Below are 57,671 nucleotides of genomic sequence, written 5' to 3'. Positions count from 1 at the left end.
ATATATATATGTAGAGAAAAATTTTAAAATAAAGGACCCTTACCTCTTGCAAGCGCTACCAAAACATGGTATGATTTAACCATAAGGAAGGAGGAAAAAACAAATAGATAGAAGAATTTCTCGATAGAGTAGTATAAGCAAACAAAGTTGTTAGAAGTACAAGTTTCACCTTAAAGAGCATGTGAAGTAACCATTATAAATAGTGAATGCGTATGACTGTTTGAAACGAGAATCGTTCAAAAAAAGAAGTAGTGGGATACGTAACAATTAAATAACATGAACATCTGAAAATTGAATAGGAACAAGAGATGATTCAACTGTTGAAGATGTAAAGAAAACAAGATTTTTTGTTTATCAAGAAGAAATTCAACACCGTACTTTGCATGTTCCATGGAAAGTTACACTAATTCTATTTATTTGTTTCCTTCCGAAGCACAAAAGCCCCGACTAATCGAGAGTCGGGGTCTTTTTTATTTCTTTGAGTTACTTCACAAACATCGCATCGCCAAAACTGAAGAAACGATAACGTTCATCAATGGCATGCTGATAGGCAGAAAGCGTTAGCTCTCTCCCGGCAAACGCACTCACTAACATGACTAAAGTTGATTTTGGTAAGTGGAAGTTCGTAGAAAAGGCTTCAACTACCTTGAACTCATAACCTGGCGTGATAAAGATATCAGTCCAGCCACTATCTGCTTTGATCTCACCATCAAATTTAGTGCCAATCGTTTCTAGTGTACGGATCGAAGTCGTTCCTACTGCCACGATTTTCCCGCCATTTTGACGCACTTGATTCAAGCGCTCAGCTGCCTCTTCGGTCAAACGATAAAACTCACTGTGCATTTGATGTTCTTCAATCTTGTCGACGCTCACTGGACGGAAAGTACCAAGACCGACATGGAGTGTCAAATAGACAAGTTCTACCCCTTTTTCTTTGATTTCGTCTAGTAATTCTGTCGTAAAGTGTAACCCCGCAGTTGGTGCAGCTGCTGAGCCATTTTCTTCCGCATAAACTGTCTGGTAGCGATCTGGATCTTCTAAACGTTCTTTGATATAAGGTGGCAATGGCATTTCACCAAGTGCTTCTAGATTTTCTAAGAAAATCCCCTCATAAGCAAATTCAATGATCCGTCCACCATGATCGAGTTCTTCCTTAACGACTGCTTTTAAGCGACCATCGCCAAAAGTGATCTCAGTCCCTACTTTGGCACGCTTAGCAGGTTTGATCAACGTCTCCCACGTATCGCCTTCCGTATTGGTCAAAAGCAACACTTCTAAATGCGCGCCAGTTTCTACTTTTTCTCCATATAAACGAGCCGGTAATACGCGAGTATTGTTCATCACTAGCGCATCGCCAGGATTTAGTTCGTCAATGATCTCATGGAAATGTTTATCCGCCAGCTCACCTGTTTGGCGATCCACTACAAGTAAACGGGAATGGTCACGGTCTTTCAATGGTGTTTGGGCAATCAATTCTTCGGGTAATTCAAAATCGAAATCTTCTGTTGTTAACATATCGTCACTCACTTTCTCTATTTCGCTCTTTCATTTTACCATTTTATGCTGACAATGCCAAAAAGCAAAAATAGTCTTAATCCATTCTTTTATAATAAATTACGTTATCTTTTCAGATATATTTTATCTACAGAATCAAAAATACCTTATTAATTTAGTTATTTGCCTAATAAATAAATCATCAAATTTGTGTTCCTTAGTTATTTTAGGCATACTAATATAAGAACATTCTTTATGTAAAAAGAAAAGAAGAGGTGCAGTATGATTGAATTTCAGAATGTATCAAAAATTTATAAAGGTGGAAAAATCGCAGTTGAGGACGTCAACCTTTCTTTTGAAAAAGGTGAATTCATCTGTTTCATCGGTACGAGTGGTAGCGGAAAAACAACGACGATGCGTATGCTTAACCGCATGACTGATCCGACTGAAGGTCAAATTTTGATTGATGGCAAGTCGATCCAAGAAATCAACCCCGTTGAACTCCGCCGACAAATCGGCTATGTGATTCAAAGCATCGGCTTGATGCCCCACATGACGATTCGAGAAAATATCACGCTTGTCCAAAAGCTATTGAAGGTCAGCCAAGAAGAACGCAACAAAACAGCCGAAAAAATGATTGATCTTGTTGAGCTTCCACGTGAGATGCTTGATCGGTACCCTCATGAGTTATCTGGTGGTCAACAGCAACGTATCGGTGTCGTCCGTGCGTTAGCAGCGAATCAAGACATTATCTTGATGGATGAACCTTTTGGCGCGTTAGACCCTATTACAAGAGATTCTTTACAAGACTTAGTCAAAGACTTGCAGGAACGTTTAGGGAAAACAATCGTCTTCGTCACACATGATATGGACGAAGCAATCAAACTAGCCAGTCGCATCGCCATCATGAGTGAAGGTCGAGTGATTCAATTTGATACGCCACAAAATATTTTACGTCATCCTGCCAATGAATTTGTCGAGGAATTGATTGGTGAAGATCGTTTGCTTCAAGCGAAACCAGATACGACAAAAGTGGGCGAAGTCATGTTGAACCAAGCCATTACGATCACTCCCGAAAAATCATTGCAAGAAGCGATCAAGCTCATGCGTGAAAAACGTGTCGACACCCTTTTAGTAACTGATAATTCAAATACTTTAAAAGGATTTATCGATGTTGAAACGATTGATAAAAAACGTGGGAAAGTTTCGAGTGTTGGCGATATTTTGAATAAAGATGTTTTCTATGTAAAACAATCTGCTTACTTGCGTGATACGCTCCAACGAATCTTAAAACGTGGTCTGAAATATGTACCAGTAGTCGATGAACAAAATAAAGTCGTCGGTATTTTAACTCGAGCATCGCTTGTAGACATCGTCTATGACGTGATCTGGGGTGAAGAACCATCTATCACAGATGCAATTGGTACGCCGCCCGAAACAAAGGAGGTCTGACCAATGGCCGAATTTTTCCAACAACATGGCGCGGAGATCGTCTCAAAAAGTCTTGAACATCTCTATATTTCAGCAATTGCTTTGATCATTGGGATTGCCGTTGCTGTTCCCTTAGGTGTTCTTTTGACGCGTTTTCCTAAAATCGCAACAATCGTCATTGGTTTGACCAGTGCGTTGCAAACAGTCCCCTCTCTTGCACTATTGGCACTTATGATTCCTTTATTTGGCGTCGGAAAAGTCCCTGCAATCATTGCCCTATTCATTTATTCTCTTTTACCCATTTTAAGAAATACGTATATCGGGATGAAGAACGTGGATTGGAATTACCGCGATGTCGCAAAAGGCATGGGCATGACGAATGTTCAATCGATTTTTTCTGTTGAGTTGCCGATCGCTATGCCGACGATCATGGCAGGCATCCGTTTAGCTGCTGTCTATGTCATCGCCTGGGCAACACTTGCCTCTTATATCGGTGCAGGTGGTTTAGGTGACTTGATTTTTAGTGGCTTGAATAATTATCAGCCCGATTTGATTTTTGCTGGAACGATCCCTGTAACGATTTTGGCTTTGCTTGCGGATTTCCTACTAGGTTTCTTAGAAAATCGGTTAACTCCGATCGCATTGAGAGAGGAGAATGACGAATGAAACGCATCAGAAATAGTCTCATACTCGTAATGACCGTCCTGCTACTGGCAAGTTGTTCCTTCCCAGGATTAGCCAGTAATACGGATGAAGATACGATTTCTATCACTGGCGGGATCACTTCTGAAGCTCAGATCCTCGGAAGTATCGTTGCTGGGATGATCGAACACTATACGGAAAAAAATACGACGATCATCAATAACTTAGCAACGACAACGATCAATCACCAAGCGATGATCAATGGCGATGCTTCGATTTCTGCCGCGCGCTATACAGGGACAGATTTGACGACTACCCTTAATCTGCCACCTGAAAAAGATCCCGCAAAAGCGTTTGATATCGTGAAACGTGAATTTGAAGAACGATACAACCAAACATGGTTCCCTTCTTATGGTTTTGAGAATACGTATGTTTTTCTTGTCCGTAAAGATACGGCGGAAAAATACAATCTAAAAAAAGTCAGTGACTTGAAGAATGTCGCCGACGAACTTGTTGCCGGTGTCGATACTTCATGGATCAATCGTAAAGGAGATGGCTATGACGGCTTCCAAGAAACGTATGGCTTTTCATTTGACTCCATCTTACCAATGCAGATTGGTTTGGTCTATGATGCTGTAGAAGCTGGGCGAATGGATATCGTTTTAGGGTATTCAACAGACGGTCGTATCGCTAGTTATGATCTCGTCATGCTAGAAGATGATTTGAGCTTCTTTCCACCTTATGATGCTGCACCGGTTGTAGACAATCAACTTTTGAAAGACACACCAGGTTTAGAAGAAGCACTCTCAAGGTTAGGCAACACGATCAGCACAGAAAAAATGCAACAATTGAACTATGAAGCAGATAATAATTTGGTTGAGCCTTCTGTCGTCGCAGAGCGCTTTTTAAAAGAAAACCATTATTTTGGAGGGGAGTGATGACGATGGAAAACATGAATTGGTTCCAACAATTTATCTATTATTTTCAAGAGAATGGCACGTACGTCTTTTCGCAATTTCTCCGTCACTTTCTCATTTCGATCTACGGTGTACTTTTTGCGGCAATCGTCGGCATTCCCATCGGTATTCTTATTTCGAGAAAACGGAAATTAGCTAACTGGGTGATTCGCTTTGCCAATATAATTCAAACGATTCCTTCATTAGCCATGATCTCGATCTTGATGATCGGGTTAGGTTTAGGAGTAAATGTCGTGATCGTTACAGTTTTCTTGTATTCGCTACTACCGATCATCAAGAACACGTACACAGGGATGATCCAAGTCGACAAAAATATCCTTGATGTCGGCAAAGGGATGGGGATGACTGCCAGTCAACGACTCTTTATGGTCGAACTACCACTTTCTGTTTCTGTTATTATGGCAGGTATTCGAAATGCTTTAGTAGTTGCTATCGGGATCACAGCCATCGGTGCATTTGTCGGTGCAGGCGGTTTAGGCGATATCATCATTCGTGGAACGAATGCCACAGATGGTACTTCCATCATCTTAGCTGGCGCCTTGCCAACAGCCTTTATGGCCATTATCACCGACTGGGTCTTAGGGATCATCGAACGCCGTTTAGACCCCGCGGCAAAGCATTCAAGATGATAAACATAGAGAATGCATAATTGAACCCAATAGATTTCTATCTTTAAACAATTGAAAACACCGCCAGTTCAAGAAATAAACGCTTGATTTGGTGGTGTTTTTTTACTGAAATTCAGATTGATAATCATTGACTAAATCTTCTGGTATGTAAAGTTCTATATAAACTATAAATAAATGAGTTGCTACTTACTCTGACAATAATGATAAAAAATCAAACACCATATCAATGATTTGTGCCACTTCACCTAACTCAGCGAGAGTGGCTTTCTCTACAAAGCGTACATTTCTCTGCTTTTCCATAAAATCAAATGTTTTGATTTGAAAAGGATTGATATATCCTTGTAGTTTATGACTCTTATCTAATGCAATATAGTTTTTATATTTCGTATTAGCAAATGGACAAACCGCACACATCCCTGTTACTGCATTATAATGGTTCGCACTGACAACAATTGCAGGTTTTCTTTTTTTAATCTCTCTATCCATACTAGGATTGAAATTAATAATCACGAAATCTCCTTGTTTAGGCGTATAGCCATTAATATTATATACCATTAAATAATTTCCTTTCCTACAAGTGAATCCTCAGGAAATCTAGCACTTGCATCAATTGTTTCATCATTTTCAAATGCTTCATCAAAAATATTTTTTTCTTTTTTATAAACGTGATTGTATCGTCTTCCCCCTTAACAGCAATGTACTCAACATTCTCTTCTATACCAAATTTAGTAGGCACAGTCAAAACAATCGCATTCCCTTGTTTCCTAGTCTTCATAATTTTCGCCTCCTATCTATTATCATCATACTATAAACAAAAAATAAATATAACATGAATACATTTGCGGTTAAATTGAACCCCCACTCCAATATCACATAACCATAAAAGACCTTAGAACACCAAAATACTGTTCTAAGGTCAAAGAATTGTCTCTATATCACATGTGCTTATTTTTTCAGATGATAACTATACGTACTTACAACGATATTCTCACGCCAAGAAAGACGTAAACGTAATCTTAGACTCGTCTGATTATGCAAGATGTTCTGCCATCTGCGATTTGGTACAAATTGTGGAATCAACACTGTCGTCGTGTAATTTTGTTTCGCCGCATTTTTGCTGACTAGATCAACATAGCGCAAAATCGGGTTTTGGATCGAACGATAAGACGAATGGACGATTGAAAGACGAACGTCTGGAAAATGCTTTTTGAATTCTGCTTGGATTTCTTTTTCCTTTTCGATATCCTCATCTAACGATACGTGCATGGCAACGACATAATCACCGATTGAACGTGCATAATTCAATGCCCCCGTATTTACACGTGTAACATTTCCTACAAGCACCAAGACTGTATTCCCTTCATATTCATGCAAATTCACTTCATCTTCTAAACGGAGCTGTTCCGCTACTTTTTGGTAATGATCATGGATTTTATAGAACACGAACATGACGATCGGCATGATGATGAAGAATGGCCAAATATCTCCTAAGCGGTAAACAAATAAAATTGCGATGATAGCATAAGAGATGAATGCTCCAGTAATATTCGCAATGGATTTCGTCAACCACTTTTTGCCCTCTTTCTTCCATTTGATGACCATTCCTGTTTGCGATAACGCAAAAGGAATAAAGACACCGATCGAATACAATGGAATCAATCGTTCCGTAGAACCATTAAAAATAAACAAGAGCACGATAGAACCTAACGCAAGGGTGATGATCCCGTTCGAATAGCCTAAACGGTCTCCACGATCTTGGTACATATGAGGCATAAATTTATCTTTTGCTAGATTATACGCTAAAACTGGAAAAGCAGAGAAACCTGTATTTGCTGCAACCGCCAAAATCAAGGCTGTCGCAAATTGCAAGATATAATACAAGATTCCATGCCCAAACACAGCTTGACCGATTTGAGAAAGAACAGTCACTTCTTTTTCAGGAACGATCCCATACCAATAGTTGATAAACGTGATCCCTACAAAAAAGAAGCCTAAGATCAATGCCATCATCGTCAAAGTCATTGCTGCATTTTTCGCACGTGGCTTCTTGAAGAACGGCACTGCATTACTGATTGCTTCTACGCCAGTCAATGAAGAAGAACCAGAAGAAAATGCTCGTAAAATCAAGGCTACCGATACTCCAGGAACAACTGCGCCTGGAAGAGCTGTCGCTTGTAACGGTACAGCACCAGTCACGATATTGAATAAACCAACAACGATCAATAAGGAGATGACGAGAATAAATGTATAGACTGGAAACAGCAAGAATGAAGCTGATTCTCTCAGTCCACGTAAGTTCAACATCATCAACAAGAGGACGATAGTCACCGAAATCGCTACTTGATGCCCATATAGAGCAGGAATAGCCGAAGTAATCGCCTCTGCACCGGCTGACACGGAAACCGCAACAGTCAGCATATAATCGATCAATAAGGACCCGCCTGAAATCAACCCCGCATTTTTACCGAGGTTCTCACTACTAACAACGTAAGCCCCACCACCGTGTGGATAAGCGTGAATGATCTGCCGATAAGAAAGTGTTAATGAAATCAATAGAATAATGACAAACGCAGCAATCGGCAATGAATACCAGATCGCAGCAGCAGATAACGCAACGAGTACCACAACGATTTGTTCTGTTCCGTATGCAATTGATGACAACGCATCGGAAGATAATAATGCTAACGCGGCAAACCTTGTTAATTTATGGTCATCGTTTTCGGCCGATTTCAATGGCTTACCTACTAACAACCTTTTTAAGTAATCCAATTTCTATGCTCCTTTACACACCTTTTCCCCTTTGAATTACAGGTGTCTTTTTTTATAGTAAACAAGATGTTATAGTACGCCCTTGACCTTTAAATGTCAACAAAATTCGGAAAAAATATCGATAGAAAATAACCAATTTTTTTTAATTCATTTTTCAATCGTTTCCCATCAATCAATCACTTGTTGGCTCTTGTATAGAGGAAAGACGAGCTTAGGAAAATAACGTTATCCTAAACCCGTCTTTGCTTTAAATCAAGCCATAAAAATCTTTATGCGTAACTAATTTAGTGTTGCAGTTTTTTCTAATGGAAAATCCGACTTTCATGCGCAGCTTCTTTGAATTTCTTCATTTTTTCACTGACAAATGGATAGGATGCTGTTCCAACGATCCCTACCACGATAAAGATGCCCACTAAAATCAAAATCGCATGTGTCGCATTTGGCCAATAGATCCCACCAGCCGATTCACGCAATAGATTGACTGCATGAGTAAATGGTAAGAATGGATTGATCATTTGGAAGAATTTTCCTGACACTTGGATTGGATAGTTTCCGCCACCACCAGAGATCGATAGGACAAGTATGATGATCGCTATCCCTTTTCCGACATTATCAAACAGTGCTGCTAACACGTATACGATCATCATAAATGACAAAGCGATCAACACCGCAAACAGTACGCTATAGACTGGGTTGACGACGTACACACCAAGTAAGAACATATTCCCTAAAGTAACGATCAAGCTTTGGGCAATTGCCATAGTCAAGAAAGTCAACATGCGCGCGCCGAACTGTTCACGTTTTGTATAGTTTTTGCGTGCTTTTTTATCTAAATAATAATCCGTCGTAGCAACACTTGAGAGCAAGACCGCGCCTACCCACAAACATAAAGCAGTATAGAACGGTGTACTTGCAGATCCGTTATTCGGGATTGGATACAATGAATTTGTCTGCAATTCTACAGGCATCGTAAAGAAATCACTCTCTTTTGTCGCATCTAATTTCAAGAGCTTGATGACTTCCCCAAGATCGACTTCTTCTTCCCCTTTACGGATCGCATCAGCTGCTTTTTGGATGCCAGCTTTGATGTTCGGCCAGTCATTCGTGATCAAGTCTGCCGCTGCATTCACTGCTGTTTCAACTTCCGGCATTTTATCGTTGACTGTGGTCATCGTACTATTGATTTCATTTTTGATCGTTGGCCAATCATTCTGGATAAAATCAGCAGCTAAACCAAGTTTTTCTTGTAATACAGGTAAGTCATTATTGTATAGGTCGGCTCCTTTATTGATGCCATTCACGATCGTTTCCATATTGTCATTTAACATGGTATTCGCATCATGGATCTCTTGACCGATCGCAGGCATTTCTTGTTGATATTTCTCTAATATCTCTACCGCATTGGTCACTGTCTCTTTCGTTGAGCTTAATAGCGAATCAAAGTCGATTTGGTCCGCTTTACTCAATGCCCCTTGCGCGGTACTGATCGTATCGATCACTTGTGTCAAGATCGATTGAACGGTTGTGCTGACTTCGTCAACATTGATACTATTGATCAAGCCGTTGACAGAATTAGCAGCATCTCTAATTTCTTGTAAAAGTTTCGTAACTTGAGAAACATCCCCAGCCTGAACAGCTTCATTTAATCGTGTTAAACGATTTTGCAAATCAGTTAATGCTGGTTTTACACTCTTCAACGTATCAATAATCGGTTGTAGTTTTGTATTTCCAGCGTTCGCTTGTAGATCTTCCAAAAATGAAATCAACTTATCCGTTGCTTGTTGTTGTGCTGTAATACCATTGATAAAATTAGTTAACAAGTTATTGATATTTGCTTTTTCTTCATCTGTTAGTTGTCCATCTTCTACAGCTGTTTCGATCGTTTGCGCTAATGAACTAGTCGTCGTTGCTACTTGCCCAATCGCGTCTAACGTTGTCTTCACGCTTGTCGTGATTCCTGGGACTGCTTCTTTGAGTTGTTCTGCACCCGATTTCGTATCAGCTGCTAGATTCTGCGCTTGCGATTCTAAATTTTTCACATCAGGTAAGATGTCTTGGACTTGTTGGATGATCGTCAATCCTTGTTTTGCTTCCTCGATTCCTTGATTCATCGTTTCTTCGATCGATGCAAAATCATTATCGATTTCAGCGATTTGTCGTCCCGCATTTTGGATCTCTGGGATTTTTTCTTGCAAATCAAGGATCAATTTCGCTTGTTCTTTTAATTCCGGCATTTTATCGTTCAACTCAACGACTTTTTGTCCCATTTCATCCACCTGTGGTAAATATGCGACAAATTCATCTGCCTTCTCTAGCTTATTTTTAATATCAGGTAACTGTTTTTGTAGATCAAGTACTTGTTGCGTATAACCATCGATCGTATCCAAGTTTTCATCTGTCGATAAAATCATTGATTTTACTTTATTGATACTTACGAGGTTAGAGTCAATGTCATAGCCAATCTCATTGAATACTTTTAGTAGCGTTTCACTCGCTGTCTTAATAAATTCACTTGAGATTTGTGACTGGATCGTCGTTGCCCCTTTATCAGTGATTTTTGGCGCAATCGCATTGATTTTTTGATTGACTGTATATTCGACTTTTGGTTTTTGGATATCCCCACTCGTGAAGCTTAGTAAGTCCTCCGAAAAATTCTCTGGCAAATAGATACCAGCATAATATTCTCCTGAGCGCACGCCGTCTTCCAATTCTTTCTTCGAGTCAACGAATTGCCAGCCAAGGTCTTTATTTTCGTGAAGCGACTTCAGCACTTCTTTTCCGATAGCTACTTCTTCCCCTTGAAATTCAGCAGGTTTATCTGCACTATATACCGCAATCGGCAGTTCTCCAGTATTTCCATATGGATCCCATAATGCTTTGATATTGAACCAAGCATACAAGGAAGGAATAATCATGATTGCGATGATCAAAAGCGTCGCAACAGGATTTTTAAAAATTCGTTTCCAATCAAGTACATATAAGTTTATTGTATTTTTTATTGATTTCATATTCATCACCTTTTTTTGTTCCAGCTGCATCACTTTATCATGAAAACCATACGATTTTCAATCCTATTTTCAGCTTGGTAACTAATTTTTTGACAGTTAAATCAAACTGTCCGAATATTGTTATCTCTCGCTTAATAAATACTTAAACTCCCCTTATTGATTATCAAGTTTCGTCGTCCTTGCATAAAATTTTTTGCCTATACGTGAGCAAACTTAATTGTTATAAAAAGCTTACCATAGTTTCCAATTTTTTTGTCTAAATTGGTTACCTATAAACATAGATTCTTCCCTTCTATAGATAACTTCAGTTATTTAAAAGGCGAAATCATTCTGTGAAACTGATAATTTGGCAAAAAGAATCACGCACGCAAAAAGAGGCACAACAGCCAGCATAAATCGCTAAGATGATCTTTGCCGTTGAAGTTCCTCTTGTTTGTTTTTCTAAGGATTATGACATTCGCTGTCTTACGCCCTCTAAAGCAGGATAAATGGTGTTCCAAAAGTAATACCTCAGTCATAACCTCATGATTGACTAAACACACGGTGCTATTTTATATGTATGAACGTGCTGTTTTTGTCTTTTATTTTGAAACTGGGACAAGTGCTTCGATTCCAATACTGATTTTCAATGCACGATCCACGTCTAACATGATCGATCGTTCTAAATGACAGACCTTTTCTTTTAATCTGGATTTATCGATCGTTCTGATTTGTTCAAGTAAAATGACTGAGTCTCTTTCAATTCCGGTTCCGGTCGCTTTGATTCCTATATGTGTGGGCAATTTAGGTTTCGCCATTTTCGCAGTGATTGCTGCCACGATGACCGTTGGACTGAAATGATTCCCTAAGTTGTTCTGAATCACTAAGACTGGTCTTGTCCCACCTTGTTCTGATCCTACCACCGGAGAAAGATCAGCAAAATAAATATCTCCTCTTTTTACCATACGCCTCTCCTCACTCTTGATATTCTCTAGGTATACGGGGACCTAGCACACACGCGACTTCGTAATGGATCGTACCCAATTGATCTGCTACATCTTGCATCGTAATTTCAGCCTGTTGATTTTTTCCGATCAACGTGACTTTCGTTCCTACTGGCAGTTGATAAGGTAGACGGACCATCAATTGATCCATACATACTCGTCCAATAATTTCACAATAGACGCCTTCCACTAATAATGAGAAGCCTTGCATTTTTCGTAACCAACCATCTGCATAGCCGATCGGAACAGTCCCGATCCATTCTGAATCTGAAGTTGTATAGGTTTTTCCATACCCTACGCCTTCTCCAGCTGGCAGTTCTTTCACTTGGATCAATTCAGAAACAAGTTCAAGTGCTGGTTGTAATGGATAGACTTCCTCTAATGCATGACCGGATGGATTCAATCCATACATTGCTACCCCATATCGTATCATATTGCCCGTCGCTTGTTCATGCCATAATGCAGTGGCACTATTACTGCTATGGACATATCGTGGCAAAGTGGGTAGACTTTCGATTATTTCAACAAATTTTTGATTTTGTTTTTCCCAATAAGTTGTATCTGCTTGATCTGCTGTAGAAAAATGAGTATAGATCCCTTCCCATTCTAAAACTGGGCTATCTTGGACCATTTCGACTGCTTCATTGACTTCTGCAACGTTGAGAAAGCCAATTCTCCCCATTCCGGTATCGACTTTCAAATGCAATTTCAACAAATATTCTAGATGTCTTTCTGTCATATAAGTATTTGCAGCTTGCAACCATTCTTTGGTTCCTACAGTAATGGATAGATCGTGGATGACTGCAAGTGTCAACGCATCGATCGGAATCATATTCAATACAAGAATAGGTTGTGTGAACCCTGCCTCTCTCAGCTCGATCCCCTCATCTAAAGTAGCTACGCAAAAACCAGTAGCTCCACCTTTTTCCGCAGCTTCTGCTGTTTCGACTGCGCCATGACCGTAACCATCTGCTTTTACGACAGCAAACAATTCTTTCCCATTTAAGCGTGCAACTTCATTTGCTACATTTTCTGTAATTGCCTGTTTATGTATAATTGCTTTTGTCGGACGATGCCAAGCAATGACCATTGTTCTTCCTTCTTTCTAGTCTTCTAAAATAATCTGTGCAAAAGCTAACTCATCTGTATGTGTAATGCTGACCCAGACTGCTCCTTCATGTGGAGATTTCGTGACAATTGGTTGTCCTGATTCATTTTTTAAAATTTCGATCTCTTGAAAGGTAACTTTACCGATCCCTGTTCCCCAAGCCTTTGAAAAAGCTTCTTTACATGCATAACGACCGCCTAAAAATTCAACCTGACGATGAAACGGCAGCAAACGAAACACTTCGATTTCACTTGGTGTCAGTACGCGATCAATAAAGTTTTGCTTTTCTTTGATGATCGTAGCAATCCTCGACAGTTCAACTGCGTCAATTCCAATCCCTTTTATCATACACGATTCTCTTTTCAAAAAATTTTAGAACACTCTAATTCTACCAAATTTTAGACAATTTACCACCAATAAGTCTAGAAATAACAAAAATGAAAGTTGTTTCTTATACGAAACCAACTTCTGCAATTTCTTTCATAAAAACTCATTGAGAATCGACACAAAAAAATCGCCGTCTTCAAAAAATAAGCACCAGTACCTTCAGCCATTTTTTTACGAACATTTTTCCAAAAAAAGAAAAGGACGATTAGAAAAATAGCTGATATACAAATATTTTCTGCCTTCAGCCATTTCTATAATCGATTTATTGGCATTTATTCTAATTTACCATGAATCACGTATAAAAAAAGAAATTATTTTTACTTAATAAACAAAAAAAACAACAATTCGATACGATTCTCTTAAAAAATCAATTGTTTTATTTTTTTAAATAACATTTTCGCTAAAGTTATTAAAAAACTATCTATAAATCGAAAAATGGAACAAAATCCCATATAAAACTATCTTGTATCCCTTGCTGTACATAGACTTTTTCTCTTTATCTTATATTTCTTTATGCACTAAAAAAGTGAGCTATTCGTTTTTTGTCATTCTCTCATCCCGCACAAACGATATGTAAAAAAAGCCCATAAGAACCAAAAATTAGGCAAGCTATTTTGGGATCTTACGGGCTAGTTCAGGTTGTATCCTTTACGGAACAACTACTTTATAAGCGGATTAGTCGTTGTTCGTGCGGATCACGAAACCACGTTTTTTATCATTTGAGCGTTTACCACCGTTATCTTTTTGCTTGTTGTGGTTTTTGCTGTAGCTACCGCTGCCTTTTGAATTTTTGTTGCCTCGGTAGTTGCCATTGTCACGGCGATTGCGATTGTTTCCGCCGCCTCCACCACGTTTACCATTTTTGTTGTAGCCTTTTTTCTGCATTGGTAATGGACGTTCTGGTGTGATTTTTACTGGTGTCGCATCTGATGGATCTTTGGCTGTTGTCTTTAATAATAAAGCGACTAAATCTTGTGCAGAGTATTCTTCCAATAATTTATCCGCAGTTTGCAGATATTTATCTAAGCCATTCTCTTCAAGTTTTTCTTCGATTTGTTCAACGGCAGCGCCTAGTTGTCCTTTGAATGCTTCTTTTTCAGTTGGTGGACGTAATGTCGTCATGCGTTTTTTCGTTAAGTTTTCGATGACGTGTAAATAACCCATTTCGTTTGGTGTAACAAAAGTTACTGACATACCGCCTTTACCTGCACGGCCAGTACGACCGATACGGTGAACATAGCTTTCTGGGTCTTGTGGGATATCGTAGTTATAAACGTGAGTCACTCCTGAGATATCTAAACCACGTGCGGCTACGTCTGTAGCAACTAAAATATCTAAATGACCACTCTTGAATGAACGTAGCACGCTCATACGTTTTTGTTGGGAAAGGTCGCCATGGATACCTTCTGCACGATAACCGCGAGCTTCTAGCCCACGTGCTAATTCATCCACACGACGTTTTGTACGACCAAAGACAATTGTTAACTCTGGTGTTTGTACATCTAATAAGCGAGTCATGATATCAAATTTTTCGTATTCTTTTGCACGAACGTAGTACTGATCGATCAAGTCAGCAGTCATTTCTTTGGTTTTGATTTTCACGTGTGTTGGATCTTTCATGAATTTCACACCGATATTTTTGATTGCTGGTGGCATTGTTGCTGAGAACAATAGTGTTTGACGTTGTTCTGGCACTTTAGAGATGATACTTTCGATATCTTCTAAGAAGCCCATATTAAGCATTTCATCTGCTTCATCTAAAACTAATGTTTCAACAGTTCCAAGTTTCAATGTGTGACGGTTGATATGGTCTAACATACGACCTGGTGTACCAACAACGATATGTGGGCGGTCTTTCAATCCACGGATTTGGCGACCAATATCAGCACCACCATAAACTGCTTGGACACGGACACGTTTGTCACGTCCTAGACGATAAAGTTCTTCTTGTGTTTGGATCGCTAATTCACGTGTTGGTGCAATAACTAATCCTTGTAATTCTTGACGACTTGCATCGATTTTTTCTAACATCGGTAAGCCAAATGCAGCAGTTTTACCTGTTCCTGTTTGTGCTTGTCCAATCACATCTTTACCTTCTAAGGCAAGTGGAATCGTTTCTGATTGAATCGGTGTCGCTTCTTCAAATCCTGCACGCTCTACTGATTTTAATAATTCTGGTGATAATTCTAATTCTTTAAATTTCAAATGAATCCTCCTATATGGTTGTTAACTGAGGATGTAGCGATAAATTGCTACCCCGTCTCTTGTTCGGTCAAAGTGTCTGTTTCTTTTGACAGTGGCCACGCACGTTTCCCATCCATTCTTAGCCCCTGTGGCACCACCGAAAAATCACTTTGCGAAGTTTAGGCATTAGAAAAGCCAAACGGGTCGCGTTCAGCTTTATCATTGTTATGACATCTGGCTTCACATTCATCTTCAAGCCAGTCCAATTTCTCTTCATCTTTCGGCAATAGGTTATTCTAGCATAATTTATTGTTTTCTGCAAGTTTACAGTTTTTATTTCATTTCTTGTAGTCGTTCAACGACTTCAATCAAGCCCATACTATTGCTGCCTTTCAATACGATGGTGTCGTCCGGTTGGATTTCTGCAACGATTTCTGCAATCAATTGTTCTTTGTTTTCTTCTGTGTGGTAAACCGGCAAGTCAGGATATTTTTGCGCCAACACATCTTTTAGTGCTTGCATCTCTTTTCCATACAAAAAGATCATTGAGAACACATCTGAAGAAATATGTTCACTCATTGATGCATGCATGCGTGATGAGTCTGCGCCTAGCTCCAACATATCTGCTAAGACAGCAAGTTTTCTTCCTGTGGCTGGAATGTTTGCAACAGTGTCTAGGACTAACCCCATTGCCGTTGGGTTCGCATTGTAGACATCACTTAAAATAGCAGCGCCATTTCCAGCTGTTAACCATTCTGTTCGGTTTTGTGTCACTGAGACAGTTGCCAGTCCTCGACGGATTGCTGGCAGAGACAACTCAAAAAACTGTCCGATCGCATAGGCAATCAGTGCATTCGTCACATTATAGCTGCCAGGTAATGGAATCGTGAATGATTCGCCTTCAACGATAAACGTTGTCTGTTGCTTTTCTTCTGTGATTTCTTGTGCAGAGATGTCGCCTTCTTCAATCCCAAATGTTTTGATTTTCTGTGTCAACGGTGCTAGAAGCGGCTCTAACAATGGTTCATTATTCGGTACGAGCAATAAACCGTCTGGCAATAAACCATCAGCAATCTCCATTTTCGCTTGAGCAATCCCTTCACGTGAGCCTAGATTTTCAATATGAGCTTCACCAATCATCGTGATTGCTGCGACTTTAGGTTGTGCCAACAAAGAAAGTTCAGTAATTTCATTGGCATGATCCATCCCCATTTCTAAGACGATCTTTTCAGTATCTTGTGGCATGTGCAAGATTGTATAAGGCATGCCGATATTATTATTGTAATTTCCTTGTGTCTTATAGGTTTTATAGCCTTGTGCCAAAACAGAAGCAGTTAGATCCTTTGTAGTTGTCTTACCATTACTGCCGGTCACAGCCACAACGTCTGCGCCAACTTTTTTCAAGTAATATTGCGCCAGCTCTTGCATCGCTTTTAAAGGATCAGAGACTGATATGATTGCAATGCCTTCAGGTGCCTTCTCGACTTCCCAACTCCAAAACGTTGCGACTGCTCCATTTGCAATTGCTTGTTCAATAAACTCATGGCCATCTCTCGCACCGGCTAAAGGAACAAATAGATTTCCTTCTGTGATTTTTCGACTATCAAATTCTACTCCTGTGATCAATTGACTTGAGTCATGATGACTTCCAACTGCTTGGGCAGCTTCTTGTATTGTAATGTTCATCGATTCTCTATCCTTTCGATTTAGATAAGCAGACGTATATGCATCGAAACAAAAAAAGTTGTGAAGATCGCCCATACCGATAGCGTCGAACAGTAAAAATCTTTCGCTTTCAATCAGTACCCGATGATCATTCACAACCTTTGTTTTGATAGACACACTACTTCATTTCGTTCATGCTTGTGTTGATTACGTTTAAACTATTCAAAGAAACTTTGTCTTTGATTGTAACGGTTCAAGCCTAATTGAATCAATTCTTCAATCAAGTCCCCGTATTGCAAGCCCATATTTTCCCATAATAATGGGTACATGCTGAACGCTGTAAATCCAGGCATTGAATTCAATTCATTAAGGAATAACTCATTTTTATTCGTCAAGAAGAAATCGCATCGGCTCAAGCCACTTCCGCCTAACATCGTGTAAGCTAATTTTGCGTACTCTTGTGCTTTTTGGTGAACTTCTTCTGGTACCTCAGCTGGAATCTGCATCTCGATTCGATTATTGATGTATTTTGCCTCGTAATCGTAAAAAGCCACGTCTTTCACTACTTCACCAGGTAACGTCGTGCGGACATCTTCATTTCCTAACACAGCGACTTCGATCTCACGCGCTTCGATTCCTTGTTCAACGATGGCACGTGAATCGTATTGGTAAGCTGTTGCTAAAGCATTCTGCAATTCTTCTCGAGTTTCAGCTTTAGTGATTCCAACACTTGATCCCATATTAGCTGGTTTGACGAACATTGGGTAAAGCAATGAGCCCTCACATTGGTCAAACACTTTTTTAGGATTTTCTTTCCATTGGTTCTTCAAGACTGGAACATACGGTACTTGCGGCACACCGGCTGCTTGTAAAATATATTTTGTCATGATCTTATCCATGGCACAAGCACTCGTCAACACCCCCGCACCGACATAAGGCATATTCAAAGTTTCTAAGAAACCTTGGATCGTTCCGTCTTCGCCATTTGGTCCATGAAGAACTGGGAAAACGATGGCGCCTTCTTCTTTGATTTCTCCTGGATTGATGACGGTTCCGGTAAATCCTTCTGTCATTTTCCCACTAGGATCCCATGTCAAGTGCAACTCCTCTTCACTTGCGGGTTTTTCAGTTAATAAGGGGCCTTTGACCCACTGTCCGTCTTTACTAATAAATACGAGCTGTACTTGATAATAAGCATAATAAATAGCATTTAAAACGGAGAACGCTGAAAGAATCGAAACTTCGTGTTCCGCACTGCGTCCACCATATAATAAAGTAATCTTCAAAAGATTTTCCTCCTGTATTCGATATCATTCATTTTTACTTCATATTTTAGCACAAAAACAAAAGATGCAAACAGCTTATTTGAAAAAAGGTGAGGTACTTGTCATTTTATCCGAGAAACAGCGGAATAGTTGTCGCTTTTTTCCCTAACAGTTATGATAAGGAAAAGGAGGCATGATGATGACTAAAACTACTTCTCGAAGCCGCTTAACAGAGATCATTCAAGTATTCATCAAAGAAAATGTCCTGCCTAATCTGATCCAGCAAAAAAATCCTAAGCAAGTCAAAAAAGCATTCGAAGAGCTTGGATCAACTTTTATCAAAATCGGGCAAATGCTTTCTGTACGTGATGATTTACTCTCTGCTGAGTTTACTAAGACATTTAAAACATTGCAAGACAACGTGCCAAGCGACCCTTTTGTCACGACAAAAAAAACAATCGAACAGGAATTAGACACACCCTTAGATACGATTTTTGATGATTTTAATAAAACACCTTTTGCTTCTGCTTCAATGGGGCAAGCGCATCGTGCCATCCTAAAAAATGGCGATGCCGTCGTCGTAAAAGTCCAACATCCGAATATTGCGGAAGAAATCATGATGGACTTGCAGTTATTTGAACGGGCGATCCCTTTGATCAAATATATTCCTGAGACAAGCGTGATCGATTTGAAAGGTGTCTTGCAAGAAGTCAAACGTTCGTTGACCAACGAATTAGATTTCTACAAAGAAAGTCAAAATGGCGCACGTTTCTATCAACTAAACAATCATTGGTATGAAGTTCGATCTCCTAAGATCTATGAATCTCTCTGCACAAAAAAAGTCATTGTGATGGAAGAGATGGCTGGAAAGAATTTCAACCAATTGATGAACCTAGAAGAAACGGACACACCCCTCATCGCGCCACTTTCTAATACACAACTGAAACAGCAAGTGGCCAAACGATTGATCGAGCATTTTATGAAGCAAATCTTTGATGATGGCTTTTTTCATGCCGACCCACATCCAGGCAATTTGTTATTCCATCCTCTACCTTCAGAGGCGCTTTCAGACAATGTCGCAACAACGACGAAAGAACACCAAAAACAGTTAGGTACTCTTTCGCTCAAAACCAGTTCCACTGTCACTGAACCGTTGCAACCATATACGATCAGTTATATTGATTTCGGTATGATGGGTAGTCTTTCCGGCTCACTACGACAAAAACTAATGGAAGTCGTTCTTGCCATTTATACGCGAGATATTTACCGAATCGAAAAAGCCGTCGTCAACTTATGCCAACAAGAAGGACCATTTGATGAAAGTGAGTTTCATCAACAACTCGCTAACTTTTTGACACAATATCTGGACCTACCAATCGAAGAAATCGACTTACAAGAAGTCTTTTCACAAATCGTAGCCATCTGTCATCAAAACAACTTACAAATCGATCGTGATATCACGTTATTACTCAAAGCTTTCAGTACCTTAGAAGGCGTGATCCGTGTCCTTGATCCAGAAGTTTCTTTGATGGAAGTGGCTACACCTTTTGCACAACGGTATTTCTTAGCACATTTATCCGTTGAAGATACATTGAAACAAGCCGGCTTGGACTTCTTAGAAGGCGTCAAGACTGTCCCAAAAATCCCGCAACAAGTGCACCATCTCCTTGAAACTTGGCGTTCTGGACAAGGGAAAATCAACTTGGAGTTAAAGAAACAAGATCAACTGATGAGCCGGATCGAAAGCATGGTGAACCGCTTAGTCTTCGGTGTGATACTCGCTGCATTAATCGTCGGTTCTTCGCTTCTCGTCCAAGCTGCACCAGACGACCAAATCAATTTTATTACACTGCTAGGTATATTCACCTATACGATCGCAGCTGTAGTCATCCTCTTTTTAGCGATCGATACGCTGATCAAGTATTATAAAAAAAGGCGAAAATAAGCGACGACATCTGAAAATAATTTCATATTTTCGGATGTTGTCGCTCACTTTTTGCTGTTTAGAGTAAAGGGGTAACGAGACCATTCCTGTTTTAGTCGATATCCCTTATTCCAATATTTATTTTCAAACTTTTAATATCTTCTCATTCACGTTTTTATTTCATCTTTCGTTCATCAGGTACGATTCTTTGCGATAACAACCACTTATGGAAGAACCATTCAGCGATTCCGATCAATAACGCAGGCACTAACACTTTCATCCAAATATCCGCCATATCGTTCATGAAATAAAGATATAACCATAGAATGACTGCAGCTGAACCAGCATCTGCAATTGTAGCTGCGATATTTCCTACTTTTCTCAAAATCAGCAGATCACCTAATACATAGATCATTACAACAATGATCACTCCGACAATCGTTGAATCCATAAAGCTAACGCCATAAAGTCCTGTTAGTACGATCCATAGAATCGCCCAGATCATGATTGCTTTTACCACCAACGCCTTTACATGTTTCATTTTCTGCACTCCTTTCTTTTTGGTTAAAAACATATGATTATATAATTAAATAATCTTCATAATTATATCCCTTGTTATAGAATCAATCAAAGATATCGCACTTCACCTAGTAATAAAAAAAAGTGAACACTGCTTCTATTTAATTAGAAACAATGTTCACTGACAATTACTCTATTCCTATTTCTTCAAGCGCTCGGATCAACGCTTCTTTGAACCGTTGATGGTCTTCGTTAGTAAAAGGTTTCGGTCCTTTTGTGCGGATACCAGCTTTTCTCAACTTACTGCTTTGATACCGTTGCTCTAGTAGCCCGTCAATGTTCGTTGTATCAAACTCTTTCCCTGATTGATGAAACACTCGAACACCTTTAGGTAAGACCAGTGAAGCTAAGCCATAGTCTTGAGTAACCAAAAAATCGCCTTTTTTGATCAGTCCGACAATTTTATAATCGGCACTGTCTGCTCCTTTATCGACATAGACAAACTGCACATGATCCGGATACTCTTTATTTGTATAGTGATCCACACTTGTGACGATCATTACTTCTAGTTGAAATGATGCGGCGATTTCAATCACATCATTTTTCACTGGAGAGCCATCACCATCAATGAATATTTTTCGCATGTTCTTTCCTCCACAAAAGATAAACAGCTATTACTCCTACGAGCAATACACCGACATTGATCCATTTTACGTAGACTAACAATTGGATCATCGTTTTTGGTACGCTAAGTCTGCCAGTCAGCTGGAGCAATACACTCACAGGTTTATCCAGCCATTGGGCCATCACTAGCATCAGTGACATCAACAAGAATTGATGGGTCACACTTCCTTTATTTTGTGTCGTAAACTTCGTGATCACACGATTATCCATCGGTATTGACGTATCGATCTCATAATACGTACGATTCAACCAACTGCCTACTACCGCGTGCCAGAAGCTTAGTAAGAATAAACCGACCACAAATCCGATTTGCGGAAGCAACAGAACCATCAATGAACTGAACAAACCCGCCAGTTGAACGAGTACAGGATCGATCGTTGGAATCCCGATGAGCTGTTTTCCAATGATTTTGGCTAATACCATCCCTGCAATATAAGGCAAATACATATACACACCTAGATAATCAAAGCCATGTACACGACCGATATAAAGTGTGCCAAATAAAAAGAGAAAATTACCTAACATACCATTCAAAAAAGTAAAGCTATTCAACCAAGTAGGTAGTTTCCACCGCTTCCTTGCTCTCCCTAGATAGAACGCCGCAAAGAGAAACAGGAGCATAAACCCATAGATTGCCACATCAAATAGTGCAGGATCGATCAACAAACGAGCATTTCTCAAAAGAAACAACAAAACAAAAAAGCCAATAAATAAAAGAAGTTCCTTTGTAACTACCACATTTGACTTTAGCTCTTTAAAATCTAATTCATAGCGTGGATAATGACTGACCGTATGATACGCCATAATATAAAACAATGTATAAAGCGCTAATGTCATCACGACTTGTGTCGAGCCAGGTAGCTCGATCGATCGAAACAAAACAAGCAATAAAAGGATCGCAAAAGGGAATTTGTTTGCTGACATGTTCGTGAATCCCTGTTGTTTTTCATGGTAATTCACCGTCATATTTGTTGGTACCAACCATGCCGCACTAAGCCCTAAAAGCACACTCGATAAATAATACAGTGGAAAATAGAGGACACCAAAAATCCCGATCAACGAACCTGCCCCACCTGTCAACAATGAAATCATCAACAAGGTATAACTATCTAGACCAAAGCGGATGCTGCTCACTAAAAACAATCCTGTCATCCGAAATGTATAAAATAAAGTAAACGGTAAAATCGACAACCATTGATTCCCGTCACTCAAGCTTAAAAATAAAAGATACGGTACTAAGATGACCGTATTACTCAAAATAAAAGGCGTCGTTTGTGTAAAATTCCGCACAAATCGCTTGATTTTATCAATCATATAAAAACTCCTTACGCATCAAACATGGGGTATTTTCCATGTCAACACATCATCTCTATAGACACTCTCTTAGGTCTATGGGTACAAATTTGATTATACCATAGGAGCAAGGCAGCCAGAACCCCACATCTCCCCATTCTCTCTCCAAATCAAAAAAGCAGGAACTCCTCAAAATTTGACTAGCAAACTTGGGGAATCCCTGCTTTTTCTTTGAGGTTGAGCATTTCTGCCCAGACCTCACTGGTGCCTGAAGAATCAGACAGACAAGCCCTTCTCCACAAAAGTCTTGTCCAGCACGCCTACATCCGGTAGGTGATCCGCAGATCATGTGCCGCCAAAATCAATTAGACCTCTATCATTCAGAGATCTTCTCGACCCGTCGCATAACGTATACTTTAACACACTCAATCAGTTTATGCGAGCCTTTTTTTCATTTTATAATCGACCATTTGAAATCCTTCACCGATGTCTGAGATCAATTCTTCTTCAATGACAAACCCTTGATGTTGATAGACCGCAATTGCTTGTCGATTGTCTTGATTGACACGTAAAAAAATCTCTTGTGCCTCTGTTTCTCTAGCTAGTTGTTCGTACCAACGAAAGACTTCAGATGTCAAGCCTTTTCCACGTACGTCTTGTAGAATGTAGAGCTTACTCAAATAGATTGAAGAAGCTATCTTTTCATACGCAGTGTAGCCAACGGTTCGTCCAGCTAATTTCAATAAGAAGTAGCTGACCCCTGCAGCACATTCCTTTTCGATCTGTTCTTTCGATTGATAAGTCTCCAACATATAAGCGACTTGTCTTTGACCGATGATCGGCGTGAACGCTTCGGGCCATACTTCATGGATGACTGCGACGAGTTCATCTAGTTCTTTCTCAGTCACTGCGACTTTCTCCAACATGTTATCCCCCCAATCAATGAACTAAAAATGCCCTTGTGCCTGTTGGAACAAAAACAACATGATCATACTGTAAGCAGCGACAGACCAAGGTTTTAAAAGAATAATGATTTGCATGTATTCTTTAAATGAGAGCTTCGTCAACCCTGCGACAAGACAAATCAAATCATCTGGCGCGAAAGGTAAAAGTAAGGTGACGACCAATACTTTTTTGATATTTTGCGTTTTATCAGCGACTAACTGCTCAAATTTCTGGAATTTTTTTGGCGATAAGATGAAACGGACAAAACTCGTCCCATAATAACGCACGAACAAAAAACCAATTGCTTCACCGATGATCAAGCCAATACAACTATACAGCAACCCAAAAGCATTGCCAAACATCAACATTCCAGCCACGGAAGAAATCCCTCCCGGTAGAATCGGGATAACGACTTGAATGATCTGGATGACGATAAATAAGATGACCGCATGTCTCCCAAACTGTTGCATGAATTGTTGTAACGAATCTGCCGATTGGAAGATGCCATGGCGATACCCATAAATGATCAATATGAAAAATATACTTAAACCAAGGAGTGGTGCGAATTGGATGGCTCTATGTACCCATGTTTTTTTCTCAGTCATATGTTTCTCCTACACTTTTCATTTTTTCCTTATTTCATAAAAAGAACAGTTAGCGGGCAGAGGTAACTGTGCCTAGCTGCGAGAAATAAGCTATAAAATCCGAAAATATCCCTCATATCCTCAGATTCTACAGCTTATTCCCTCAGTAGTTACTTATGAAACCCTGTTGATTCGGTTTTAGTAGACAGTCACTCATGCTACAGCCCTCTCAACTGCTCGTTTTACTGGTGATTCAAAAAACTAGCAACTTTCGTCGTGATCAAATCGATGGCCACGTGATTTTCGCCACCTTCTGGCACGATGATATCAGCATAGCGTTTTGTTGGTTCAATAAATTGATGATACATCGGCTTAACGACTGTTAAATATTGCTCGATCACAGAATCTAACGTACGTCCACGCTCTTCCATGTCACGTTTGATCCGGCGAATGATCCGAATGTCATCGTCTGTATCTACATAGATCTTGATATCCATCAAATCACGTAAACGTTCGTCTTCTAAAATCAAGATACCTTCCAAAATAATGACTTCTTTTGGTTCTTGAATGATCGTTGCTTGACTTCTTGTATGGGCAACATAATCATAGACTGGTTTTTCAATGGCTTCATAGTTCAGTAGTTTTTCAACGTGCTGGATCAGCAGTTCATTATCAAAGGCAAAAGGATGATCGTAGTTTGTATTCAACCGTTCTTCAAAGCTTAAATGACTTTGATCTTTATAATAAGAATCTTGTTCAAGCATCATGATGGAGTGGTCTGGAAAGTGACTAAAAATCCCTCGGCTGACGCTTGTCTTTCCGCTTCCCGATCCGCCCGTCACACCAATGATAATTGGCTTGCTTTTTGTCATTGACTAAAACCTCTTTCATATCCGTTTTTTCATTCTAATCTATTATAGCGAAAAAAAAGGAAAATGCACTATTTTTCTGAAAATTAATGAAGTGGGATTTCCAATAGTGGATAAAGTTCTTCTAAAGAATCGATACGATGTGTCGGCTGGATCTCCGGCATTTCAGGTAATCGATTTTTATTGAACCAAATCGTATCGATTCCTGCTTCATTTCCACCTTTGATATCCGAAGTCAGTGAATCACCGATAATGACCGTTCGCTCTTTGTCCAGTTTAGGAATATTTGTAAATACGTGATCGAAGAAGGCCTTCATTGGTTTTTGTGCACCAATCGCTTCTGAAACAAAAATTTCTTTGAAGTAATGGATCATTCGCGCATCAGTCAATCGTCGATGTTGCGTTTGAGAAACTCCATTCGTCACAATATAAAGCTCCGCTTCATTTGACACTGCTTCCAGTAACTCATGGCTACCAGGAATCCAGTGATGGCCGAGATTCAAATAATGACGATAACGCTGATCCATTGCTTGGCTATCGACCGTTTTGCCAAACTGTTGGAACAATAGTCCAAAGCGATTTCCAGTTACTTCATCTCTTGTCATCTGCCCCTTTTCGAATTCACGCCATAAATGGTGATTCAATGCTTTATAACTCGTTCTGATCTCCGGTGTCAGTTCAATGCCTTGTTCAGCAAACAGTTGATGCAACGCTTCTGCTTCCGTTTGTTGAAAATCTAATAACGTATCATCTACGTCAAATAATAATGTATGATATTTCATCTGATTCTCCTATTTCTTCTATTTTAATGTTTAGTTTATTTGCATTTTCGTAGGTTGTTGATTGTTTATCTATAAAAGAAATAAACAAGTGCCTTAGAACCGCCGACTGTACACTTGCTTATTAAATGACTCTAAATCATTTTAGAAAGTCCAATAACATCTTCTTCTGAGAAATGTCCAATGACTCTGTAGGGATTGAAATTACTCTTCAATTCAAATCGGTTTCCTGTATCTACCCAAGATTTCTTGTTTAATCCTGCAGAATCTAAGTCTTTTATTTCATAATATCGCTTTTTGATCGCCTTTGATTTATTCTCATATTTACTTGTAATAGGAAGAATCAAGAATGAATCTCTGCTTCGAAGACGGATAGCAATAGCAGGACGAGTTTTCCCTCCACTGCCATCGTTAAAAGGAATATAGATCAAGAACACGTCATGACTATTCATCTAGATCTCTCATCCATGACACTAGATCTTCGTGGTCACCGCTATTTTCTGGCGGATTAGTTTCAACAGACTCTTCCGCAACTCTCATTAACTGCAGTTCAGCTTTCTCTTTACTTGTTAAAGATAAATCAAATGGAATTTCTCCTCTGGCTGCTACCCTTTTATATAAAGCAGTGATTAAGATTGATGGATTTACTCCTAATGAATCTAAAATGCTTTCGACGTCAGTAGCTAGATTCTTATTGATATTCACTTGGACTTTCTTTTTTTCGTTGGTTTTATCTTTTTCTTTGATTTCAGACATAGAACATCACCTCTCACTCCTATTTTACTCCTAATAGGAGTGTAAAACAAATTCATTGAATGAACGATCAATTCACGATTATTACTATTTAAAATATTTTTTTAATTTTTTTAGTTCGTCTAACGTCAATGAGCGATAAGATCCTTCAGCTAAATGTGGATCTAGTTGTAAGGGGCCCATGCTGATTCGTTGCAATGCAGTGACTTTTTTTCCACAAGCTAAAAACATCTTTTTCACTTGATGGAATTTTCCCTCTTGGATCGTCAGTCGTACAATACTTTTTTTATGTTGCGCGTCAAGGATCTCTAAATGTGCAGGTAAGCATTGATAACCACCATCAAAAACAATTCCTTTTTTAAAAGCAATTTGATCAGCTTCTGTCACTTGTTCATTGACAACTGCTACATATGTTTTCTGTACTTTTTTATCAGGCAACAACATTTCATAACCTAATTGGCCATTGGAAGTGATCAACGATAAACCTGTTGTATCGCGATCTAATCGCCCAACTGGGTACAAAGGTTGTGTGCGATCGGCTGAAGCTAACAAATCGATAACGGTCGTTTTGTGAATGTCTGTCACTGCTGTTACAGCTCGTTTAGGTTTATTCAGCATAAAATATACTTCATTTGTGTGCAACCTTATACCATCTACTTCGATGCGATGAAGTAAGCTATCGACGTTTCGATTCTGTTTCTGCTCTATTTCGCCATCGATACGAACGAGTTTCATTGCAAAGAGTCGTTTCATCTCTTTGCGTGATGTTTCTAATTCTTTTTCTATTAATTTATCTAACCGCATAGTTGTTTCCTTTCCTAGCTACTAAGCATTATAACCCGAATCGGACAGCATGCAAAATAGGAACGTTGAGTAGTTCCCTTGACTTACTCAAAGATTCGCGTTACGGTTAAAGAGTAAAGTGAATTGGATTTCTCATACACAGCGTAATGACCTGGTGGAGAAAAGTTGAATCCTGACTTTTTAAAGGCAGATGCGCGCATCTGTCTTTTTGCGTTTTTTCGCGCTACCTGATAATGTGCAAGAGACCATGTGACATTCACTTAAATAAAATCTGTCTGACACCAAAGCAGACAGTCACATTTTAAGGAGGAATTTGGTTATGTCAGTATCATTAGAAGTAAGTAAAAGAGAAGTACGTCCCCGTTCATTGAGAAACAAATTGCGTCACAAAGGAAAAGTACCTGCAATCGTTTATGGTTACAACGTGGAAAGCACACCAATCTCATTTGATAGTGCTACGTTTAGTAAAGTATTGCGTGAGAATGCCGCAAATACTGTGATCACAATGGATGTTGATGGAAAGAAAGTCAACACACTTGTTCACAAGATCCAATCAAACACATTTACCAACCAAATAGAACACGTGGAGTTCCTATCTGTGAACATGAAAGAAGAAACAGAAGTTGAAACAGAAGTTGTCCTTGTCGGCGAATCTGCTGGTGTGAAATCTGGTGGTGTATTGGCTCAAAACCTATATACTGTGATTGTTTCTGCTACGCCAGATCAATTACCAGAAAACATTGAAGTAGATATCACTGATTTAGCATTAGGTGACTCGATCACTGTAGCGGATCTACCGAAAGATGATGCCTACACGATCATTACTGACGGAGAAGAACAAATCGCCGCAGTTGTTGCACCAACGGAAGAAGAAGAAACAACTGGCGAAGCAGTAGAACCAGAAGTCATCGGTTCAACAGAAGAATAAACGCCTTTTAATAAACGAAGCTGTGGCAAACGTCATAGCTTCGTTTTTTATTTCACTTCAAAAAGCGTCTCACAGGAATGGTATATTCCTATTTATCATCCCTTATTTGTATATTATATATAGTGAAAAACCCTTATATAACAAGCTTTTTCAATCCCCTCTTAAAAATTTCTTATACTTTTAAAAAAAGTATGCAAATATTGTTGCATTTTATGAAAATGTTTATTAGAATGAACCAACGTTACAAGAAGTATGACTCGTTTATCCTAATAAAAAATCTTCTCGTAATTTCGTTTTTTAGACAAAGGAGGCTAAGCCGATGTTTGAAAGTTTTGATAGTAGCCGTAATCGATACGCATCGTTAGGTGTGGTATCAAGTTTGCCAGATGAACTGATCGATAGTATCTGGTTTATTATTGATTTAGACCTTAAGGGTGTTATTCCGTTAGATAATATTTTAGCTTTTGATTTAATGAACAATCATGGAAAAGTAACCTTGCATTTTTCTCAAGCGGGCAGTACCGTAGAGATGGGGATTGATCTACCGTTCCCTTATTCTCCTCAATACCCTGCGCAAGTATTTGCTTATGATGATGGGACAAGAGAAACGATTCTTCTCCCAAGTGAAATTAAACAATACTAAAACAAGCCCTTTGTTTTGTACGATAGCCAAGTAGTTGACTCTTTGATTTTGATCTCGGACTCACTTCTTGGCTTGTTTTATGATGACCTATTCTGAAAATTTTCAGAAAACATAAAGCATTTTAGCTATTCGTTTATCATTATATTCTAATTGGTATTCCCAGGATAAACACTATATACTACTAACTAAATTTTAAAAGAAATAAGGAGTTTACAAGATGCGCGATTTAACAAAAGGAAGCCCAGCCAAACTAATTTTGCTATTTACTGTCCCTTTATTGATAGGCAATGTGTTCCAGCAATTCTACAACATGGTTGACATGATCATTGTTGGACAAACCTTAGGGAAAAACTCACTTGCGGCTGTAGGAGCTACTGGTGGATTAACTTTCTTGATCATTGGTTTTGCCCAAGGATTAACAGCTGGTTTAGCTATTATTACCGCACAAAGATATGGTGCGAAGGACTTTCGTGGTTTGAAAAAGAGTTTTGCTGCAAGTGTCATGATTAGTGTAGTCGTTACTGTGATTTTAACTGTCCTTAGCTTAGTATTTATTCGTCCGATGCTCCAGTTGATGCAAACACCCGCTGATATCATTGATGAAGCACAAACATTCATCGTGATCATCCTATGGGGAATCTTCGCTGCCGTCAGCTTCAATTTGTTATCAAATGTTATTCGCGCACTTGGTGACAGCCGAACACCTTTACTCTTTTTGATCGTTGCAGTGATCATCAACGTTGTTTTGGATTTGGTCTTTATCATCAACTTCGGTATGGGTGTAGAAGGTGCTGCGATCGCAACAGTAATTGCACAAGTCGCTTCTAGTTTATTATGTGTCGTCTACATCAAGAAAAAAATCCCGATGCTTCAATTACGTAAAAAAGATTTTTCGTTTGATATGCAAGAGATCCGTACACATTTGAATGTGGCATTACCAATGGCTTTTCAATCATCGATCATCGCAATCGGTGCAATCGTATTACAATCTGCACTGAATAGCCTAGGTACAGATGTCGTTGCTGCTCAAGCTGCTGCTGGTCGTATCGATCAATTTGCGGTTCAACCAATGATGTCCTTCGGTATTGCGATGGCGACTTTTGCTGCGCAAAACTATGGCGCAAAACAATATGGTCGTATCTTAAAAGGTGTCCGTCAAACATTAGTCATGAGCATTGGCTTTAGTTTCTTAGCTGGTGCAATCGTCATTTTCCTTGGTCGTCCATTAGTGAGCTTGTTTGTTAGCCCAACTGAAACCGTCGTGTTTGATTTGGCACAAACCTATTTTAATATCAATGGCTCGCTTTACTGGATCTTAGCAATCTTGTTTATCTTGCGTTACACGTTGCAAGGTCTTGGACAAAGCAAAGTTCCAACGATTGCTGGTATGATGGAATTGATCATGCGTTCGTTCGCTGCAATCATTCTTACTGGACTTTGGGGCTACCCAGGAGCTGCTCTTGCTTCACCACTTGCTTGGGCTGGTTCTGTTGCCGTCTTGCTTTACTCTTATGTACGTGCGGTTAAACATTTGAAACAATTAGATGCTGAACAACAACAATTTCCAATTGAAAATGCTGAAATCAGCTATTAAATCCAAAAAAGTGTTCCTCCTATAATCAGGAAGAACACTTTTTTTCTATGGATTCGTTGGTAAAATCACCAAACTGAAATAGTCAATATGTGCATGATTATACTCCAAAACAGTGAATTGGAATTGTCCGATCGTGATCACTGTACCTGGCTCGATCTCTTTTTGATAGCTAGACATAAAACCCGCAAGAGTAATAAAATTTGTCTCTTCAAATTCCGGGACATCCTCGTTGAAATAGCGCTCAAAATCATCGAGGGTCAATTTTCCTGAAACAATATAACTACCATCTTCTTGTTTTGCAATCAACGCTTGATCAACGTCTGTTTCGTCTCGAATTTCACCGACGATTTCTTCTAAAATATCTTCGATCGTGACAAGTCCACTTGTTCCGCCATATTCATCCTTTAAGATTGCTATATGCTTTCCTCTTCTTCGCATAATCGTCAGTAATTTTTTGATTGGGATCGTTTCTGCTGTCACGATTGGCTCTTCAATCAATGACTCGACTGTGATCTGGTCATCTTCTAACGATTGTTTGATCAAAGCGGGCAAAGTGACGTATCCTAACACATTATCTTTAGAGCCTAAGATGACAGGGTATCGCGTGTGTCCTCGTTCAATCGATTCTTTGATTGCTTGTTCCACTGTATCCGAAACCTCAAAAACCTGCATAGAGGTACGATCCACTTGGATGTCTTTTGCCAACGTATCATCAAACTCAAAGACATTTTCTAAGTACTGGTATTCATCTTTTGTCAATTCACCTTGCTCGTAAGAATTGAGCGCAACTAACGTTAGTTCTTCTTGGGAAAGTGTTTCTTCTCCTTCCGATACTAACTTCACTCCTAGCAGTTTACCTAAACCTGCTGCCGAATGATTCAATACCCAGATGAAAGGAAACATCGCAAGATAAAAATAATGTAAAGGTCTCACCACAAACAAAACAACTTGTTCGGTATTGACGATACTATAACTTTTCGGCAAAAGTTCACCAACGACAACGTCGACATACGTGACAAGAATAAAACCTAATGCAACAGAGATCGTTGCACTGATTCCCCTACCAATCGGAAGTTGACCGATCCAAGGTTCTAACAACGCTGCCACAGAACCTTCACCAACCCACCCAATGATCAAACCAGTCAAAGTAATGCCTAACTGACTTGCAGATAAATAGTCATCTAAATGATGGGTCACATGTAACGCTAGTTTGGCGTTCTTCACACCGTCTTTTTCTAATTGCTCCAAGCGGGAACGTCTGATTTTTACTAAAGCAAATTCACTCGCAACAAAAAAAGCAGTGATTGCTATCATCAAAAATAATATTACAAAATTTAGTACCATTGATTTCGCCTCACTTTTCCATTTCAATTGTACAACTTTTCGTAAAAAGAGTATAACTAGGAGGCTTTTGATTTCTGCTTCTTCCACTAGATCACTCTAAATAATGGGAGGATTTATTCACTTGTGTCATTAGCATTCAATAGCTATTCAATAACAAGAAAATTTATAAATTAAGGTTTAAAATGTGCGCATGTGCTATGCTATTACGTGACAGTACAGTTTAATGACGGTGGCTATCCTTCGAAAGCGAGGTGGTGCGTATGCACATACTTTCTAAATCTTACGAAAGGAGACGCCTTTTGTCGGCACTCGATACAGTCCAATTGATGCTCAGCTTTGGTATGTTTACCATCGCTCTGATCACGTTGGTTGTAGCATTGCTTAACGACAAAAAGAAATAGCCGTCACTTTAGCAGGGGACTAGCTATTTCTTTTTAGAGATATTTAGATTTATACCACTGTTCTTTAAACAGCGCTGTCAAAGGGGAGTTGTTAGCGCAACTCCTCTTTTCACGTTTAGTATAGCATACTATCGACATGCTTACTAGATGAAGTTCTAGGGAAGATCCTCTGTCAGTTGGGCATTCAGTCTAAATTGATGCTCAGCTTTGGTATGTTTACCATTGCCCTGATCACGTTGGTGGTAGCATTGCTTAGAGACGACAAAAAGAAATAGCCGTCACTTTAACAGGGACTGGCTACTTCTTTTTAGAGATATTTAGATTTATACCACTGTTCTTTTAAACAGCGCTGTCAAAGAGGAGTTATTGTCGCAACTCCTCTTCTCAGTACTAGTATAAGTAGAGTACAATCTAACTCTTTATCTATTTATTTTTTCGTTCTTTCAACCATGTTTTTCTAGTCCCACCAATCAGCAATGGTACTGTTTCATGTTTGACTTCACTGTACTCTAAACCAAACCAAGTTTCTGGTGTCGTAGCGATTTTCTTGATGGCAAGTTTGGCTTGCATGATTTGGCGTTCCCATTTTCCAAGAGTCGTTACATTTGAAACCACTTCGTCGATCAAGATGAATTGGAAATCGCCAACTTCTCTTCCTGGAGTCAATGAATACGTCTGTGGTTGTTTTGGTAAACGTCCTTGTTTCATTAAATCGTGGATGATTTGGCGAACGTAGACATTGATTTCTTGTTGAACACGGAAGCCTAAGAACAGATTCACTTGAACAACAAAGTCAGTTCCCATCATATCCACTTGATACTCTTTCGTATAGGGTTCATCAGTTACTTCTACATGTACAAACCAATAAGCCTTCGCCCGCTTTGGCCGTTTGTCTAAAATGGAATACACAAACTGACGACCGACCTTCCCATCTGCCATATCCGGCACTAAGAAGACCACGTTTGTTTGATACATTGGTAACGTCTTATCGTCTTTCAATTCTCTAAGCTGTGGAATGTACTCTTTTAATTCCACTTCTTCTGCGACCGATTCACGAATGATATTCCCTTGTTCCCAAATAAACATCACTGCCAGAATAACTAAAGCGATCAAAACAGCCACAAAACCACCGTGGAAAAATTTCACGACGCTGGAAATAAAGAAGACAACTTCGATCACACCAAAGAAAAAGGTGATCGTATGCGCCAACCATTTTGAATACCCACTTTGAAGCAGGTAGAAATAAAGCAATGCAGTCGTCATCAACATCGTCACGGTAATGGACAGTCCATAAGCAGCTTCCATATGATGCGAGGTTCTAAAAGTGACGACAACGAGTGAACAAGCAATCCATAAAATCAAATTCACTGCGGGAATATACATTTGTCCAATACTGCTTCCAGGATACATGATTTTCAATCGAGGTAATAATTTTAGTTTGATTGCTTCAGATACTAACGTAAATGAACCTGTAATCAAAGCTTGCGAAGCAATGACTGCGGCAACCGTTGCAAAGCCGACGCCTATCACTGTAAAACTTGCTGGCATCATTTGGAAAAATGGATTTAAATTCTCGATTGCTTGTGTTTCAGGATTTTGATATACATTGATCAGCCATGCTGCTTGTCCAAAATAATTCAATACTAAGCAGACTTTGATATACGGCCAACTCAAATGAATATTTCGTTTTCCGACATGTCCTAAGTCAGAATAAAGCGCTTCTGCCCCAGTAGTTGCCAAAAAGATATTCCCTAAGATGAATAAACCTAGCTTGTTGTCAGGGCTAAATAGCAACTGGATCGCATAATAAGGATTCAAGGCACGGATCACTGTCCAGTCTTGGCTGAAATTGAATAAGCCCATCGCGCCTAAAAATGTGAACCATAAAAACATAATAGGTCCAAATGCCTTACCCACCACTTCTGTACCAAAACGTTGGACCATGAACAAAACAAAAATAATCGCTAAAGTAATGATGACAATAATGTTCTGGTCATTCCCGAATCGATCAAAGAACACTGGGATCCCTCGCAAACCTTCGATCGCAGTCGTAACCGTTACAGCTGGTGTCAATACTCCATCTGCTAACAGTGCTGCACCACCGATCATCGCCGGTATGATTAGATATTTCCCACCTTTTCTGACCAAGGTATATAAAGAGAAGATACCACCTTCTCCATGATTATCTGCATTTAACGCGATTACGACATATTTGATTGTCGTTAATAATGTCAATGTCCAAAAAATCAATGAGACTGCTCCGATGACAAAATCCGGATTGATCCCTCGCAAGCCGCCATTATCCTCGACGATTGCTTTCATTACATAAAGTGGGCTTGTACCGATATCTCCATAAACAACCCCCATGGCGACTAATAATCCGGCCATCGAGATTTTTTTGGTGTTGTGCTTTGTTGTCACTTTTCCCCCTCATTTCTTCCATCGTGTGTATCCTAAATTCCACCTCATTATCCAAGGAATCAACCTTGGTGTCAATAAATTCGATAAAAATAACCCAGTCAACGATGTCGCCTTAAATAATCAGCCATGAAAGAGTAGAGACCTAAACAAACGAGTGCTCCAATCAATGAAGGAATAAGATAAAAACCACTGATAGCTGGTCCTAGTTCGCCAAGGACAAATTCTCCTAACCAACTCCCTAAGAAACCAATGATGACATTCCCAGAAACACCACCTGGCACATCTTCATTAAGAACAGCGCCAGCGATGAATCCCAATACTCCACCGACAATCAATGAAAATAAAAAATGGATCATTTTCATTCCTCCTTTTCCACTTTAAATAACTCAGTGTTTTTCAAGAAAATATAAATAGACCCTTGTTACTCCTGTATCAATTATAAAAAATAAGCGCACTACTTTTGAAAATACAAAATACTATTTTCGTAGCAGTACGCTTATTAAAAAACTTTTATCTTAACCTGTTGGGATTACTTCTTTTCTTCTTCGTTCAACATTTCTTTTCTTGAAAGGTTCACACGGCCTTGTTTGTCGATCTCTGTCACTTTTACAAGTACTTCATCGCCTAGCTTCACTACGTCTTCTACGTTGTTCACGCGTTCGTTAGCTAATTGAGAGATATGGACTAAACCGTCTTTGCCTTTGATCAAGTTGACAAACGCACCGAATTTTTCGATACGAACAACTTTACCCAAGTAAACTTCGCCAACTTTGACTTCTTTCGTCAAGTCTTCGATGATCTTGATTGCTTTTTGGATCATTTCTTTGTCAGAAGAAGCAATACTTACTTTACCGTCTTGATCGATATCGATCTTCACGCCAGTTTCATCAATGATTCCATTGATCGTGTCGCCACCTTTACCAATGACATCTTTGATTTTTGCAGGATCGATTTGGATCATTTCGATTTTCGGTGCATATTGGCTAAGCTCTTCACGTGGTGCAGCAATCGTTGAAGTCAATTCTTCTAAGATTTCCATACGCGCTTGTTTTGCTTGCGCTAATGCTTCTGTCAAGATTTGTTCCGTGATTCCTTGGATCTTGATATCCATTTGTAATGCTGTGATTCCATCTTTCGTTCCGGCAACTTTGAAGTCCATGTCGCCTAAATGGTCTTCTAGTCCTTGGATATCTGTTAAGATCGTATAGTTTTCACCATCAGAAACCAATCCCATAGCAATCCCAGCAACAGGTGCTTTGATCGGTACACCTGCATCCATCAAGGCTAATGTACCTGCACAGATACTTGCTTGAGAAGATGAACCATTTGATTCAAGTACTTCTGCCACTAGACGGATCGTGTAAGGAAACTCCTCATCTGAAGGGATCACTTGTGCTAAGGCACGCTCGCCTAATGCACCATGACCGATTTCACGACGTCCTGGAGATCCAGCGCGACCAGTTGAACCAACAGAAAATTGAGGGAAGTTATAGTGGTGGATGAATCGTTTGCTGACTTCCACACCTAGTCCATCAATGATTTGATGTTCTCCTAAAGGCGCTAATGTACAAGCTGAAAGTGCTTGTGTTTGTCCGCGAGTAAATAATCCTGAACCGTGAACACGTGGCAATAAGCCAACTTCTGAAGCTAACGGACGGATTTCGTCTAATTTACGACCATCAGGACGGATTTTATCGATCGTGATCAATTCACGAACAACATCTTTTTCAAGATCTTCTGTAATTTGTTTGACTTCTTTTGTTAATTGCGCTTCGTCTTCATGACCAGCAAATTTCTCTGCATAAGCTTCACGAATATCATGTTTCACTTGATCGATATTGTCTTCACGAGCTAATTTTTCTTCCGTCATGACTGCTTCTTTCATTGTGCTGTAAGAAGCATCAAAAATTTCTTTTTTCAACTCTGCATCAACTTGTAATAAAGAAACTTCCATTTTTTCTTTACCGATTGCTTGGACGATTTCTTCTTGGAATGCGACTAGTTCTTTGATTGCTTCGAATCCGAATAGTAATGCGCCTAACATATCTTCTTCAGATACTTCTTTCGCGCCACTTTCTACCATGTTGATTGCTTGCTTTGTACCAGCTACGCTCAACTCGATATCAGTTGCTTCTGCCTGTTCAACTGTTGGATTCAAGACATATTCACCATTGACACGACCCACTTCAACACCTGCGATCGGTCCATCAAATGGGATATCTGAAATGGATAAAGCAAGTGAAGAGCCTAACATCGCTGCCATTGCTGGTGAACAATCTGTTTCTACACTCATCACGATATTTGTGACTTGTACTTCATTACGGAAACCTTCCGCAAACATTGGACGAATCGGACGGTCGATCAAACGAGCTGTCAATGTCGCTTCCGTACTTGGACGACCTTCACGTTTGATAAATCCACCTGGGATCTTACCGGCTGCATACATTTTTTCTTCGTAGTTGATTGTTAATGGGAAGAAATCTGTATCTTTCGCTTCTTTTGAGGCAACTGCCGCACTTAATACAACGGTATCACCATAACGTACTAATACTGCTCCATTTGCTTGTTTGGCCAATTGACCAACTTCGATCTCTAAGGGACGTCCGCCCCATGTCGTTTTGAAAACTTGTTTTTCTGACATAAATACTCCTTTTCCTTCTCGTGAAAGCCAGACGCTACTAAACAAATGAAAACCGCGAAAGTGAGCTTTTGCACCTTTCATTTGGTTAGTAGGAGTCCATCGAGCTGATTCACAGAAATGTTTGATAGTTTAAAGTAAAAAAAGTGAGATTCACGTGAACCCCACTTTCTGTTAAAAATTAACGGCGTAAGCCTAGACGTTGGATCAATTCACGGTAACGTTGAACGTCAGTTTTACGTAAGTAAGCTAACAAGTTACGACGATGACCAACTTTTTTCATCAAACCACGGTATGAATGATGATCTTTTTTGTGAACACGTGCATGTTCGTTCAAGTGGTTGATTTCTTCAGTTAATACAGCGATTTGTACTTCTGGAGAACCAGTATCTCCTTCATGACGTGCGTAATCTTTGATGATTTCGTTTTTGCGTTCTTTTGAAATTGCCATTTCTTTCACCTCGTTTAATTATTCCCCTGTGACTGAGTAAAACGTTGGTGATTCGCTTAACCAAGTAACAGGACATATGCTTTAAACATACAGCTATACTTTACCTGAAACTTCCTAATAAATCAAGTGCAGAATCCTTAAGAAAATCTATCTAAGCGAACAATCAGACTACTACTTTTTTTAATTTATGGTAAACTATTAACCGAAAAGAGAGTGTTTAACAAGAAAGGGGTACATATTCCATGATCACAATGGATGATATCATTCGAGAAGGCAATCCAACATTACGTGAAGTCGCACAAGAAGCCGCTCTTCCACTTAGCGAGGAAGATCTCTTATTAGGAGAAGAAATGTTGGAGTTTCTTAAAAATAGTCAAGATCCAATCAAAGCAGAAGAATTGAATTTACGTGGCGGGGTTGGCCTAGCTGCGCCTCAGCTTGATATTTCAAAACGGATCATTGCCGTCCACGTACCAAATCCAGATCCAGAAATCACTGAACCAACTTTGAGTACAGTCATGTATAATCCAAAAATTTTGAGTCATTCTGTCCAGAATGCTTGCTTAGGCGAAGGGGAAGGCTGCTTGTCAGTCGATCGTGAAGTACCTGGTTATGTGGTACGCCACGCAAAAATCACGCTTTCGTATTATGACAAGAATGGGGAAAAACAAAAAATTCGTTTAAAGAATTATGAATCAATCGTGGTTCAACATGAAATCGACCATATCAATGGTGTGATGTTCTACGACCATATCAACGCTCAAAATCCATTCTCTTTAAAAGAAGGCGTATTGGTGATCGAGTAGTAAAGGATACTATCAAAAATAAACAGAGATTGGCAGTTCTACCTGCTTTTCTCTGTTTATTTTTCTGTCATCACCTATTTTGGCAACTCGTTTCTACTTATTTTTTGATTGATACATTGGAATATTCAAACTAACGGTAACTGTTTGTTTACCGACTGGTCCAATGATAGTTCTACCTTTCCCTCGTCGATCGACGTCTCTTAGTTTATTTCTTCTGTTGGGATCATTCCTGATTTTATACTTCGCATGTCTTGTTGCTATTTTTTGTAAGCTTTCTCTTTTTATCCCCTCTTTGACTCAAATCAAAACTAGTGGAGATGTTACTATCTAGAAATATTCATCGGCTGCTGTCTAGAGATGCGATGACTTGTCGGATCTGGTTTCTTTTTATTTGTCTGAAAACGTTGGAACAATGTTGAAAATTTTACTTTTTTGGCACTTTCTTGCTCTGGAATCCCCAATTTCAAGTATGAATATTCGGCTTTTTTAGCAAAGGGGTTCAATGAACGTAAAAAAGCAAAACAACTAGCTATATTTTTCTTCTTAGACTCTTCCCACGACACACTTTCTGTCTTTTCCGTTACGTTAACTTTCACTTGTTCAGATTGTTTCATTTTATTCGGCTTGATTGTTGTACGATTTTTAGCATCCTCCCACAACATATTCTGTTGGGTTTCCGTTACCCTATTTTTCATTTGATCAGATGGCTGTTTAGTTTGTTTCATTTTTTCCCTATTGATTGTTGTGAGTCTTTGAGCATGTATAACTGCATGTTCCCTTACAGATTTGAGACTAGACCTTTTTTCTTCAGTCCTTTCATTCTTTGTCTCCTTTGTTACTGTATCGGAATTTTTTTCTGTATCCACTTTTTTCGCTTTTTCAACAGTGCCTACTGTCTGTTTTTCTTTCTCATTTTTCTTCATTAATTCGATTTCTGAACGTTTATGTAGTTCTACTTCTATTTCTTGTTTTTTTTCTTCAAGTTTAGTGGCAACATGCTCTATCATTTCTTTTGCTATTGGAATGTTTATGTGAGGTAGTCGCTCTTTATATATTTGTATTTTACGAGTCAAATATGCTTTGGAACCTTCCAAATCAAATAGATCAAACGTTTGGATTCCTTGTCCTCCCCATGCACCTGGTGGTTCTATAATCTTACTATTTTTCTCTAGCAAAAATTTATCATATGTAGACGGGATACCTCCATTATTATCAAGCATTATCGGAATATATGGATCCTCAGAATAGAGATTGCGTATTCTCCAATACCAATTAGAACTGCTCAAAGCAGCATCAAATCCAGGCTTTTCAACCAGTTTCCCTTTACGGTATAGATAAAAATGAAAAATATGATCCAAGTTTTTATTTTGTTCGATATTCTTTCCTTTCAAAGCATCGAGAAATCGGCGACGCATTTCTGTCATCGCTTCCCGATACTTTGGTTTCCAAGTAGGTGTTACTGGGGTATCTTTATCTAAAGAAAAAATATCCGTTCGGCAATTAAATAGTATTGTTTTTAACGAAGCTTCGATTTCATTGACTCCACAATTAGTCGTCGTTTGCTCTTTCATTTCTATAGCTGGTATGGGGATCGTTTTATTGCTAGTTGAAAGTTTCGCAAGTTCATTGAATATGTAATATGGCGCCTTCTGCCAGCTATCACGTTCCTGAAAGAATAATTCGCCTAACTCCTTACTATTGTTTGCAGGAATTTCAAAATATGAAGCAGTGTATCCATCAAATAAGCGCTGCTTATCCACCTTTAGAACGATAAACTGTTCATCTTTTTTATATACTGTAAACCCGCAAACATGAGCGAGCTCTTTCCGATAGTCCCCAGGAAAGAAAAATACTGGAACGAGCACAAAATCTGTCGGATCATTATTCTTCAGCTTTTCAAACATATTTTTTATACTTTCACTTTCTTGAGAATCATAAACGGAAAGTGTATTTTTTAAGGAATTGATGATTTTATGTTTGTGATCTTTTTCTATAAAAAATTCGTCTTGATCACTTTCGATCATTTTTATATAAGTTGAGAACAACAAACGATTATCCCCTATATTAAAATCAGTTTCGCTTCCTTTCAATGACAAAGCTTCTGCAAGCATCTCTACTCTTTCTTTAAAATCATTGCTGTTTTCATTCATCGTTTTATCTGACATCTCGTCCTCCAAATTTTTGTTTGATCGCATTACTTTATCCTCGCTTTTTTCATCTTAAACGAGGATAAAGTTTCGGTTAATCAACGTTCCACCATTGTCTTGTGCGGATATTTTGTTGCTTGTTGAAATTCAGGTTTCTTTCCATGTTTAGTTGGTCGAAAACAATTTAATAATGTGGCCATTCTAAATTTTCTTTCATGTGTTTTTTCACTGATTATATTTTTTGTAGCCATATCTGTTCTTTTTTTAAACGGACGCTTGATACGTGATAGAATATCACTAAAACAACTGGTCTTCTTTTTAACTTCATCACTGGTTTTCACTATGTGATCATTTAGTTCTGTACTCCTGAGTTGATACGTTTGTCTTCGTTCAATTGATTGATTTGTAGCATGTTCAAGTAGTACACTGATTGTTTTTGGGGGATGATTTATTTTCTTCCCCCCTAGTGTTTGAGGTGTATTTATTTCAAATGAAACGCTTAAATTCTCAAATGACTTAAGTCTCTCCGTGAATGGTTGGAGGTGCTCTTTCTTATTTTTGATGATTTTCTCCTCAGCTAAAGGATTTTTTGTACTATTGATGTCATTTGATTTTTCATTCGAATTCACTGAGGTTACTACTACCTGGTCATCTTTTACTAATACCCTCGCTTTTTGCGGCTCGCCCTTATCTATGACAGTGAATGCTCGATGAACTGTTTTCGACACTTCACGTTGATTTTTCAGTACTTCTACAGCTATCTTCTGCTTCCTTATAACAGTTTGACTCTTCACATGTGAAACTTCATTTATTCTTTGGGACTCTAGCGTATCTTGTTTCGTAACTACGCGCTTCGGTTCCTCAAGGTCGTCACTTGGCACTTTCTTGACAGATTGAATTGCTATCGAATTTACCGGCTCCTCTACATTCATCAAGGACTTCTTGATTCTTGAGTTTTCTTCATATTTCTTCCAAAATCCTAGCTGCGCTTCCCACGGAATCTTTACTACTCGATTGTCTCTAGTGAATAACACTTTTTCTTTAAAGCGATCCCAATTTCGATAAAGATAGCGAAGGTCACTGCCTGTGCTATTTTCTTTTTTATGTACAACGTCAAACATATTTACAGAGTCTAATGGGAAATAAATGAGCATATCTGACGTGGCAGCCGCCATTTCGAGTCCTATTTTCCGCCCTTTAGTTGCAAATTTCTCTCGTATCTCGGCTTTTGTATACCTTTGATATTCCTCAAGATTATTGGGATCGAAAATTGTTTTCAACTGAAGTTTTTTCTGTGCTTGTGACGCTTGATCGTATTTTTCCAATAATGGAAAATCGTTTTTATTTGCGACAAATCTTGACCAGTTCTCCAAAAAATACTTAAATTCTTCCTTATCCCTTGACCCTTTAACTCTTTCAAAAATTGTATCTACAACTAATTCGCTATATCTATCTATATTCAATTCAACTTTTGTTCTGTCTTGAACATTTTTTATGAGCAATTGATTGTTGCCAAGTATCTCTCGTGCTTCTGGCGTCCCATAAACAAGTATTGTTTTTTCAATACGATTGATGTTATTGAGTTTGTCGATGTGATCTTTCTGGCATGACTTCCATCGTTCTGGCTCTTGTTCCCAAGGTGGAGCAACTCTTTGGCCATTTTCAAAAAAAACAAGCTCCGCTTTGATTCGGTTTCGTTGATGATATAACTCCCGTAAGCTGATATCGAATACATCATTTCGTTCCCCATTGATTGTCTGATCGATTTGTTTAATACGGGAATCCAATGGCACCCAAATTTCAAAATCCTCATATATTTTTGAGATTGCAATGAAAATGGATTCTGCACGATTGCTCAATGATAGTTGGATACCGTTATCTATATATTCCACTAGCATTTGATTTCCAAAACTTTTTGTCCGCTCATAACTTTGCCATTCTTCACCCCATTTTGATGAGTATAGATCTTTCAAACGTAATCCTACCTCTGAACTTAGTATCTGGCTGAACGGTCTCCAAAAACTGTGCAACCTTATTTTATTTTTTAGTTCAGAAATAACTGTAGGTGACTGTATGAAACTTTCCCTAAAAAAGACACTTTTTAAGAGACTATATAATTCATCTGTATAAATCTTAGGATCGTAGGGAAAATAAGCTTCACGATTCGTTAGACTATCCAGCTTTTCTACTAATCGTACTTTTTCTTGAGCTTCCCCAAAAATAACCACTTTTTGCAAACTTGAGTTCTCAGGAAAAATTGGGGGAAGCTTCTCCTTTTTAGCTAAAGACTGAATAGTAATCAATGACGCTGAATCTTCTTTCCCCACCTCTTTTCTTCGTTGTATTTCCTCTCTGATTTCTTGATTTTTAACTTCCCAAGCAGAAATTCTACGTTGCTCGATTTCCTTTGCTACTGGTATTTTAATGAACGGTAGTCGTGAATTGAGAATGTCGATGGTTCTCTGATTAGAAACCACTGTTTCTCTCAATAAATCAAGTTCGAGCTCTTTTAGCTTATAGCCATGCAAACTACCTAAAGGATCAATTTTCTTTTTAAGATTTTGTTTTAGTTCCTCTTCATCCATACGCGGAAGTTTTATGTTACCTTTTTGTATTTCTACAATATAAGGATCATATTTAAAGAGAAATTGGATTCTTTGGTACCACCAAGTTTTCTTTCTATCGATACCTGGTAAAGGATATTCACCATTTTGCGTTTTTCGACATAAATAATAGCCAAAAACATGATCCACCTGTTGATTCCATTCCGGATTGGGTCCCTTTACAGCAGTTGCAAATCTTTCACGCATCTCTAAAGTGGTTTTTGGACGTTTCGGATGCCATTTCGGTTTTACTATTTGATTATCACCAAGAGAAAAAATATCATTTCTACAATTGAACAGAACTGTCCGTAAAGTCGCTTCAATTTCTGTTACTGTACAATTACCCACCAATTGTGTTTTCATTGATATACCTGGAATTGATGTTATATCGCTATTTGAAAGAGTCATAAGATCTTCCAATACAGAAACTGCTTGTCGATATTCTTGGCTACGCTCTATAAAAAAAAGCTGGCTTAGTTCGTTGATTTGTGTTGCAGGCACCTTAAAATAATATACGTCATGATCATTAAAAAAATTGGCTTTGTCCACACCCATCACGATAAACTCATTATTTTTTTTATAAACGACTAAGCCGATCGCATGATAGGCCGCTTCATCCTCATTTCCCAAGTAACATTTAGCTGGAATAAGTATAAAATCAGTTGGATCATTATTACCCAGCTTTTCAAATACTTCTTGCAGCTGCTCTGGCTTTTCGTGTTGATAAAATGATTTGCTTCGTTCCAATGATCGGATAATTTTTTCTTTGTTTTCTTTTTCAGTAAAAAATTCATCTTGATCATTCTTCAACATTTGGATATACGTTGAAAAGAGTAACGGATATCCTCCATTACGACCAAAGTCTTGATCATCGTTTTTTAGAGATAATGTCAAAGCTAGCATTTCTATTCTTTTTTTTAAATCATTCGCCGATTCATTCTGTGTTTGATTTAACATAGGAGACCTCCAATTAGTCGTTATTTTTCATCTGTTTGTTTCAATTGTATCTACGCATATGTATGATTTGATTTTAAGTCAGCGACAATGCTCCTTTACACTGATTCTTTGTTTACTTTGCGAGCGAATAGTTGTCTGGGCATATCCTTTTATTTGCTTAAAATCTTTTTTATCCTTAGGCGTACACGCTTCTTTTTGAGTTGCACTTCTCGACTTAGGCTTATATGTCGCCCATAATTTAGGATCATCTTCCCATGGAGGAGGGACAAATTTTTTGTTTTCGATAAAGACGACTTGCTGCTTGAATCGCTCCCAGTTTCGATACATGTATCGGAGTTCACTTCCAGTAATACTGGAGACTTTTTTGACTACTCTTAAGTCACAAAGTTCATCTCGCAGAAAGATAATCGTTATATTTCCAGTCAACAAAGTAAGTTCTAGCCCTATTTTGCAACCTTTTTTTATGAAGTGTTGCCTGATCTCTGGACAATCAAATTGAGTATAGTCTTCTGAAATGACTTTTTTAAAAATATTTTTTAATTGGAATTTTTCAATCGTCTTTGTAACGCGATAATAGGTTTCCCACAATGGTAAATAGCGGTCTTTTTCAGGTATGTAATAAATCCAATTACTAAAAAATTCTTCTCTACTTTTTTCTGTAGGACAATGTTTTAACTGTTCAAAAATACTCTCCATTAAAATATCATTATACTTATCGATATTAAAATCATTTATCTCCTTATAGTTGAAGTGCTTCAGTAAAACCTGATCTTCATAGTTAAAGTGGATACGTGCTACTCGTAAGCCGTAGATTAGAAGATTCCTTTCAGAAGTGGAAATATTCGATGATTTTCTCCAATCATTCTCTACACAACGTCTCCATAATCTAGCATTTCTTCCCCTTTCCCAAGGAGCTGGGACGATTTGTCCATTCTCCCAAAAGACAATTGAAGCTTTGAGCTTATCTTTTTCATGATATAAACTGCGTAACGTAAAATCTGTATACCCGTTTTGCTTCCCTTCGATCGTCGCTGAAAAATTTCCACAATAAGAATCTAGAGGCATCCAGATGACAAGATCACTTCGCTTTTTCGCAACTTCAATCATTAATAATTCTGTGTTTTTTAATAATTGCATTCGTAAACTATACATCAATGTATTCTTCAGTGGATGATTGGCAAATTGTTCCGTTTCCTTGTATTGTTGATACTCCTCAAGATACTGTTCCGAGTAGATCCTGTGTAACTGAAACCTTGGATCATCAATCATGATGGCTTGGATATCTTCCCATAGTGGATAGTTGCTTACTTCTTTTATTTGGTCAATCAACTCTTTAGATTGAAGAGTGAAATTCTCAAAAGGTTGTTGGATCAGATGGTCGACCAGCTCTTCCGTATAGACTAATGGATCATACGGATTTGTTTTTTTCCTTAGTTCTCTATCATCCAGCTGTTGTTCTAAATTACTTTCATCTACTCCAAAGCAAAGAATTATTTTTTGACTTGTTCCTTGAAGCATTTTTTCCCTTCTTTCAATAAAAGTATTTGTAGCTTTTCTGTTCAGTATAGTTAACATTTTGCCATCGCATCAATCAATTATTTTATAAATAAAGAAAAAATGAGATTGAGGCAGAAGTAAAAACACTTCAATCTCAATCTCATAAAATAAATTATTGATTCTCTTCGAACAAGATGCCCGCTTCTGCTAATCCTTGTTTGATTTGTTGCAATACTTGCTCATTTGAATAACGTATTGTATGCAAATGGATTCCATCTGTTAATTCAGACAATAACGAAGCCTGACTTTTCCGATAACGTTTCATAAATGAACGAATATCTTCTTCCGTCTTGATATGAAGCATTCCTGTCAGTTCGCCATATAGCGGATGCTCAACGATGACATCTAAGATTTCTCCACCGTGGGCCACGATCAATTGCAGCTCTTCTTCTGTTTGTTCCCGTTGGTGTTGTACCGCAATTTTACTGATAAGTCCTGCTTGATCTTGTTCATCTTCCAGAAGATACCCTCTGGCCGTTGCCACGATTCCTTCTCCTGCCGCTCGTAATAACGCAATATCGCCTACGATGATTTGTCGACTGACACCAAAGCGTGTGGCAAACTTACTGGCACTGACAGGCTTATCTGCATTGGCTAGTGTTTCAATGATTTCTTTTCGGCGAGTTTCTCCTTCAATCATCGCTCTACTCCATTCGTTTATTTTGATAGTTTCGTGAGTGCTTCATGATATCTGCATAAGTAGCTAAGATCGTCTCACTGTATTCTGGTGTTTTTAACCAACTGGCAACTTTATCCAGTACTTGTTGTTCTCTTTTTTCATCGTAAACTGCTTGATTCGTCGCTTGTTTCACATCGGCGATCTTTGTGACCGCAGACATTCTCTTTTCAAGTAGTTCTACAAGTTGGTGGTCGATTTGATCAATCGATTGTCTTAACTCCTCTAATGACTCCTCAGGCATTGGCTCATCGATTCGTTTGATGATCCGTGCCGGATTTCCAGCAATGACCACATTATCTGGAAACGATTTGGTAACGACTGCTCCTGCGCCAACAACAACATTGTCTCCTAAAGTCACTCCCGGTGTGATGATCACGCCGCCACCTAACCAAACATTGTTGCCGATCTCGATTGGTTTCGCAAATTCTAACCCGCTATTTCGTTTCACTGGATGCAACGGATGCGTGGCAGTATAAAGTTGAACGTTTGGGGCAAACATGCAGTTGTCACCAATTTTGATCGTACTGACATCCAAAAATGTACAGTTGAAGTTCGCATAAAAATTCTCACCTACGTAAATATTATAGCCATAATCAAAATTGATCGTCGGCTCCATATAAATTTTCTCGCCGGTAGCGCCAAATGTTTCTTTCAGCAATTGGCTGCGAAGTTCACTTGTTTCCGCTTGGTTGATGATCTGACTTTGACTACGAGCAAACTTTCGATCTGCTGCCAATTCCGGATCACCTGCAAAATAAAGTTCGCCTGCAATCATTTTTTCTTTTTCTGTTTTAGCTGTCATCTTACACTCTCCTGTACTTTTTTGAATACCTTCGTTCCATCTGTTTGGACAAATCCATACATCTCTGATAGATATACAGGGGTTTGATTGATTACTAACAGCTTCGCATGAGGCGCACGAAACTGGATCAAATCACAAAAAGGATGGACTTGAAAACTTGTTCCTATGATCACGATCAAGTCCGCTTGATTAACGGCAAAAGTGGCTTGATCCAATACTTCATCTTGGAACCCTTCCCCATATAACACAATATCTGGTCGAATCTGTCCACCACATCGTTGGTGTTTGTCACTGATGAGATAATCACGCCAATCAACCGCTTGATGGCAGTTTCGACAATAACAATGATACAGATTCCCATGAAAATTAACTAGTTTTTTACTTCCTGCTTTCTCATGCAGGCCATCGATATTTTGCGAAACGACCCATACTTCTTTTTCTTTACCCAACTCGACGATTTCTCGATGGATGATATTGGGTTGAGCTTCGGGATGATAAAGATGTTTGAGAAACGAATAAAATTTCTCTGGTTCTTCGTCCATTGCTTGATGACTCAATAAGTATTCTGGACGATCAATTCCTTGGTAGACACCTGTTAGCGAACGGTAATCGGGGATGCCTGAAGGTGTGGACACACCTGCCCCAGTTAGAAAAGTCAGCTTTTGACTTTCAATAATGGCTGTTGCTGCTTCTTCAATTGTTTGTTCCAACATTTGTACCTCACCTCTCTTCTATTATAATCGAAATAAAACAAATCGTACCCTTAATCGAATGAAAATCCAAAGATATTTTTTGAGAAAATACTCACAAACATCACTGACAAAACAATGAAAACGTGCTACAATACCAATGATCTGTATATTTTGAGTATGAAACGAGGTGAATCAATATGGTCGCATTCTTGATTTATTGGGGCGTTATTTTAGCATGTATCGCTTGGTTAGCATTAAGTATTTATTTCTCTATCTTCTATTTCGCTCGTAAAGAAAATGGAAATCTATGGGCATTTGCCTTTTTCAATGTATTAGCAGCAATTGTTCTAGCAATTACGTTAGTGGTATATCGTACATGGGGCTGGGGGATCACACAATACTCTAGCTTGATCTATCTTGTTTTAGCTATTTATGGAGTAACCGTTATTTTGCAAGCGATTCTAGGTCGTGAACCTAAAAAAGCTGCTGCTTAAATGCTCCTTTCAAATAAAACAGTAAACAGACTGAGCGTTGAGCCAGTCTGTTTTTCGTTATTTTACTCTCTTTCAAGAATTGCATAAAATGCATAATTATTCTTTTTTCCGAAACATTCTAGTTTTCTCTTTTCATGAAAAAAATTAAATAAACAGAATATTTCTTTGTTTATCAACTTTTTTCTGTAAAAACGTAGTTTCTCATTGACAAAGACGCTACTCTGTCGTAGACTATTTTTTGTATAAATAACTGAATACGAGATGCCTCAATCAATGAGGTAGAGGTCGCGAGAATCATTAAACCTGTGGAGTGAAGCAAACATGTGGAAGCAGGGCTAGGGAGGATCGCCGAAATGTGCTTTTTTTTGCTTAAAAAGTATGTTGGGACGTAAGTTAACAGCTTACGGACTGTCTTAGCAGTGATGCTAAGTTGCGCTATGTTTTGTGAGAGGTTTATCACTCTGTGAAATTTAGCGGCCCTTTTGTACCTACAAAGCGGTCGTTTTTTATTTCTCCTTGATAAGCAACTGCAATGCATGTATTCGACCACTCGTGTCAAGGCACTTTGGTTATCAGCCAAAGAAGCTGAGCGAACGTTGGTCTTATCAGCATATGTCTGAAGGACGACGTGCGTGAACAAACAAAAAGGAGAAGACAGATGAAAAAAAATTCAGTTACACTCACTCTAATCTTTACGTTTATTCTATCGATCTTTAGCTTGACCACTATGGTCAATGCAGATGATAAAACACCGAGCGATCAATTCCGTGTTGGAATGGAAGCCGGTTATGCACCTTTTAACTGGTCACAACAAACAGATGCAAATGATGCCTATCCAATTCAAGGACAAAACAGTTTTGCCGGCGGATACGATGTACAGATCGCCAAAAAAGTAGCCGAAGGGTTAGGCAAAGAACTAGTCATTGTCCAAACGAAATGGGACGGTTTACCACCTGCCCTTCAATCTGGAAAGATCGACGCAATCATTGCCGGAATGAGTCCAACGGCAGAACGCCAAAAAGAAATCGACTTTACTGACCCTTATTATGAATCAGAACTTGTGATCGTCGTCCAAAAAGACGGGAAATTTGCGAATGCAACCAGCTTAGAAGATCTTTCTGGAGCAAAAATCACCGCACAATTGAACACTTTCCACTACAACGTGATCGACCAAATCCCAGGAGTGGATAAACAACAAGCAATGGATAACTTTTCAGCAATGCGGACAGCACTTGCTTCTGGAATGATCGACGGTTATGTTAGTGAACGTCCTGAAGGCGTGACTGCAACAAGCGTCAACCCCGATTTAAAAATGCTCGAACTTGACGAAGCAAATGGCTTCCAAACAAATCCTGAAGACGTTCAAATAGCTGTAGGCATGCGTAAAGGTGATCCTGATCTCCAAAAAGTCAATCAAATCTTAAGTGGTATCTCGCATGATGATCGCATCGCCATCATGGACCAAGCAATCGAAGACCAACCTGCTTCAACGGATGGCGATGCAGAAGAAACCGGCTTGTTCCATGACTTTAAAACGATTTGGGACCAATATGGCAATATGTTCTTACGTGGAGCTGGCTTAACGCTCTTTATCGCGTTGATCGGTACAGTTGTAGGAACAACATTAGGTTTATTGATTGGTGTCTTTCGTTCGATTCCTGAAGCTGACAATAAAGTGACACGCTTCTTCCAAAAAGTAGCTAACTTCTTATTATCTGTTTATATCGAAGTCTTTCGTGGCACACCAATGATGGTTCAAGCGATGGTCATCTTCTATGGATTGGCTTTAGCCTTTGGTATTTCTCTTGATCGTACGATTGCTGCTTTGTTCATCGTTTCGATCAATACAGGTGCGTACATGACTGAAATCGTACGTGGTGGAATTTTTGCAGTAGATGGCGGTCAATTTGAAGCAGCTCAAGCTATCGGTATGACCCATAGTCAAACGATGCGTAAAGTAGTGATTCCGCAAGTGTTGAGAAATATTTTACCGGCTACTGGTAATGAGTTTGTTATCAATATCAAGGACACCGCAGTATTAAGTGTTATCGGTGTAGCAGATCTATTCTTCCAAGGAAACTCTGCATCTGGTGCCAACTTCCAATTCTTCCAAACATTTACGATCGTCGGGATCATCTACTTGATCATGACTTTCACGATCACAAGAATCCTACGTGTGATCGAGAAGAAAATCGATGGACCTACTGCGTATACGAAAATTGAAGAAGTCAACAATGCGAACCTACAGGAATAAGGAGGCAGTCCTATGAGTGAGAATATCATTGAAATCAATCATTTAAGTAAAAAATTCGGCGAAAATGAAGTGCTGAAAGATATTAGCATGACCGTCAACAAAGGGGAAGTCGTAACGATCATTGGTTCCTCTGGTTCAGGTAAATCAACGTTCTTACGTTGCATCAATTTACTAGAAAAACCATCTGGTGGCGCGATCATCTATAACAACGAAAACGTCTTAGAACCTAAATACAATTTACCAAAATATCGAACGAACGTCGGTATGGTTTTCCAATCCTTCAATCTTTTCAACAATATGAATGTCCTGGAAAATTGTATGTCTGGACAAACAACTGTCTTAAAAAGAGAAAAAGAACATGCGCGTAAAGTGGCCATCGAAAACTTAGAAAAAGTCGGTATGAAACAATATATCGAGGCTCGACCTTCTCAACTATCCGGAGGTCAAAAACAACGGGTGGCGATCGCTCGTGCATTATCTATGGACCCTGACGTGATGCTCTTCGATGAGCCTACCTCTGCACTTGACCCTGAAATGGTCGGTGAAGTATTGAATACGATCAAGGATCTAGCTCATACAGGATTGACAATGATCATCGTGACCCATGAAATGGAATTTGCAAAAGAGGTTTCTGACCGAGTGATTTTCATGGATAAAGGTGTTATTGCAGAAGAAGGAAGTCCTGAAGATATCTTCGTTCATCCAAAAGAAACACGTACGAAAGAATTCTTGTCACGTATTTTGAATAACTAATCAAGCTTCAAATCACCCTTAGTATTCAACTAGCCGCAACTTTCTTGAGCAAGGTCTACCTACTCAAAAAGTTGCGTTTTTTCTTTATACGCGTTGTTTTTGTTTACTCTCAATCCATGGGTTGAACTCCGTCACCAACTCGCGTAACATGTGGGTGTGAGAAAAACATTGATCTCAAAGTATCGATGCGTTGGCAACAACTTTTATTTTGAGCGGACGAAAACGCGCCATCTCTTTCTCTCACAAGGTTAGGAGTCGTTTCGTTAGTGTCTAGTAATATTCTAGAGAATTCGATAATTTTCAGAAAATTGTTGCAATTCATCACATAATTTGTTACTTTTAACAAAATACAAAAAGTAAAGGAGTTTTCTATGTCAAAAAAATTATCATTCAAAGAAAATCTATTCATCGGTTCCATGCTATTTGGACTATTTTTTGGTGCCGGTAATCTTATATTCCCTGTCCATATGGGACAAGAAGCTGGCGCTGATATCTTCTGGGCAAATCTCGGTTTTTTAGCTACAGGGATCGGCTTACCATTTTTAGGCGTCATTGCGATCGGCGTTTCAAAGACCTCTGGTGTCTATGAATTGGCGCAACGTGTCAATAAAACCTATGCACTTATTTTTACTGTCTTACTTTATTTAGTTATTGGGCCATTTTTCGCCTTGCCACGTTTAGCGACTACTTCTTTTGAAATTGGCTTAGCCCCTTTTATTCCAGCAGAAAATCAAACATTGTTTTTAGCTATTTTTAGTTTCTTATTCTTTTTGGCTGCTTGGTGGTTCTCTAAACGTCCAACAAAGATTTTAGATTACGTTGGTAAGTTTTTGAATCCTGCATTCTTGATCTTGCTAGGTATCCTGCTATTACTTGCTTTTCTCAATCCACTTGGCTCAGTTGCAGAAGCACCTGTACAACCTCATTATCAAAGCCAAGCATTCTTTACAGGTTTTACGCAAGGCTATAATACGTTAGATGCATTAGCTGCATTGGCATTTGGTATCATCATCGTCACGACGATTCGTGGCATGGGTGTCACAAAGCCTTCTGATATCGCAAGAGATACGATCAAATCAGGCGCAATCAGTATTGTTTTGATGGGAATCATTTATACATTGCTTTCTTATGTCGGAACGATGAGCCTCGGAACATTTCCGATGAGTGCCAATGGCGGTATTGCACTTGCTCAGATCGCTGATCACTATTTAGGCACTTACGGTAGTATTTTATTAGCGTTTATTGTGATCCTTGCTTGTTTGAAAACAGGCATTGGCTTGATCACTGCATTCTCTGAAACATTTACTGAATTGTTCCCTAAACGTAGCTATTTGTTTTTTGTTACAGGAACAAGTTTACTGGCATGTTTAGTTGCCAATGTAGGGTTGACGAATATCATCCAGTTCTCTTTACCTGTCTTGATGTTTATTTATCCATTGGCAATGACCTTGATTTTACTTGTATTGATCGGTCCATTGTTTAAGCAACGCACTTCTGTTTATCGGATGACGACTTATTTCACATTGCTTGCTTCCATCGTAGACGGCTTGAACGCTTGCCCTGATTCAATCAAACAAACAAGTATCGTGAAAGGTATCTTATCATTTGCTGATTCCTACCTGCCATTCTTCTCATTAGGAATGGGCTGGATCACACCAGCATTGATCGGGTTTGTCATCGGGTTACTTTGGAGTTTTTTCAAAAATGAAAAGAATTCTGACTTGATCGTAAACTAACATAAAAAAGTGAAGTTTAACTTTTTGTATAAAAAAATTAACAACTTTGGTAAACTTTCGTCACAAAATATTCACAACTCACCTTTAATATATAAGTATACCAACAAACAACCCTAACAACACTTTTTCATTTTTAACTCCTTTCCTGCTAGCTCCCCGGCTAGCAGGTCCTTTTTTTATTCAGACAAAAAAGAACCAATCAACGCATGTTTCTTGCTGATCGATTCTTTTTCACTCCCCACAATTCGAGCAGTCTTTTTATTCTAGTAGTTCTCCATTTGATGTTGTTACTCGTTTATACCAATCAAAGCTTGCCTTTTTATATCGCTGACCTGTTCCATTCCCCCAGTCGTCAAGATCAACATAGATAAACCCATATCTCTTACTCATTTCAGACGAAGAACAACTGATCAAGTCAATGGGTCCCCATGGATAGTAACCAATAAGCTCTACTCCGTCATATATTGCTTCTTTCATCTGTTCGATATGCTTTCTCAAAAATTCGATACGATAGGTATCATTGATCGTATTGTCTTCATTTAATGTCTCATAGAAGCCCATGCCATTTTCTGTAATCATAAGCGGTAATTGGTAGCGATCATAGTACTCATTCAAGGCAATTCGTAACCCAATCGGATCAATCGCCCAACCCCAGTCGTTTGCCTCCAAATATGGATTTGGTGTAGCAGGTTCTTCCTGATCCGTATGCTCATGATGAATCACACGTGTGTAGTAATAGGAGAAGGAAACAAAATCAACAGTATGACTAAAATCAGCCTCATCCGTCGCTCCAAATTGGATATCGATCTCATTTTCTTCGAAGAAACGGTAAGCATATTTAGGGTACACACCACGAACAAGCACATCTGAGTAAAAATATTCCATTTGATTCATCTTCAATGCACTTAAAACATCTAATGGATGACATGTCGCTGGATATACATTTCCATAATAAGACATCATGCCGATTTGGAACGCTGGATTGATCGCTTTTCCCTCTTTGATTGCTCGGGCACACGCCACCAACTCGTTATGGACTCCTTGATATTTTGCTTGTTTCAAGTTTTCTACACGATCTGCTGGAATTCCTAAGTGATTGAATGATTCATGTGTAATAAGATTCATTTGATTGACTAATATCCAATAAGTGACTTTCCCTTGATATCTCTCAAATACCACTCGTGCGAATCGAACAAAGAAATCGATCAATTTTCTGTTAGACCAGCCATTATACTCTGTAGTTAAATGAAGCGGCATTTCATAATGAGAGAGCGTAATCAAAGGTTCCATTCCATTCTCAATAATACAATCAATCAACTCATCGTAAAAACGCAATCCTTCCTCATTCGGTTCCTCTTCGTCCCCTTTAGGGAAAATCCGAGCCCAACTGATGGACGTTCGAAATGAGTTCATTCCTGTTTCTGCTAACAATGCTAGATCTTCACGAAATGTATGATAAAAGTCAATTCCTGTACGTTTAGGATAGCGACCTTCTGTATCATTCAATGCAAATGTAATATCTTCAGTCGTTATTTCTTTGTTGCTTTTCTTTTTAATATCAATATCATCTCTAAAGCGATTGATATCTGCGACACTCCAACCTTTGTTGCCTTCTAAATAAGCACCTTCAAGTTGATTGGCTGCCACAGCACCGCCCCAAAAAAAATTATCAGGAAATCTCTTAGTATTTTTTTTCATATCGTTTCCTCTCACTTTTATCTATTTTATGATTTTTTTATACTTCTTCTTGCCCTTCTTCAATCAATAGCTTTCGTTCATATGCTTTAAAGAACGGATAGTAGATCCCTAGATAAATGATAAAATTGACCAAAACTAACATGGCTCCGCGAATACTTGCTGTTGCAATAACTGCTGAAAATATGCTGGGAACTGTCCACACAGCAGCTAATGGATAGGCCATACCTGGGACTATATTAAAAATAAAAGCAAAGTATGTCACAAAGGTAGTGATAATCGGTGCTAACGCAAAAGGAATCGCTAAAGCAGGATTAAGCACGATCGGTAAGCCAAATAATAGTGGTTCATTGATATTGAAGAACCCTGGAATAAAACTTAACCGCCCTAATTTCTTTAAAAATTTAGACTTAGAAAGACACATCAATAGACAAAGCGCCAGCGTTCCTCCGCCCCCGCCGATCCAGATAAATGTAAAAATAAATGGTTGCACACCAATATGCGGAATTGCTTCGCTTGCTTGAGCCGCCGCCATATTTGCTTCGGAATTGACTAACCAAATCGGCAACATGATCGTCGCTAAAATTTGCGGATGAATCCCAAACAGCCACATCACACATGTTAAAGTGACATAAATCAATGGAGCAGCTAAAGAATTTGATGAAACACTTAACAACGGTGTAATCGCATCAGCAACTAAAGTGTTGATATCAAAACCAAGTAAATGAACAATGATCCAGACGATCGTCATAGAAAAAAATACAGGAATAATCACTTCGAAACTACTGCTGACATTCGTAGGTACTTGTTCAGGTAGTTTGAAACCAATATTATGTTTTTTACAGATCTTCATACATTCAACTGCTAAGATTGCTGTCAAGATACTAGAAAACATGCCTTCTCCGCCAAGATATCGCGTAGAAATAAAGCTTCCTTCTTCTAAAAAAGTAAAACTCAACGTTGTAAAAAAAGTGAACAATGCAGAAATCCCACCAGCCAAGCTGTCCATCTGGTAACTTTGTGCTAAGCGAGCCCCAATACCGAAAGTTGCATAAATCGATAGTAATCCCATACTCATATGAAATGGCAGATACAATTTAGCAACTAAATCAGGTTGATTCCCCATAAAATCAACATAAGCTTGCGGCCATGGGATAGAAGGAATCAATAAAAAAATCGATCCGATCACAGTAATTGGGATCGTTGCGATAAGGCCATCGCGTACTGCACTTAAATGACGTTGATTTGAAAGTTTCATCATAGGGGGCATAACTTTTGTTTCAATAAATCCCATCAACTTATCCATAACTCGTTCCTCCAAAATTTTCTAAGATATATCTTGATTTAAATGTAAACGGTTTCTATCTATTAAACAATAAAAGCCATTTTCCAAAAATGGAAAATGACTTTTATTATTACTCCTTTTTCAGGCTCATGATCAAAAAAATCATCCATAGATGCAGCACTTTTTGCGAATAATAGTTAGAAGCCAACATAGGGGAAATCTCTTTAAAAAGAACGACCTCCTCAAATAAATTATTTTGATCAGCTCTTTCACTGAAGGTCAGTAATATTTTTTTGCAAGTAGTATCTTGGAGCAAGTAGCTTTTTTTCTCTACCCATTCCCTCGTAAGGTTGATAATGAAACATACATCCGTTTCTAGTAGTACTTGTTTGATCAACTGATCCTCTGCGTTTCGATTCACTTCAAAAACAAGATAACCCATTTGACTAAGTAATTCCCTCAATAAATTAACTACTGTAAAAGAATAACTGTTTCCTAAAATGGCGACTCTTTTTTTTAGTTTGATCTCTTCCGCAATTCGCATACATTGCTCACTATCAAATTGTTCGAAGATATTTTTTTGGACAGTATACTCATGTTGCAAAAAACGATCCACCATTTCCGAAAGTTCACTTTTAGTATCGATTCCACATAAAATCCCTTCGTGTATCTTACTGGATAAATCATACTCTTGGATAAAGTAATTATCTAAATCACAACGCATTTCCTTAAAGCTAGTGTATCCGAGTTTCTTACAAAACTTAGTGATACTAGCTGGTGTTGTCTGCGCCGCATAAGCAATTTCTTCAATATATATATTAGGAAATTCATCAATTCGCTCGATGAGTACCTTAGTGATCAAGAAATTCAAATCATACTTTTTACATTTAAAGAGATGTTCGTTTAATCGAATATATACCTGACTTATTGTTTTCACTTTCATCCACCCTAACAAAAAAACGTTTTCATTCATTTACTCCAAACTTTCAAGCGATTATTGCTCTTTCATATAATATATAAAAAAATCAATCTAAGTATAACGGCTCTATAATAAAGTGGACTGATGAATCAATTCTGATTCGTCAGTCCACTTTT

The 57,671-nt window shown here is 38.7% G+C and carries 48 protein-coding genes, 2 pseudogenes and 1 riboswitch; of the genes and pseudogenes, 15 read left to right on the top strand and 35 right to left on the bottom strand.

Annotation, left to right across the window (positions count from 1 at the left end; genetic code table 11):
- Window positions 1-483 precede the first annotated feature (483 nt).
- On the bottom strand, window positions 484-1,515 hold the full coding sequence (gene queA / locus JZO83_RS02290) for a tRNA preQ1(34) S-adenosylmethionine ribosyltransferase-isomerase QueA (protein ID WP_207114891.1): 1,032 nt from the start codon (window positions 1,513-1,515) through the stop codon (window positions 484-486).
- A gap of 261 nt (window positions 1,516-1,776) precedes the next feature.
- On the opposite strand from queA, the gene JZO83_RS02285 reads away from it, so the two are divergent.
- Genes JZO83_RS02285 through JZO83_RS02270 form a run of 4 tightly spaced genes read left to right on the top strand, consistent with a single transcriptional unit; the run spans window position 1,777 to window position 5,173 of the window.
- Window positions 1,777-2,946 carry a betaine/proline/choline family ABC transporter ATP-binding protein gene (locus JZO83_RS02285; RefSeq protein ID WP_206854366.1) on the top strand — a complete coding sequence of 390 codons (1,170 nt, stop codon included), beginning with the start codon at window positions 1,777-1,779 and terminating at the stop codon, window positions 2,944-2,946.
- Between the two features lie 3 nt (window positions 2,947-2,949).
- A complete protein-coding gene (locus tag JZO83_RS02280) occupies window positions 2,950-3,591 on the top strand; it encodes an ABC transporter permease (protein WP_206854368.1) in 642 nt (213 codons plus the stop codon).
- On the top strand, window positions 3,588-4,505 hold the full coding sequence (locus tag JZO83_RS02275) for an osmoprotectant ABC transporter substrate-binding protein (protein WP_206854370.1): 918 nt from the start codon (window positions 3,588-3,590) through the stop codon (window positions 4,503-4,505). Before JZO83_RS02280 ends, JZO83_RS02275 begins: the two co-directional genes overlap by 4 nt.
- Window positions 4,502-5,173 (top strand): ABC transporter permease, encoded by a 672-nt coding sequence (locus JZO83_RS02270; protein WP_206854372.1) that lies wholly within the window; start codon window positions 4,502-4,504, stop codon window positions 5,171-5,173. The genes JZO83_RS02275 and JZO83_RS02270 overlap by 4 nt, the downstream gene beginning before the upstream one ends.
- A gap of 186 nt (window positions 5,174-5,359) precedes the next feature.
- Here the strand turns inward: JZO83_RS02270 and JZO83_RS02265 are convergent, their stop codons facing one another.
- The 10 genes and pseudogenes from JZO83_RS02265 to JZO83_RS02220 form a co-directional block, all read right to left on the bottom strand.
- Complete coding sequence (locus tag JZO83_RS02265) at window positions 5,360-5,728, bottom strand: type II toxin-antitoxin system PemK/MazF family toxin (protein WP_207114890.1); 369 nt, start codon at window positions 5,726-5,728, stop codon at window positions 5,360-5,362.
- Window positions 5,728-5,948: pseudogene (locus JZO83_RS02260) on the bottom strand (AbrB family transcriptional regulator). The gene JZO83_RS02265 and the pseudogene JZO83_RS02260 overlap by 1 nt, the downstream one beginning before the upstream one ends.
- A gap of 170 nt (window positions 5,949-6,118) precedes the next feature.
- On the bottom strand, window positions 6,119-7,942 hold the full coding sequence (locus JZO83_RS02255) for an APC family permease (protein ID WP_206854374.1): 1,824 nt from the start codon (window positions 7,940-7,942) through the stop codon (window positions 6,119-6,121).
- Between the two features lie 302 nt (window positions 7,943-8,244).
- Window positions 8,245-10,950 carry a YhgE/Pip domain-containing protein gene (locus tag JZO83_RS02250; RefSeq protein ID WP_207114889.1) on the bottom strand — a complete coding sequence of 902 codons (2,706 nt, stop codon included), beginning with the start codon at window positions 10,948-10,950 and terminating at the stop codon, window positions 8,245-8,247.
- Between the two features lie 581 nt (window positions 10,951-11,531).
- Entirely contained in the window at window positions 11,532-11,894 is a 363-nt protein-coding gene (locus JZO83_RS02245; protein WP_206854376.1) for a type II toxin-antitoxin system PemK/MazF family toxin, read from the bottom strand.
- Window positions 11,895-11,904: 10 nt separating this feature from the next.
- A complete protein-coding gene (gene alr, locus JZO83_RS02240) occupies window positions 11,905-13,023 on the bottom strand; it encodes an alanine racemase (protein WP_206854378.1) in 1,119 nt (372 codons plus the stop codon).
- A gap of 15 nt (window positions 13,024-13,038) precedes the next feature.
- Entirely contained in the window at window positions 13,039-13,389 is a 351-nt protein-coding gene (gene acpS / locus JZO83_RS02235; RefSeq protein ID WP_206854380.1) for a holo-ACP synthase, read from the bottom strand.
- A gap of 714 nt (window positions 13,390-14,103) precedes the next feature.
- Window positions 14,104-15,633, bottom strand: coding sequence for a DEAD/DEAH box helicase (locus JZO83_RS02230; protein ID WP_206854382.1), 1,530 nt, complete (start codon window positions 15,631-15,633; stop codon window positions 14,104-14,106).
- Window positions 15,634-15,945: 312 nt separating this feature from the next.
- Window positions 15,946-17,298 (bottom strand): UDP-N-acetylmuramoyl-tripeptide--D-alanyl-D-alanine ligase, encoded by a 1,353-nt coding sequence (murF, locus tag JZO83_RS02225; protein WP_207114888.1) that lies wholly within the window; start codon window positions 17,296-17,298, stop codon window positions 15,946-15,948.
- Window positions 17,299-17,495: 197 nt separating this feature from the next.
- A complete protein-coding gene (locus JZO83_RS02220) occupies window positions 17,496-18,563 on the bottom strand; it encodes a D-alanine--D-alanine ligase (protein WP_206854386.1) in 1,068 nt (355 codons plus the stop codon).
- A 178-nt stretch (window positions 18,564-18,741) separates the two neighbouring features.
- Here JZO83_RS02220 and JZO83_RS02215 point away from each other — a divergent pair, with 178 nt between their 5' ends.
- Window positions 18,742-20,487 carry an AarF/UbiB family protein gene (locus JZO83_RS02215; RefSeq protein WP_206854389.1) on the top strand — a complete coding sequence of 582 codons (1,746 nt, stop codon included), beginning with the start codon at window positions 18,742-18,744 and terminating at the stop codon, window positions 20,485-20,487.
- Window positions 20,488-20,641: 154 nt separating this feature from the next.
- Here the strand turns inward: JZO83_RS02215 and JZO83_RS02210 are convergent, their stop codons facing one another.
- The 10 genes from JZO83_RS02210 to JZO83_RS02165 all read right to left on the bottom strand — a co-directional run bounded on the left by JZO83_RS02210 (window position 20,642) and on the right by JZO83_RS02165 (window position 27,696).
- Window positions 20,642-21,007 (bottom strand): DUF2512 family protein, encoded by a 366-nt coding sequence (locus tag JZO83_RS02210; protein WP_206854393.1) that lies wholly within the window; start codon window positions 21,005-21,007, stop codon window positions 20,642-20,644.
- A 166-nt stretch (window positions 21,008-21,173) separates the two neighbouring features.
- Window positions 21,174-21,629: a YaiI/YqxD family protein gene (locus JZO83_RS02205; protein WP_206854395.1), complete on the bottom strand. Its 456-nt coding sequence runs from the start codon at window positions 21,627-21,629 to the stop codon at window positions 21,174-21,176.
- A complete protein-coding gene (locus JZO83_RS02200; RefSeq protein ID WP_207114887.1) occupies window positions 21,610-22,983 on the bottom strand; it encodes a hypothetical protein in 1,374 nt (457 codons plus the stop codon). Before JZO83_RS02200 ends, JZO83_RS02205 begins: the two co-directional genes overlap by 20 nt.
- 413 nt (window positions 22,984-23,396) lie before the next feature.
- Window positions 23,397-23,885: a GNAT family N-acetyltransferase gene (locus tag JZO83_RS02195; RefSeq protein WP_206854768.1), complete on the bottom strand. Its 489-nt coding sequence runs from the start codon at window positions 23,883-23,885 to the stop codon at window positions 23,397-23,399.
- A gap of 24 nt (window positions 23,886-23,909) precedes the next feature.
- Window positions 23,910-24,512, bottom strand: coding sequence for a VTT domain-containing protein (locus JZO83_RS02190; protein WP_207114886.1), 603 nt, complete (start codon window positions 24,510-24,512; stop codon window positions 23,910-23,912).
- 221 nt (window positions 24,513-24,733) lie between these two features.
- The gene (gene udk / locus JZO83_RS02185) at window positions 24,734-25,363 is read right to left on the bottom strand and encodes a uridine kinase (RefSeq protein ID WP_010734363.1); all 630 of its coding nucleotides are present in this window, start codon (window positions 25,361-25,363) and stop codon (window positions 24,734-24,736) included.
- 83 nt (window positions 25,364-25,446) lie between these two features.
- Complete coding sequence (locus JZO83_RS02180) at window positions 25,447-26,142, bottom strand: YjjG family noncanonical pyrimidine nucleotidase (RefSeq protein ID WP_207114885.1); 696 nt, start codon at window positions 26,140-26,142, stop codon at window positions 25,447-25,449.
- Between the two features lie 131 nt (window positions 26,143-26,273).
- Entirely contained in the window at window positions 26,274-26,591 is a 318-nt protein-coding gene (locus JZO83_RS02175; RefSeq protein WP_207114884.1) for a hypothetical protein, read from the bottom strand.
- Window positions 26,584-26,895 (bottom strand): type II toxin-antitoxin system RelB/DinJ family antitoxin, encoded by a 312-nt coding sequence (locus JZO83_RS02170; protein WP_065096488.1) that lies wholly within the window; start codon window positions 26,893-26,895, stop codon window positions 26,584-26,586. Before JZO83_RS02170 ends, JZO83_RS02175 begins: the two co-directional genes overlap by 8 nt.
- Before the next feature lie 84 nt (window positions 26,896-26,979).
- Window positions 26,980-27,696 (bottom strand): 16S rRNA pseudouridine(516) synthase, encoded by a 717-nt coding sequence (locus JZO83_RS02165; protein WP_207114883.1) that lies wholly within the window; start codon window positions 27,694-27,696, stop codon window positions 26,980-26,982.
- A 319-nt stretch (window positions 27,697-28,015) separates the two neighbouring features.
- Here JZO83_RS02165 and JZO83_RS02160 point away from each other — a divergent pair, with 319 nt between their 5' ends.
- The 3 genes from JZO83_RS02160 to JZO83_RS02150 all read left to right on the top strand — a co-directional run bounded on the left by JZO83_RS02160 (window position 28,016) and on the right by JZO83_RS02150 (window position 30,861).
- Window positions 28,016-28,624: a 50S ribosomal protein L25/general stress protein Ctc gene (locus JZO83_RS02160; RefSeq protein WP_207114882.1), complete on the top strand. Its 609-nt coding sequence runs from the start codon at window positions 28,016-28,018 to the stop codon at window positions 28,622-28,624.
- Between the two features lie 319 nt (window positions 28,625-28,943).
- Complete coding sequence (locus JZO83_RS02155) at window positions 28,944-29,267, top strand: DUF960 domain-containing protein (protein ID WP_206854405.1); 324 nt, start codon at window positions 28,944-28,946, stop codon at window positions 29,265-29,267.
- Window positions 29,268-29,484: 217 nt separating this feature from the next.
- Window positions 29,485-30,861 (top strand): MATE family efflux transporter, encoded by a 1,377-nt coding sequence (locus JZO83_RS02150; protein ID WP_206854407.1) that lies wholly within the window; start codon window positions 29,485-29,487, stop codon window positions 30,859-30,861.
- Between the two features lie 45 nt (window positions 30,862-30,906).
- On the opposite strand, the gene JZO83_RS02145 is transcribed toward JZO83_RS02150, so the two are convergent.
- Window positions 30,907-32,205 (bottom strand): hemolysin family protein, encoded by a 1,299-nt coding sequence (locus tag JZO83_RS02145; protein ID WP_206854410.1) that lies wholly within the window; start codon window positions 32,203-32,205, stop codon window positions 30,907-30,909.
- 260 nt (window positions 32,206-32,465) lie between these two features.
- Between JZO83_RS02145 and pepG1 the strand changes: the two genes are divergently transcribed.
- The gene (gene pepG1, locus JZO83_RS02140) at window positions 32,466-32,606 is read left to right on the top strand and encodes a type I toxin-antitoxin system toxin PepG1 (RefSeq protein ID WP_207114881.1); all 141 of its coding nucleotides are present in this window, start codon (window positions 32,466-32,468) and stop codon (window positions 32,604-32,606) included.
- A 191-nt stretch (window positions 32,607-32,797) separates the two neighbouring features.
- Window positions 32,798-32,881, top strand: a pseudogene (locus JZO83_RS02135) (putative holin-like toxin); the annotation flags it as partial.
- A gap of 148 nt (window positions 32,882-33,029) precedes the next feature.
- Here JZO83_RS02135 and JZO83_RS02130 read toward each other — a convergent pair.
- The 4 genes from JZO83_RS02130 to rpsO all read right to left on the bottom strand — a co-directional run bounded on the left by JZO83_RS02130 (window position 33,030) and on the right by rpsO (window position 38,116).
- A complete protein-coding gene (locus JZO83_RS02130) occupies window positions 33,030-35,027 on the bottom strand; it encodes a KUP/HAK/KT family potassium transporter (protein WP_347401500.1) in 1,998 nt (665 codons plus the stop codon).
- Between the two features lie 98 nt (window positions 35,028-35,125).
- On the bottom strand, window positions 35,126-35,383 hold the full coding sequence (locus tag JZO83_RS02125; protein ID WP_206854416.1) for a GlsB/YeaQ/YmgE family stress response membrane protein: 258 nt from the start codon (window positions 35,381-35,383) through the stop codon (window positions 35,126-35,128).
- Window positions 35,384-35,556: 173 nt separating this feature from the next.
- Window positions 35,557-37,668 (bottom strand): polyribonucleotide nucleotidyltransferase, encoded by a 2,112-nt coding sequence (pnp, locus tag JZO83_RS02120; RefSeq protein WP_207114880.1) that lies wholly within the window; start codon window positions 37,666-37,668, stop codon window positions 35,557-35,559.
- A 178-nt stretch (window positions 37,669-37,846) separates the two neighbouring features.
- Window positions 37,847-38,116 carry a 30S ribosomal protein S15 gene (gene rpsO, locus JZO83_RS02115; protein ID WP_010734375.1) on the bottom strand — a complete coding sequence of 90 codons (270 nt, stop codon included), beginning with the start codon at window positions 38,114-38,116 and terminating at the stop codon, window positions 37,847-37,849.
- A gap of 242 nt (window positions 38,117-38,358) precedes the next feature.
- On the opposite strand from rpsO, the gene def reads away from it, so the two are divergent.
- Entirely contained in the window at window positions 38,359-38,922 is a 564-nt protein-coding gene (gene def, locus JZO83_RS02110; RefSeq protein WP_207114879.1) for a peptide deformylase, read from the top strand.
- 323 nt (window positions 38,923-39,245) lie between these two features.
- Here def and JZO83_RS02105 read toward each other — a convergent pair whose 3' ends face one another.
- The 6 genes from JZO83_RS02105 to JZO83_RS02080 all read right to left on the bottom strand — a co-directional run bounded on the left by JZO83_RS02105 (window position 39,246) and on the right by JZO83_RS02080 (window position 48,380).
- Window positions 39,246-41,087 (bottom strand): hypothetical protein, encoded by a 1,842-nt coding sequence (locus JZO83_RS02105; RefSeq protein ID WP_207114878.1) that lies wholly within the window; start codon window positions 41,085-41,087, stop codon window positions 39,246-39,248.
- Window positions 41,088-41,167: 80 nt separating this feature from the next.
- Window positions 41,168-44,629 carry a hypothetical protein gene (locus JZO83_RS02100; protein ID WP_207114877.1) on the bottom strand — a complete coding sequence of 1,154 codons (3,462 nt, stop codon included), beginning with the start codon at window positions 44,627-44,629 and terminating at the stop codon, window positions 41,168-41,170.
- A gap of 78 nt (window positions 44,630-44,707) precedes the next feature.
- Window positions 44,708-46,147 carry a hypothetical protein gene (locus JZO83_RS02095; RefSeq protein WP_207114876.1) on the bottom strand — a complete coding sequence of 480 codons (1,440 nt, stop codon included), beginning with the start codon at window positions 46,145-46,147 and terminating at the stop codon, window positions 44,708-44,710.
- A gap of 151 nt (window positions 46,148-46,298) precedes the next feature.
- Window positions 46,299-46,826, bottom strand: a complete 528-nt coding sequence (locus JZO83_RS02090; protein ID WP_206854431.1) for a transcription repressor NadR — start codon at window positions 46,824-46,826, stop codon at window positions 46,299-46,301.
- A gap of 4 nt (window positions 46,827-46,830) precedes the next feature.
- Window positions 46,831-47,667 carry a chorismate mutase gene (locus JZO83_RS02085; protein ID WP_207114875.1) on the bottom strand — a complete coding sequence of 279 codons (837 nt, stop codon included), beginning with the start codon at window positions 47,665-47,667 and terminating at the stop codon, window positions 46,831-46,833.
- The gene (locus JZO83_RS02080) at window positions 47,664-48,380 is read right to left on the bottom strand and encodes an NAD-dependent protein deacylase (protein ID WP_207114874.1); all 717 of its coding nucleotides are present in this window, start codon (window positions 48,378-48,380) and stop codon (window positions 47,664-47,666) included. Before JZO83_RS02080 ends, JZO83_RS02085 begins: the two co-directional genes overlap by 4 nt.
- Window positions 48,381-48,556: 176 nt before the next feature.
- On the opposite strand from JZO83_RS02080, the gene JZO83_RS02075 reads away from it, so the two are divergent.
- The 4 genes from JZO83_RS02075 (at window position 48,557) to brnQ (ending at window position 53,596) form a co-directional block, all read left to right on the top strand.
- Window positions 48,557-48,853, top strand: a complete 297-nt coding sequence (locus JZO83_RS02075) for a hypothetical protein (protein ID WP_206854438.1) — start codon at window positions 48,557-48,559, stop codon at window positions 48,851-48,853.
- A gap of 271 nt (window positions 48,854-49,124) precedes the next feature.
- Window positions 49,125-49,299: riboswitch (Lysine riboswitch) on the top strand.
- 212 nt (window positions 49,300-49,511) lie between these two features.
- Entirely contained in the window at window positions 49,512-51,107 is a 1,596-nt protein-coding gene (locus JZO83_RS02070) for an ABC transporter permease subunit (RefSeq protein WP_206854442.1), read from the top strand.
- A 12-nt stretch (window positions 51,108-51,119) separates the two neighbouring features.
- Window positions 51,120-51,860: an amino acid ABC transporter ATP-binding protein gene (locus tag JZO83_RS02065; protein WP_206854444.1), complete on the top strand. Its 741-nt coding sequence runs from the start codon at window positions 51,120-51,122 to the stop codon at window positions 51,858-51,860.
- Window positions 51,861-52,231: 371 nt separating this feature from the next.
- On the top strand, window positions 52,232-53,596 hold the full coding sequence (brnQ, locus tag JZO83_RS02060; RefSeq protein ID WP_207114873.1) for a branched-chain amino acid transport system II carrier protein: 1,365 nt from the start codon (window positions 52,232-52,234) through the stop codon (window positions 53,594-53,596).
- A gap of 258 nt (window positions 53,597-53,854) precedes the next feature.
- Here brnQ and JZO83_RS02055 read toward each other — a convergent pair whose 3' ends face one another.
- The 3 genes from JZO83_RS02055 to JZO83_RS02045 form a co-directional block, all read right to left on the bottom strand.
- Entirely contained in the window at window positions 53,855-55,294 is a 1,440-nt protein-coding gene (locus JZO83_RS02055; protein ID WP_207114872.1) for a glycoside hydrolase family 1 protein, read from the bottom strand.
- Window positions 55,295-55,331: 37 nt separating this feature from the next.
- Complete coding sequence (locus JZO83_RS02050; RefSeq protein ID WP_206854450.1) at window positions 55,332-56,597, bottom strand: PTS transporter subunit EIIC; 1,266 nt, start codon at window positions 56,595-56,597, stop codon at window positions 55,332-55,334.
- Between the two features lie 109 nt (window positions 56,598-56,706).
- Window positions 56,707-57,519, bottom strand: a complete 813-nt coding sequence (locus JZO83_RS02045; RefSeq protein WP_242542351.1) for a MurR/RpiR family transcriptional regulator — start codon at window positions 57,517-57,519, stop codon at window positions 56,707-56,709.
- Between the last annotated feature and the right edge of the window lie 152 nt (window positions 57,520-57,671).

This window comes from Enterococcus sp. DIV1298c (genome assembly GCF_017316315.1).
GTDB lineage: Bacteria > Bacillota > Bacilli > Lactobacillales > Enterococcaceae > Enterococcus_B > Enterococcus_B mangumiae.
This window is presented reverse-complemented; position numbering and strand designations above follow the sequence as displayed.

Coding starts and splice junctions, on each gene's coding strand:
- queA (WP_207114891.1), bottom strand. CDS start 1,515: ATGTTAACAACAGAAGATTTCGATTTTGAATTACCCGAAGAATTGATT.
- JZO83_RS02285 (WP_206854366.1), top strand. CDS start 1,777: ATGATTGAATTTCAGAATGTATCAAAAATTTATAAAGGTGGAAAAATC.
- JZO83_RS02280 (WP_206854368.1), top strand. CDS start 2,950: ATGGCCGAATTTTTCCAACAACATGGCGCGGAGATCGTCTCAAAAAGT.
- JZO83_RS02275 (WP_206854370.1), top strand. CDS start 3,588: ATGAAACGCATCAGAAATAGTCTCATACTCGTAATGACCGTCCTGCTA.
- JZO83_RS02265 (WP_207114890.1), bottom strand. CDS start 5,728: ATGGTATATAATATTAATGGCTATACGCCTAAACAAGGAGATTTCGTG.
- JZO83_RS02250 (WP_207114889.1), bottom strand. CDS start 10,950: ATGAAATCAATAAAAAATACAATAAACTTATATGTACTTGATTGGAAA.
- JZO83_RS02245 (WP_206854376.1), bottom strand. CDS start 11,894: ATGGTAAAAAGAGGAGATATTTATTTTGCTGATCTTTCTCCGGTGGTA.
- alr (WP_206854378.1), bottom strand. CDS start 13,023: ATGGTCATTGCTTGGCATCGTCCGACAAAAGCAATTATACATAAACAG.
- acpS (WP_206854380.1), bottom strand. CDS start 13,389: ATGATAAAAGGGATTGGAATTGACGCAGTTGAACTGTCGAGGATTGCT.
- murF (WP_207114888.1), bottom strand. CDS start 17,298: ATGAACATTACAATACAAGAAGCTGCCCAAGCAGTTGGAAGTCATCAT.
- JZO83_RS02215 (WP_206854389.1), top strand. CDS start 18,742: ATGACTAAAACTACTTCTCGAAGCCGCTTAACAGAGATCATTCAAGTA.
- JZO83_RS02210 (WP_206854393.1), bottom strand. CDS start 21,007: ATGAAACATGTAAAGGCGTTGGTGGTAAAAGCAATCATGATCTGGGCG.
- JZO83_RS02205 (WP_206854395.1), bottom strand. CDS start 21,629: ATGCGAAAAATATTCATTGATGGTGATGGCTCTCCAGTGAAAAATGAT.
- JZO83_RS02200 (WP_207114887.1), bottom strand. CDS start 22,983: ATGATTGATAAAATCAAGCGATTTGTGCGGAATTTTACACAAACGACG.
- JZO83_RS02190 (WP_207114886.1), bottom strand. CDS start 24,512: ATGACTGAGAAAAAAACATGGGTACATAGAGCCATCCAATTCGCACCA.
- udk (WP_010734363.1), bottom strand. CDS start 25,363: ATGACAAAAAGCAAGCCAATTATCATTGGTGTGACGGGCGGATCGGGA.
- JZO83_RS02180 (WP_207114885.1), bottom strand. CDS start 26,142: ATGAAATATCATACATTATTATTTGACGTAGATGATACGTTATTAGAT.
- JZO83_RS02175 (WP_207114884.1), bottom strand. CDS start 26,591: ATGAATAGTCATGACGTGTTCTTGATCTATATTCCTTTTAACGATGGC.
- JZO83_RS02170 (WP_065096488.1), bottom strand. CDS start 26,895: ATGTCTGAAATCAAAGAAAAAGATAAAACCAACGAAAAAAAGAAAGTC.
- JZO83_RS02165 (WP_207114883.1), bottom strand. CDS start 27,696: ATGCGGTTAGATAAATTAATAGAAAAAGAATTAGAAACATCACGCAAA.
- JZO83_RS02160 (WP_207114882.1), top strand. CDS start 28,016: ATGTCAGTATCATTAGAAGTAAGTAAAAGAGAAGTACGTCCCCGTTCA.
- JZO83_RS02155 (WP_206854405.1), top strand. CDS start 28,944: ATGTTTGAAAGTTTTGATAGTAGCCGTAATCGATACGCATCGTTAGGT.
- JZO83_RS02150 (WP_206854407.1), top strand. CDS start 29,485: ATGCGCGATTTAACAAAAGGAAGCCCAGCCAAACTAATTTTGCTATTT.
- JZO83_RS02145 (WP_206854410.1), bottom strand. CDS start 32,205: ATGGTACTAAATTTTGTAATATTATTTTTGATGATAGCAATCACTGCT.
- pepG1 (WP_207114881.1), top strand. CDS start 32,466: ATGCACATACTTTCTAAATCTTACGAAAGGAGACGCCTTTTGTCGGCA.
- JZO83_RS02125 (WP_206854416.1), bottom strand. CDS start 35,383: ATGATCCATTTTTTATTTTCATTGATTGTCGGTGGAGTATTGGGATTC.
- pnp (WP_207114880.1), bottom strand. CDS start 37,668: ATGTCAGAAAAACAAGTTTTCAAAACGACATGGGGCGGACGTCCCTTA.
- rpsO (WP_010734375.1), bottom strand. CDS start 38,116: ATGGCAATTTCAAAAGAACGCAAAAACGAAATCATCAAAGATTACGCA.
- def (WP_207114879.1), top strand. CDS start 38,359: ATGATCACAATGGATGATATCATTCGAGAAGGCAATCCAACATTACGT.
- JZO83_RS02105 (WP_207114878.1), bottom strand. CDS start 41,087: ATGTCAGATAAAACGATGAATGAAAACAGCAATGATTTTAAAGAAAGA.
- JZO83_RS02100 (WP_207114877.1), bottom strand. CDS start 44,629: ATGTTAAATCAAACACAGAATGAATCGGCGAATGATTTAAAAAAAAGA.
- JZO83_RS02095 (WP_207114876.1), bottom strand. CDS start 46,147: ATGCTTCAAGGAACAAGTCAAAAAATAATTCTTTGCTTTGGAGTAGAT.
- JZO83_RS02090 (WP_206854431.1), bottom strand. CDS start 46,826: ATGATTGAAGGAGAAACTCGCCGAAAAGAAATCATTGAAACACTAGCC.
- JZO83_RS02085 (WP_207114875.1), bottom strand. CDS start 47,667: ATGACAGCTAAAACAGAAAAAGAAAAAATGATTGCAGGCGAACTTTAT.
- JZO83_RS02080 (WP_207114874.1), bottom strand. CDS start 48,380: ATGTTGGAACAAACAATTGAAGAAGCAGCAACAGCCATTATTGAAAGT.
- JZO83_RS02075 (WP_206854438.1), top strand. CDS start 48,557: ATGGTCGCATTCTTGATTTATTGGGGCGTTATTTTAGCATGTATCGCT.
- JZO83_RS02070 (WP_206854442.1), top strand. CDS start 49,512: ATGAAAAAAAATTCAGTTACACTCACTCTAATCTTTACGTTTATTCTA.
- JZO83_RS02065 (WP_206854444.1), top strand. CDS start 51,120: ATGAGTGAGAATATCATTGAAATCAATCATTTAAGTAAAAAATTCGGC.
- brnQ (WP_207114873.1), top strand. CDS start 52,232: ATGTCAAAAAAATTATCATTCAAAGAAAATCTATTCATCGGTTCCATG.
- JZO83_RS02055 (WP_207114872.1), bottom strand. CDS start 55,294: ATGAAAAAAAATACTAAGAGATTTCCTGATAATTTTTTTTGGGGCGGT.
- JZO83_RS02050 (WP_206854450.1), bottom strand. CDS start 56,597: ATGGATAAGTTGATGGGATTTATTGAAACAAAAGTTATGCCCCCTATG.
- JZO83_RS02045 (WP_242542351.1), bottom strand. CDS start 57,519: ATGAAAGTGAAAACAATAAGTCAGGTATATATTCGATTAAACGAACAT.